A 54,683-nucleotide genomic window follows, 5' to 3' on the forward strand; every position below is an offset into this window, starting at 1 on the left:
GGAAACGCCCCAGCCCGGAAACTATTCCGGTGCACGCCAAGGCGGCGGGTCTGTACATGATCTGCACCATCTCGAAGCATAAGGCCGAGGCCAAGGGCTGCTCGGACGCGCTGTTCATGGATTGGCGCGGTTACGTGGCCGAGGCGACCGGTGCGAATGTGTTCTTCGTAAAAGATGGTGAGGTACATACACCTCTGGCTGATTGCTTCCTGAATGGGATCACCCGTCAGACCGTCATTCAGATGCTGAAAAACAAAGGTATCACCGTCCACGAGCGCCGCATCAAGCCCGAGGAAATGGCGGATTTCGAACAGTGCTGGCTGACCGGCACCGCAGCTGAGGTGACCCCGGTGGGCCAGATCGGCGATTATACGTTTGAGGTCGGAGACCTGACCCGCGAGATCGCCGCCGATTATGAGGCGCTTGTGCGCGCCTGATAACTCTCAGATGCATTGAAAGAAGCCCTCGCGCTTTCGCGGGGGCTTTTTCATTGCCGCACGTTCAAGAATCTTTGCAGATCGTTCACATAGCTGGACGAACGCGCGGCCGCGTCTATCTTAATCCAATGTTGGATCTGCTTAGCGATATTCTCACCCGCCTGTCCTTGAAGGGCACATTCTACTTTCGAACCTCTTTCACGCCGCCCTTTGGTATACAGGTGCCGGCCTATCAAAATGTGGCCAGATTTCACTTTGTACAACGCGGAGAGTTGAAAGTTTTTGTCTCTAACACAGGGCAAACCCTGCGATTGAAGCAAGGCGATCTGATCCTGATCCCGCACGGATCTGCCCACGCGCTGCTGTGCAGTGAGGTCCAGCCAATGGATGCCCTGCCGCTTGAACACGTATTGGAAGAGGCCGGGTACAAAGGCGACGGGGTTCTGATTTATGGCGGCGAAGACAAAAGCCGCGATACGCAATTGATCTGCGGTCATTTCTCTTTCACCGGACCGCCGGGGCGACAGGGAACAGGGCATATGCTGATTGATCGGCTTCCCCCATACATCCTGATCGAAAACTATGGCGAGGAAGCCGGGGCCTGGATCGAAGCCACCCTGCGTATGATCGGGTCCGAGATCAACGGCGCGCGGATCGGTGGTGACCTCATAGCGTTGAAACTGTCCGAGGTCCTGTTTGCGCAGGCCATTCGGGCCCATCTTGAACATCAAAGCCCCAGCGAAACCGCGCTTGCCGGGTTCGCCGATTCCCGCATTTCGCGTGCATTGACTGCGTTTCACCATTCGCCCGCGCAAGAGTGGAGCGTCGAGTCTTTGGCACGTGAGGCCGGAATGTCTCGCACTGCGTTCGCACAGCTATTCGCAGACAAGATGGGGACAACGCCCATGCAGTATCTGACCGATTGGCGCATGCAGATTGCGTGTCACGGATTGACTGAGGCCCGCTGGAACGTGGCCGATGCCGCGGCCGAGGTGGGCTATGCCTCGGAAGCCGCCTTTTCGCGGGTGTTCAAAAAGCAGGTTGGCGTATCGCCAGCCGCCTATCGATCAATGCACTGATCGAATTGAAACTCTGGACGATCTGCAACGTTTCACGAACGATCCAGAATTAAACGTTCGGAGTTTCTTTCCTAGTTTGAGGTCATCCCATATCAGGAAAGGAACTCTCATGTCTCTCCGCTTTGTCACCCGCAATATTCACGCCTATCTGGACTACCCTGTTGCCTTTGCGCTGATGGGGCTGCCCTTTTTGCTTGGACTGGGGCAATCCAACCCGATGGCGTTGTGGCTGTCGGTGATCACCGGCGTCGCGGCGTTTGTCCTGACGGTGTTGACGGATCACCATTTGGGGATCTGGCGCGTTCTTCCCTACAACTTTCACTTGGCGGTCGATCTTCTGGTCGGCGTCGTTTTCCTGGCCGCGCCCAGCCTATTTGGGTTTTCGGGATTGGATGCGATCTTTTACTGGCTGAACGGGGCTGCGGTGGTCGCCGTCATCTCGCTTAGCGCGCCAGAGCAGGGTGTTACGGCCTGAACCTGACTCACCTTGGGTTCACCGCAACAACGTGAATTTCCAAAATCCCAGAGCCGCTTGTCTCATCGACAGGCGGCTCTCTGGTCTGATTATCGCGGCATGCGCCAGAATATGTGGCCCTAAAAAGGGAGATTTCAGAAAATTGGTTCTCTCTAAACGCCTGAAATAAATTCGTTCACCGTCGATCAACTGTGGGGTTATCCAGGAAGTGCTATTTTGATCTTGCAAATTCCGACAAAAATAATCAGATAAAGATCAAGGCCAGATGTGTTAGCATCCAGCACGGGGTTTCGAGGCGGTCTGCGGGCTTAGCGTATAGCCTGGTGAGAGCGCGCCACCGCCTCGGAAACGACACGCGCAACAGGAAGTGACGATGGGTGACCCACTTGACGAAATCATGGCACGGCACGAAGCGGCCACCGCTTGCGGATGTTGCTGTGACGACGACTATTGCGCCTATGTCGACAAACCCAAGGCGGCCCAGGGTGACAGGGCTGAACAACCGCTGCCGGACAGCGCCGCGTGTCGACGCGGATCGGTCAGGTTTCTCAACGAAAACCCGCCAGCTTAACAGCCCCTGAGGGGGGCTGTTTAGATTCTGATCCTCAGAAATCCACGCCGCGCTGGGCTTTGATTCCGGCTTGAAACGGATGCTTTTCCTCGGTCATCTCGGTGACCAGATCGGCATAGTCCCGCAACGCCTGCGGTGCGTCCCGACCCGTCAGGAACACGCTGGTCTTGTCAGACCGTTCTTTCAGCCCATCGATCACCTGTTCAACCGACAGGTATTCGTACCGAAGCGCGATGTTGATCTCGTCCAAAACGACTAGATCGTAGTCACCGCTGGACATGAGGGCGCGTGCCTTGTCAAAGGCGGCGTTTGCGGCAGCAATGTCGCGTTCGCGGTCCTGGGTATCCCAGGTGAAACCCTCGCCCATTGTGTGCCAGGTCACCAGATCGCGTTCTTCGAAAAAGCGACGTTCGCCGGTTTTCCACTTGCCTTTGATGAATTGAACAACGCCGACCTTCTGACCCCAACCCAGCGCGCGGATCACGACCCCGAACGCGGCCGAAGACTTTCCTTTACCCTTGCCAGTGTTGATCAGCACCAGCCCGCGGTCCGGATCAACGGCCTCGGACACTTTCTTGCGGTGCTGGGCCTGCACCTTCTGCATCTTTTCCTTGTGGTCTTCTGCGTCGCTCATGGGAAACCCTCATCTTCTGTTGGGCACACCCTAGGGGAAGTTCTGCAAAGGTAAAGGTCAGGCTTTGGGATCGGTGACGGCGCGAGCCTTTCCGCGCTCCAAGCCCAGTTGATGTTCGCGCCAGATCACCACGACGTTACCGACAATCACCAGCGCCGCTCCGGCCAGCATGACCAGCGTTGGCAGTTCACTGAACCAGACATAACCGATGACGATGGCAAACAGCATGGAGGTGTAGTCGTAGGGCGCCAGCATCGAAGCCTGCCCAAAGCGATAGGATGAAGTCACCAGAATCTGGGCAACACCTCCGATCAGACCAGCCAGAATCAAAAAGCCCGCCTGTTCCCATGTGGGCATGACCCACCCCCAAAGGATGGTCAGCCCGGACAGGATGGTCGCCGTCATCGAGAAATAGAAGACAATGGCCGCAGGATGGTCGACCTGCACCAATTGCCGGATGTGGATCTGCACAAAGGCCCGGGCAACCGTTGCGCCCAGAATGCACAATGCGCCGAAGGTGGCCGCTGCTTCCATGTTGTTGCCACCCAGTCTGGGCCAGATCATGATCAGGACACCTAAAAGCCCGATGGACACGGCGGCGATTCTGATCTTTCGGATGCGTTCGCCTAGCATCACCGCGGCAAGGATCAGGGTGAAAATCGGGGTGGCATAGCCAATCGCCGTCGCTTCGGGCAGCGGGATCAAGCCAAGGCCGGTGAAAGTTAGCCCCATCGCGGTGGTCCCCAGCACGCCGCGCCAAAAATGGCCCGAGGGTTTACGGACTTTGAATCCTTGCGCCAACTCTCCGCGCGCCATCAGCCAGATGACAATCACCGGAATGGCAAAAAGGGATCGGAAAAACACCATCTCGCCAGGTGGGAAGTGATCGGACTGCGCTTTGACTATCGCCGCCATGACCGTGAACAGAAACACCGCGCTCGTTTTCAGAGCGACGGCCAGCAAAGGTCGATGCGATGTTAAGGGTTTTGCCATCGGCGCGAACCTGCGCTTTTGGTAGGGAAAGATCAACGTGTTGTTTACAGATTGGACCAATCGGCTGGCAGGGGACTGCCGATCTCTTGGGCGAACTCTTCCAGAAACCGGATCATGCGCGCGATTCTGCGCTGTGCAATTTCTCGACCACCCTCGGTCAACATATCACCAGGCAAGCCCAGCAGTTTGACCTTCCAGTGGTCGATCGAAAAATGCAGGTCGTCCAGTGGACGGTTGGCGGCAAAGGGATCCGCCGGATCATAAAGCGACCGTCCCAACGCGCCGGAAACCGAGAAGTTCCGGGCAACGCCAATCGCCCCCAGCGCATCCAACCTGTCCGCATCGCGCAAGATGCAGGCCTCGGGCGTTTCCGGTGTAATGTTGGCCGAAAAGCTGTGCGCTTCAATCGCGTGTTTGATCGCCTGAATCTGGTCCTCGGAATAGACCAGATTAGCCAGAATAGACTCTGATTCCTCAGCCGATCGGCGCGATGCCAAGTGGCGGTCGGGGTCGTCCTTCGACAGGTTGACCAGATCATGCAGGTACGCCGCAGCCAGCAGCACGGGCATGTCGGTCTGGTCGTTTGCAATGGCCTGCGCGTTCACCCAGACCCGGTCCAAGTGGGCCAGATCATGCGCGGGGTCGGTTTCCATACGCTGCGCAACGACGGCGCGCAGGCGTGTGCGCAGATCAGCCGATCCGTCCACGGTTCTCTCCGATCTGGCCGCGATGCAGCAGCAGGTGGTCCAGGATCACGCAAGCCATCATCGCCTCACCCACGGGCACGGCGCGGATACCGACGCAGGGGTCGTGGCGGCCTTTGGTGATGATCTCGGTTTCTTCGCCGGATTTGGTGATGGTCTTGCGTGTCGTCAGGATCGACGAAGTTGGCTTGACCGCAAAGCGCACGACGATGTCTTGCCCGGTCGAGATACCGCCCAGGATGCCGCCCGAGTGGTTTGAGCTATATTGAGGGCCGTTCTGACCCATGAAGATCTCGTCTGCGTTTGCCTCACCCGTCAGTTCGGCAGCGGCCATACCTTCGCCTATCTCAACGCCTTTCACCGCGTTGATCGACATCATCGCAGCGGCCAAATCAGTGTCTAACTTAGCATATACCGGCGCGCCGATCCCGGCAGGCACGCCGCGTGCCACAACCTCAACAATCGCGCCAACCGAGTTTCCGGACTTGCGCAGATCGTCCAAGTAAGCCGCCCAATCCTTGGCCGCTTGGGCATCCGGGGTCCAGAACGGGTTCTGTTCGATCTGCGACCAGTCGAAATTGCCTCGGTCAATCTTGTGTGGGCCGATCTGCGTCATGTAGCCGGTAATCTGCACGTTTGGTGCGATCTGCTTGATGGCTTCTCGCGCCAGCCCGCCCGCTGCCACACGCGATGCGGTTTCCCGGGCCGAGCTGCGCCCGCCGCCGCGATAATCGCGGATGCCGTACTTCTGCCAGTAGGTGATATCGGCGTGCCCGGGACGGAACTTGTCCATGATATCGCCGTAGTCTTTCGAGCGCTGATCCGTGTTCTCGATCATCAGCTGCACCGGAGTACCCGTGGTTTGCCCTTCGAACACGCCCGACAGGATTTTGACCTGATCTGGCTCGCGCCGCTGGGTGGTGAACTTATTCTGACCCGGTTTGCGCTTGTCCAGCCATTGCTGAATCATCGCCTCGTCGATTGTGACACCCGGAGGGCAGCCATCGACGGTCGCACCCAACGCGGGCCCGTGGCTTTCACCCCAGGTGGTGACGCGGAAAAGGTGGCCAAAACTGTTCATTGACATGGGGCATGCTCCTTTGCGCGTCGTGATTAGCTGGCAAGGCCATTGGCCTCAAGCGGATTTGCGGTTGGGGCGTGTTTGCCCCAACCTGTCGTGCTTATGCTGCCGCGGCCAGTTGGGCACGCGTGGCTGCAATTTTCAGCGCGGCTTGAGCGGCTTCGCGGCCTTTCTCTACAAAATGCGCCCGGTAGATAGCATTGTGGTGATCGGTTTCCTGATACTGGTGCGGCGTCAAGGAAACAGACAGGACCGGTACCCCTGTATCCATGCCAGCACGCATCAACCCATCGACAACGGCCTGAGCCACAAAATCGTGCCGGTAAATACCGCCATCCACGACAAACGCCGCGCAGGCGACCGCGGCGTAGTGACCGGTCTGGGCCAGATCGCGGGCCAGCAGCGGCATTTCGAACGCGCCGGGGACGTCAAAAACGTCAACCTGATCGGCGGGGATGAGTTCCAGAAACCCTTCTAGGGCTTGATCAACGATATCGGAATGCCAGTTGGCTTTTACAAAAGCATAGCGGGTGTGTGTCATCATGATCTCCTTTCGCAACAGACACGTCACCCAAGGCGATCACGGGCAGGCGCAAGCTAGGGCCGACGCGCTGCACGTTCTCTTTCATCCGGACTGTAACCGTCGGCTCTGGCATCTCACCAGATCTGCTGACACCCCGCACACCGGGGCCGCTCGCGGGCTTACGGATCATCGCCCGCATACCGCCGGTGGGGAATTTCACCCCGCCCTGAGAACGGGCGGACCTTGCCAAGGTGCGGCCGGTTCTGCAAGAGATTTCGCAGGAGGACAGCCATGCACCCCAATCCAGCCTTCCGCGCAGAAGAGACTGCGCGCCACATCGCCTTTGCGCGTGACCGCGCGTTTGGGGTTCTTGCGGTGTCGACGGATGAGGCACCGTTGATTAGCCACGTGCCGTTTCTGCTGTCTGAGGATGGCACGCTGGCCGAGCTGCATCTTGTCAGATCGAACTCGATCGTCCGCATGCTGAAAGACCCTAAACCAGCCAGAATCGCTGTCACCGGGCCAGATGGCTACGTATCTCCGGATTGGTACGGGATCGCCGATCAGGTTCCGACATGGAACTATGTCGCTGTGCATCTGATCGGTCAGTTAGAACAGCGGCCGCACGCGGAGTTGCTGGACCTGTTAAATCGCCAGTCCGCCTTTTATGAGGCACGCTTGCTGCCTAAACCGCCTTGGACGACCGGCAAGATGAGCCAAGACGCGTTGGATAAGATGATGCGCATGATCGTGCCGTTTCGGTTTCGCGTTGACGACATTCAAGGCACCTGGAAGCTAAACCAGAACAAGCCCGATGCAGCCCGCCTGAGCGCGTCAGAACATATCGCAAACGACGGGATCGGGTCCGAGCTTGATGCTCTGCAAAAGTTGATGAGAGGGTGAGGTTGGCGCACCAATTGACGGGTTTTGTTTTGCATTGGGTGATGTAGAGTTCCGGCAATTCAGGGAGATCTCTTATGAAACTCTATTTTAGTCCCACTTCGCCCTATGTCCGTAAGGTTATGGTTTTGTTGCATGAAACAGACCAGTTGCAGGATGTCGAACTGCTGAACGTTGCAACAACGCCAATTTCCCCGGCCGAGCCGCTATTGGCCAAGGCTCCGCTGACAAAAGTGCCCGCATTAGAGCGCCCAGATGGACCGACCCTGTTCGACAGCCGTGTTATCTGTGCGTTTCTGGACGCGCGCGGGCAGGCCGGTCTTTATCAGGACGGTGCCCGGCATTGGGATGTGCTGACGCTTGAGGCGCTGGCGGATGGTATTCTGGATGCGGCGTTGCTGATCACCTATGAGGCTCGGATGCGGCCCGAAGACAAGCAATGGGAGGGCTGGGCCGATGCGCAATGGGACAAGATAGAACGCGCTTGCGCCGCGTTGAACCAGCGGTGGATGGCGCATCTGTCCGGACCGTTGGATATGGGGCAGGTCGCGGTGGCCTGCGCGCTGGGCTACGTCGATTTCCGTCACGATGCGCGCGGGTGGCGCAGGGGAAATGATGCGCTGGCCGCATGGTACGAGAAGTTTGTCGAACGCCCCAGCATGGCCGCAACGCAACCGCCGGCCTGATCGGGGATCAATGCGCTGGTCGCTCTGATGGCAGAACGACCAGCGACAGACATCACTCGTTGAATGTCGCCAGATAGGCCGCGATGTCATCGGCGCCCTTTTTCAGTTTGACGCTCATGTTTGGGCGCGCGGTTTCGTCATCCAGATATTCCTGGATAAATGCGATCGGGTTTTTGGAATACGTGGCGATATTCTCTTGTGTCCAGACCAGCCCTTTCTGACCGGCGCGGATCATGTCGTCGGTGAACATTCCGATGGGCAAACGTTCGCTTCCGTTCAGGTAATCTGACTCGGTTCCTGCGACGCGACCGACGACGCCGTAAAGATTCGGGCCAGTGATGCCGCCTTTGACCAGAACTTGGCCATCTTTGATGATTGCGTGGCAAGAAGAGCAGCGATTGTAGAGTTTTTCGCCTTTCGCCGGATCACCGGCCGCTATCGCCTGAAAGGGCACGGTCAGTGCGAGGATTAGGGTTGGTGCAAAGAGCTTTGACATGAGAGACGTCCTGCAGAGATTGGGATTTCCCGCATTTCGATCATTTGCGTTCAAAGTTCAATCGAAATCAAACGCGGCTAAGCCTTTGTAAAATATCTATTTTTAACTCAGATTTTCTACATCGATATGCCCTGTTGAAAAGGCGCGTCTTGCTACGTCGGGCGTCACCGTAAATTCGAGCTTAAGTCAAAGGTATCGGTACATATAGGTCGTCGCGTGACGGGACTTTCCGTCCGGGTCGAATGCGAAATCGGGGATGACACCTGCCGGTTGAAACCCGACAGACCTGTAAAGGGATTCCGAGACGTCTCCGGTGCGCGTGTCGAGTGTGATGAGTGTCTTCCCGGCTTCTTGTGCAGATTTCAGGGCCTCTTGCATCAGGGCCTTGCCCAAACCGCGACGCCTGGCATCAGGGTGAACGATCATCTTCGAGATTTCTGCCCGGTGGGGCTGATTTGGGGGCATGGCAAGCAACAGCTGGACCGTACCGATCATGCGACGCTGATAATATGCGCCAAACAAGTGCCGCTCGCCTGTTTCGATGGCGGGTTTGACGTCATCCGTCCAGAACCGCGCGGCGCTGTCATGGTCGAGCGGCATCATGAAGCTGATCGCGGCACCATCGGCAACGCTGTCAACAAGCGTGCGGCACAGGTCTGTCAGATTGTGGTCGATATCCGTCGGGGTAAGGCGGAAGACGTTGGGTGTCTGAACGGTCATGACAATGCGATCACGTAAGTGCAGGGACTATGGGTCGTTTCAAATACGGTTTCGCCAAATAAAATATACCGCAGGCAATCCCCTTGTCGAAGGTCATAAGCTTTCCTCTCGACCGTGATTTCGATCTGCCCGGACAAGACATACAGGTGATGCTCTTGCCCCGGAACTGCGGGTGCATCATAGGCGATGCGCTGCCGCGCGGTCAGGGTTCCTTCGATCAATTCAACCGAAAGGTGCCCACTGGGGGGCGAAACGCTGCGACGTTGAAACGCGCGCCCACGATCCGTCCAGAACGGCTGGTCGTGCCGCCGGACGATCGGTTGGAAACTTTGCTCCAACGGGGTAAGTAGCTGAGAGATCGGTACTGCATAAACCGTTGCCAGACGGCCTAGCGTCTCGGCGGTCGGGCTGACTTCGTTTTTCTCGATCCGTGACAGGGTGGCGCGACTTAGACCGGTTCTTCCAGCCAAAGTATCGAGGGTCATGCCGTGCTGCTCTCGCAATCCACGCAAATGCGTGGCCAGTTTGTCAGAGGTGGCTTCCATGGAACTTCTCATATACGGAAATATTCCCGAATATGACGAAAAGTTCAAGATGGGCGGATCGGCATTCTGTAAAACCTTTTGGGGCTGGGTCGGTTCTGCACCGTTCTATCCCGCCGGAGCGAATCGAATCACATTTGGAAAAGCCGGGGGACCGGAGTGTTTTTGCCAAAAAACAGGTCCGTATCTTGAAACTTTCGCCTCTCGTTGTGACATGAATGCCCTGTTGTGGTGCACTGCGCGCCTATGACCGCTGGACGAACCGAATTCTCCCGGATAGATAGCCGCGATGAGACGCCGCTTTGATGCGGTGCTGATGCATGTTTGCTCGGGTCACCCCCGGGCGCCGGAATCGGAGAAAACCTCGTGTCCCACGCAGAAGACCACGAAGGCACCCGCAGAGATTTCCTCTACTACGTCGCAGGCGGCGCAGGTGTCGTCGCGACGGGTGCAGCCGTATGGCCCCTGATCAATCAAATGAACCCATCGGCAGACGTTCAGGCGCTGTCCTCGATCCGCGTGGATGTGAGCGGCGTTGAACCCGGTACGCAGTTGACCGTGAAATGGCTGGGTAAACCTGTGTTTGTCCGCCACCGCACCGGTGCCGAAATTCAAGAAGCGCAGGAACAGGACGCCGAAGGCGTTGATGCACTGCCTGATCCGCTGGCCCGCAACTCCAACCTGAACGCGGACGCTCCGGCAACCGACGCCAACCGCGTGATGCCGTCGCCCGAGGGCGAAGCGCCGGGCGCGTGGATCGTTCAGATGGGCGTATGTACGCACCTTGGCTGTGTGCCGCTGGGCGATGCTGGCGACTTTGGCGGCTGGTTCTGCCCCTGCCACGGATCGCACTACGATCTGGCCGGACGTATCCGCAAAGGTCCCGCACCTGAAAACCTGCCCGTTCCGCCCGCTGAGTGGACCGACGCCAGCACCATCAAACTCGGCTAAGGGAGACCCAAACTTATGTCCGGAATTCCCCACGATCATTACGAGCCGAAGACAAACGGCGAGAAATGGCTGAACAGCCGCTTGCCCATCGTCGGCCTGATTTACGACACCATCATGATCCCAACCCCCAAAAACCTGAACTGGTGGTGGATCTGGGGCATCGTCCTGGCGTTCTGCCTGGCGTTGCAAATCGTCACCGGTATCGTTCTGGTGATGCACTACACACCGCATGTCGATCTGGCCTTCGCCAGCATCGAGCACATCATGCGCAACGTGAATGGCGGCTATATGCTGCGCTACATTCACATGAACGGCGCGTCGCTGTTCTTTGTTGCGGTCTACATCCACATCTTCCGTGGCCTGTTCTACGGCTCATACAAAGCCCCGCGTGAGATCACGTGGATCATCGGTATGCTTATCTATCTGATGATGATGGGTACTGCCTTCATGGGCTATGTTCTGCCTTGGGGTCAGATGTCCTTCTGGGGTGCGACCGTGATCACCGGCCTGTTTGGCGCGATCCCGTTTGTGGGTGACGCGATCCAGACCTGGCTGCTGGGCGGACCCGCGGTGGACAATGCCACGCTGAACCGCTTCTTCTCGCTACACTATCTGCTGCCGTTTGTTATCGCGGCTCTGGTCATTGTGCATATCTGGGCCTTCCACACCACCGGCAACAACAACCCCACGGGTGTTGAAGTTCGCCGCACGTCGAAAGCCGATGCCGAGAAAGACACCCTGCCATTCTGGCCGTACTTCGTGATCAAGGACCTGTTCGCTCTGGCCGTGATCCTGGTCGTGTTCTGGGCCATCGTCGGCTACATGCCGAACTATCTGGGCCACCCGGACAACTACATCGAAGCCAACCCGTTGGTAACGCCAGCACACATCGTTCCCGAATGGTACTTCCTGCCATTCTACGCGATCTTGCGCGCCTTTACCGGTGAAGTCTGGGTTGTACAATTTGCCAGTTTCATCACCGGTGGCATCGTTGACGCTAAGTTCTTTGGTGTGATTGCGATGTTCGGTGCGATCCTGGCAATGGCGCTGGCGCCCTGGCTGGACACGTCGACCGTGCGTTCGGGCAAATACCGCCCGATGTTCAAATGGTGGTTCTACCTGCTGATCATCGACTTCTTTGCCCTGATGTGGCTGGGTGCGATGCCCGCGGAAGAGCCCTATGCGACCTTCTCGCTGATCGCGTCCGCCTACTGGTTCGCCTATTTCTTCGTGATCCTGCCGATCCTGGGTGTCATCGAAAAACCGCTGCCACAGCCAGAGACCATCGAAGAAGACTTCAACGCGCATTATGGCAAGGCTGACGCTGACGCCACGCCGGCCGAGTAAGAAGAGGGACCGGAAACATGTTCAAGAAACTTGCAATCGGTGCCGCGTTTGCTTTGGCCCTTACCCCTGCTGCGTCCTTCGCAGCAGGTGGGGGCGAGCAGCACATCGAAGACTTCCACTTCTCGTTTGAAGGCCCCTTTGGCACCTGGGATCAAAACCAGCTGCAGCGCGGCCTTCAGATCTATACCGAGGTCTGTGCAGCCTGCCACGGCCTGCGCTATGTGCCTCTGCGTGATCTCGAAGCGCTGGGCTATTCGGAAGAAGAAGTCATCGCCTATTCGGCAGACAACTTCGAAGTGTTCGATCCCGAGCTGGACGATTTCCGTCCGGCCATCCCGACCGACCACTTCCCGGTCAATGACGGTGTTGGCGCACCGGACCTGAGCCTGATGGCCAAGGCCCGCGCCGGATTCCACGGGCCTTATGGTCTGGGCATCAACCAGTTCTTCAAAGGCATGGGTGGCGCGGAATACATCGCCTCGCTGCTGGACGGCTATACCGGTGAAGAAAAAGAAGAAGCAGGCACCATCCTGTATGAGAACAAAGCTTTCCCCGGAGGCTGGATCTCGATGGCGCCCCCGCTGTCCGAAGATCAGGTTGAATTCGCCGACGGCCACCCGGCCACTGTCGAAGCCATGTCCGAAGACATCGCTGCCTTCCTAATGTGGACCGCCGAGCCAAAAATGATGGAGCGCAAGTACTCGGGCTTCGTCGGCGTGCTGTTCCTGTCGCTGTTGTCGGTGCTTCTGTACCTTGTGAACAAGCGCCTGTGGGCAGGTGTCAAAGGCAAGAAACGAGACTGAGTTTCACAGCCCCGCAATGTTTGAACCCCCGCGCCATCGGCTGCGGGGGTTTTATTTTGTTGCAATCGGTCAGGGCGCCAGATGAAGGAGGGATCAGGCTTGTAGCTGCGTGCCGGTGGCACCTGTGATTGTTGCCGTCACAATCTGCCCTTCGGCCTGCGGTGCCTCAAAATCGACCTCGGTGAATTGTTCGGTGCGGCCCATATGCGGGTTTTCCATCAGGATGTGATGGGTTTTGCCAATTTGGGTCTGCAGGTGTTTTGTGACCTGCGCCTCTCCGGCCGCGCGCAGGCGGGCGGCACGGTCCCTGATGATGTTCCCATTCACCTGCTGCGGTATGCGGGCGGCCGGCGTGCCGTCGCGTTTGGAATAAGGGAACACGTGCAGCCAGGTCAGATCGCAATCCGTCACCAGTTTCAGCGAGTTTTCGAAATGATCATCGGTTTCGGTTGGGAAGCCTGCGATGATATCAGCGCCAAAGGTCATCTCGGGGCGCAGTTTACGGGCTTCTTCAGTAAAGCGGATGGCGTCATCGCGCAGGTGACGTCGTTTCATCCGCTTCAGGATCAGATCGTCGCCGTGCTGCAAGGACAAGTGCAGATGCGGCATCAGGCGAGATTCTGTCGCGATGGCGTGCATCAGATTCTCATCCACTTCGATCGAGTCGATCGAGCTGATCCGCAGGCGTGGCAGATCGGGCACCAGTTTCAGAATGCGCATCACCAGATCACCCAGCTTGGGTTGCGCCGGTAGATCGGCGCCCCACGAGGTCAGATCAACGCCAGTCAGGACGACTTCGTTATAGCCCCGATCCACCAACCGCTTGATCTGATCCACCACAACACCTGCTGGGACGCTGCGCGAGTTTCCACGGCCGTAGGGGATAATGCAGAAAGTGCAGCGATGGTCACAGCCGTTTTGGACCTGAACATAGGCGCGCGAGCGGGTGCCAAAACCGTCGATCAGGTGGCCTGCGGTTTCGGTGACGGACATGATGTCATCGACCTGCACCGTCTCGGTCTGGCCGATAAAGTCCGCCGCCATGCCTTTCCAGGTCTCGGGCTGCATCTTCTCGGTATTGCCAATGACCGCGTCGACCTCATCCATTCGAGCAAAGGTGTCAGGCTCGGTCTGGGCCGCACAGCCTGTCACGATCAGCCGCGCGTCAGGATTTTCCCGCCGTAGCTTACGAATCTCTTGCCGGGCTTTGCGCACCGCTTCTGCCGTGACGGTGCAGGTGTTCACGATCACCGCGTCGGTGAGTCCGGCCTGCGCCGACAGCTCTTTCATCGCCTCGGTCTCATAGGCGTTCAGGCGGCAGCCCAGGGTGGTGAACTTCGGCGCGCTCATGCCAGTGATTCCAAAAATTCCGGTGTCAGTGTGCCCGAGAACACGTGACAAGTGGGCCCGGTCATCCAAACGCCATCGTCGCGCCAGTCGATCCAGATCGTCCCGCCGTCCAGCTCAATTTGTACTTTGCGCCCAGTCAGGCCGCGACGCGCAGCAGCAACGGCCGTGGCGCATGAGGATGATCCCGAAGCCAGGGTGATGCCTACGCCACGCTCCCACACGCGCATGCGGATGTGGTCCGGTGCAATGATCTGCGCAATTTGGACATTGGTACGCTCAGGATAGAGCGGATGGTGCTCGTAACGCGAACCAAACTCGGTCAGAGGGATGGCTTCGGCATCGTCGACAAAAAAGGTGCAATGCGGATTGCCCATCCCGGTGGCCGTCGGCGCTCCCTCGATGGGCAGTTCCAGTGTGTCGACTTCCTCAGACAACGGAACCTCGTTCCAATTTAGTTGGGGGTGCCCCATATTGACCGAGGTCAGGCCGTCTCCGGCGTCCTTGGCGTAAAGAGTGCCGCGTTCTGTCGTCAGTGTCAGGTCGGATCTATCCGATTCCTTCATCAGGAAACGGGCGATGCAACGGGTGGCATTTCCACACGCAGCCGAGGTGGATCCGTCCGAGTTGTAGAACACCAAATGTGCATCCGCTTCGCCGTTCTCGATGACGGCGAGCTGATCGAACCCGACCCCGAATTGACGGTGCCCGATTCCCTGCGCAAGTGCCGGACTAATCCACGCGGCAGACGCGCGCGCGTCCACAATGACAAAGTCATTGCCCAGCCCGTGCATCTTCATGAAGGGCAAACCAGTGTTCTGTAATCCTTGCATGGCGCGCATATAACCCTGCACCCGAAAGGAATCCACCCTGCGACGCAGATTCCTTAAAAAAGGGGGTTGACCCCCCAGCGCCACCTGCCTAATTAGGCCGCCTATCGGGTCGCCGGAAACACTGATTACTCTGGCGATACGAGGTGCAAATAAGGTCTTGAACCCAGTCGGGAAAATGACTTAAAGAGCGCCACGGATCTACAAGATCCAGCAAAAGAGTGGGCCGTTAGCTCAGTTGGTAGAGCAACTGACTTTTAATCAGTGGGTCGCAGGTTCGAATCCTGCACGGCTCACCACTTTTTTCAAATGTGATGTCATTAACGCATAAGAGTGCGTTTGGAATGCATAAGCGTGCAAGTGCCGTGTTTAGCGGTAGATGTCAGCGCAAAGCAGCGCGATCGTTTTGGACAAATTTCATAACAAGCGGGCTCAGTTTTAAGCTTTTTGTCAGGCAGTTTGTCCGAATCCAAGATAGCTTGCCGGCACCTTATCTGTGAGCCAAACACCATTATCTACACAGAAGAACTCAAAGCCATCGTCGAACATTTGCTTAGCTTCGACACGTAGTACAACTGGCTTGCCGTGACGCTGGCCAGCGCGCTCGGCGGTTTCAGGGTTGGTTGAGAGGTGCACTTGACGGCGTCGCCCAGGGTTTAACCCATCGGAGAAAATTGCATCTAAATTTGTGCTGGCGGTTCCGTGGTATAACTCGTCTGGTGGGTGCCGAGGTTCTAAGCCAAGGTCCACATCAACCGAATGGCCCTGTGCTGCCCTAATCCGGGAGCCATCCTCAGACAAAGTGAACTGTCTTTTGTCGCTGCTTTCCACAAGCCGAATGAGCTCGTCGCGGCTTAGCTTGCGGCTTGCCTTTTTCAGCTTCCGCAGCAGCTCATCAACCCGAACCCACCCATGCTTATCAAGCTGAAGACCAATCTCTTCAGGTTTGTGCCTAAGCACCAGGCTTAAAAATTTGCTTTCTCAACTCATACCCAAACTGCAAGTGCGCGCTACCCTTGTTGGTGATTAACACGAACGCAGTCGCCTAGGAATTACATATAAAGCGCTCGTTTGATCCCATGGTAAAACCCGTCGATTTGAGCTTGCTCCAGAACTCAATTTAGCAAAAGCATCTGGGCACCAGTCGCAGTTCGCTCGAATGAGGCGGCCCTTTGCTGCCTTTGATCACGGAGTTGGATCGCCGCGTTGTGGGCGTCGAACCGGCCATTCGCTGTACTCGCGAACCATTCACCGTTTCGGTTGAGCAATATGAAGAGTTCTTCCGTCGCGAAGCTATCTTGGAGACGTGGTTGCGCGATCAAGACTAAGCACTTCCAGAAGTTATGCTGCGACACCTGCTTTCAGCGGGTGTTTTTTTGTCGGCCCGCATGTGTTTCTGCAAGGTTACGAGTTTCGCCTGCACGCATATGGTTGAATAACTGATGGTTCGGGGATCTTCTATATATTATCAGATGGCTAATTTTGCTTCACTTAGATTGGCTGCAAAAATCGCACTCTTATGCGTTACTGACACAAAATTTGGCGCCCTGAAGGTCAATTGACCTCCTGTGACAGTACAGCAACTTTATACAGGGCCAATATCGGAGCCATCGAATGTTTCAGGCTGTGTTCCGATCGAGTATCTCCCCAGCCTTGTTGACCGTGGATTGCTTGGCGAACTTCGCATATTCCCAGTCAAGTCAGTTTTGGTGAAACTGGCGGAAAGATGCATGAGTGGGAATTCAGAAAGGCCGGCAGTTCGGTCTACCCGACGAACCAGGAAAACCGGCTTGTTTAGGCACAGATTTTTGAAAGCCAAAGTATCGTGATTTCAGCTGAACACGGTATGAAATCAAACACCCCTGAGTGGCTGATCACCTCTGCGCTTGCAACCGCACATGAACGCTGGCGTGATCCCTATTCACAAACCCAAAGGTCCCCCTTTCGCCAACCCCTTGCATTGACTATGTGTAGCTGAACGCCAGCGGAGCGTCGCCGGCCCTTGATGTCTGCCTTGAACAATCGGGAGCGCGCCAATGTTCTTTCTCCGTCCGGCACTTGCTGCATTTTGCGCATGCACATTACCTGCAACCGCTATGGCACAGACCGAAGCAACTGCTTCGGGCGGCCTCCAAATCGAGCTGAATTCGGTTCAGGATGTCGAAAACGCATGTCGACTGACGTTTGTGGCGGAAAACCAAACCGGGACAGCCATTGACGAAGCCAGCTTTGAGACGGTGATCTTTGATGCTTCCGGCAGCGTAGTCAGCCTGACGCTCTTCAATTTCCGTGACCTACCGGAAGATCGCCTGCGTGTGCGCCAATTCGTCTTGCGCGACAGAGACTGCAGTTCGATTGGAAAAGCCCTGATCAACGGCACAAACACCTGCAAGGTGGCCGGGGAGGAGAGTTCGATATGTGAAGACAGTCTGAAACTGCAAAGCCGAATAGATGTGGAGTTGATTGGATGAGCCCCTTTGATGCGCTGCGCGAAATCCTTGATCTGGGCGGGCCTGTTGTTGCGATCCTGATCGCGATGTCGGTGGTGACCGTTGCGGTCACGCTTTATAAGCTCTGGCAGTTTGCCGCATCCGGCGTAGGGCGTCACCGAGTGTTGTCCGAGGCGCTGGCGGCTTGGGATGCAGGCGATCCGCAAACCGCCCACGCCCGCCTGGACAGAAGCCGCAGTTATCTTGCCCCCCTGGTACGGGCCGCGATGCAGGCCTCAGATACGCCGGGTTTGGACCAAAGGCTGGATGCCGAGGCCGGTCTGGCGCTTGCGGGGCTTGAGCGCGGCTTCCGACTGATGGACACCGTGGCGCAACTTGCGCCGCTGCTGGGTCTGTTTGGCACCGTCCTAGGGATGATTGAGGCGTTTCGCAGCCTGCAATCCGCCGGGTCGTCGGTCGATCCATCATTGCTTGCCGGTGGTATCTGGGTCGCCCTGCTGACAACGGCTGTGGGGCTTGCCGTGGCAATGCCAACCTCGATGCTGTTGTCCTGGTTCGAAAGCCGCACTGCGCGCGAGCGGGTTTTCGCAGACAAGGCGCTGCGGACAATTCTGGTGCCGGGGCAGGCCGTTCCGCAGGCCGACGATATCCGGGCTGTGGCGACCGCCCCCGGACATGCGTAACACCGCACCCTTCGTACGGCGCCCCATGTCGATGACGCCTCTCATCGACGTGATTTTCCTGCTGTTGCTGTTCTTCATGCTGTCCTCGACCTTTTCCAAATATGGCGAGATCGAACTGAGCAACGCAGTGGGCGGCAGTGCGACCTCGGTCACACCGACCGAGCGGTTGTTCCTGCAGTTGGGGTCAGAGCGGCTGGTGCTGAACGGGCAAACGGTCTCTCTGAGTGATCTGGAAAGGCAACTGGAAGCCGGGCAGGTTCTGGTCAGTTTGGACCCGGATACAACGGCGCAGCGAGTCATCGACGTCCTGGTCCGGCTGCGCGGGCGTGACGGATTAAGCGTTCTGGTGCTGGAATGATCAAGTACAGACGCCCCAAACGCAGACGCGACTCAACGATTGCGCTGATCAACGTCGTCTTCCTGATGCTGATCTTTTTCCTGCTCACCGGCACGCTGGCTCCGCCGCTTGATCCGGATCTTGAGCTCGTGAACACGGCAGACCTAGAAGGGCGCGAGCCTCCTGATGCGCTGATCCTGCACGCCGACGGCTCGCTGAGCTATCGCGGAATTCCAACCGATCCTGAAACGCATATGCGTGACCAAGGGGCCGAGGCCCTGCGCATCGTCCCCGACCGAAATGCGCCGGGCCCGCGTCTGATCGAGGTGACCGGCGCGTTACGCCGTTTGGGCGCGTCATCCGTCTTTGTTGTGACCGAGAAGGCGCTGGAATGATCCGCCGGTCGGTTTTGATTGCGGCGGCAGCCATTCTGGTGTCGCTGTTCCTACACCTGATGGGGCTCAGCGTGACCGGGCAGCGGCTTGCAGAAGACGCGCCAGGCGGCCAAGCACCTGAATCAATCGAACTAAGCACGACATTCGAGGATCTTGCCGAGGTTGCCGCCGAGCCGGTTGAACCCGAACCGGCCGAGTCACCAGAGCCTCCGGTTGAAACACCGCCTGAGGAACCGGAAATCCCGGTCAGTGAGGCGCTTGTCGCGTCGGAAAACCCGCAGGAGGTTTACGCGCCCGATATCGGCGAAGCAGAAGTGGTTCAGCCGACTGCCACGGAACCGGTTGAGCCTGATGTGGCAGAGACCGAAAACACATCCGAAGGCGATGCCGCCGCCAGCGAAAATTTCAATGAAACACCGCCGGTCGAGGCGGAAACAGCAACCGAGGTGCCCGAAGGAATTCCCGAGGCAGAGGTCGTCGAGCCAGAGGTCGCGACCGAAGTCCAGCCCGTATCACCCCAACCGCAAGAGCTGGCGGCGCTGCCGGTCACCCCGTCGCCCGAGGCCGCGATTCCCGTTGTCCCGTTGGAGTCTGAGGCGATTGAGCCGGATGACCCGGTTGAACCGACCGACCAGGATGCGACGGAGGACGTGACAGAACTGGCCGTGACGTCTTCGATCCGGCCGCAGCGCCCCGACCGGCAACCAGCGCCCGAAAGGCGGGGCACACTGAACGGCGCGCGCGACTTCAGCGAGTTGCAGTTCCCGTCAGAGGTGGTTGAATCGCCCCTTTACGCCTACAGGCGCGAAGGTCTGGATGCCTTCACGACTGGCAGCAGTGGCAGCCGCTCGGGCGGGCGTGGCCCCGGCAATTCGGACACCACCAATTATGCGGGTGAAGTCTTAGTCCACCTGAACCGCGCGCCCCCGGTATTTGTTGCTGCCCGGGGATTTGCCAAGGTGTTTTTCGAAATCAATCCCGATGGCACGCTGGCCTGGGTCGATGTCATCGACAGTTCAGGGTCGTCCGATGTTGACCGGGCCGCAAGGGCGCAAGTGCAGGCGGCCTCGCCCTTTCCGCTGCCGCCAGGTGGGGTCAGCCGCAAGTTGTCCTTCTTCTACACCAGCAATTGATTGGCGGGTTTAAGCGCTCCATCCGTCCAAACCAGGGCCAGTTTTGGGCGGGATTTCGCCCGAATCCACCATTTCCGGACATGCCGGTTAACAACTCCGGAAGTCTCATTTGCAAACCTGAACGATTTTTGCCATTTAAAGAGGTATCGCCGCATTTCTGTGATCAAATCTTTGTAATAAAATACGACTGAATACGAAAACACACGTAAATGCTCGGGAAATTGGACTGTCGGCATTTTCTGCATTTGCAAAGATGCAACAAGTGCCCAGTGTGCGCCACGAGAAATGCTGCGAAATCGTTGCGTGTGCTCGGAAATTGTTCGAATAGGCCAACAGTCGCTTTGGCGGCTACACTCCTCTCAAATCTTATGGGTTTACCATGAAAAATCTCCTCATTGCATCGACCGCGTTGATCGCAACCGCAAGCGTTGCTGCCGCGGATGTTAAATTCAGCGGCTACGGCCGTTTTGGTATTGGATATCAGGAAGACCGTACCGGTACTGTTGACAACTTCACCGTTGATCCGGCAACCGGCGCAGTTACCAGCGCCGGCACCGCGACCGTCGACACCGACAACACCATCCTGGTCTCGCGCTTCCGTCTGAACATCGACGGCACCGCAGAAACCGATGGCGGCGTTGAGTTCCAGGCACGTGTTCGTCTGCAGGCTGATGACGATTCCGGCAACGGCGAACAGAACAGCGCAGGCCTGAACGGCGCACGCTTCTCTGTCATCTACGGTGGTCTGCGTGTTGACGCCGGCAACGTTGCGGGTTCTTTCGACAACCTGGCAAACTACTTCGGTAACGAACCGGGCCTGGAAGAGTTCCTAGGTCAGTATTCGGGCGTTGACTACAGCTTCCTGGAGTACACCTCGACCGGTTCGGGTGCGAACGCTGTGTTCTTCCAGTACGCAATTGGCGATTTCGCATTTGGCGCGTCATATGACCAGGCAACTGTTGCTCTGGACGGTGTTCCGCAAGACGCAGACCGTTGGGACATCAGCGCAACCTACACATTCAACAACATCACTGCCGCTCTGGCTTATGGTCAGACCAAGGCGAACGTGAACAGCAGCAGCGAAAAGCAGTCGCTGACCGTTCTGACCCTGGGCGCAGAATTCGGTGACTTCTCGGGTACACTGTTCGTAGCTGACGATGACGTTGTTGATGACGCCGAGAACGGCACCGCATACGGTCTGTCGCTGGCATACGACCTCGGCGCTGCAACCACCCTGCAGTTTGCTTACGGTGACGGTTCCGCTGACAACGATACCCGCAATATCGGTATTGGCGCCATCTACGACCTGGGCGGCGGTGCATCGCTGCGTGGTGGTATCGGCGAAATCAAAACGGGTGACGAGGACGGGCGCATCCGCGCTGACTTCGGTGCGCAGTTCAACTTCTAAGTTGAGCTAAACCACAAAATTTAAGGGCAGGTCTTCGGACCTGCCCTTTTCTTTTGCTGCTAGCTTACTTCTTCTCAAAAAACAGAATGACTTCGCCCAGTCGGACGCCATAACGCGAGACATAGGCTCGGTTCAGCAGACGGTCATCGTCTAGCAGCCACATCCAGTCGTCAAAGTTGACCCGCATGGTGCCTTCTTTGATCGGCAGGTCGATCTTGTATGTCCAGTTGAACGTATCGCCGCGTTCGACACCGCTGGCGGTTCCAAGAACGCCGGGGGCCGTGCCGGTCCAGGTGTCCTCGCCCGTCTTGGTTAGCGTCCAGACACGCTGTTCGGTGGCGCCGTCATCATAGACGAAATCCTCAACCAGGGTCAGGGTTTCACCATCCCACGTTCCGTCGATATCCACCGTAAATCGGCGCGGTACGTTGCCCAGAACATCCTGAAACTGACCATAAGCGACGGTTTTCCCTTCAAAAAACTCTTCAAGGTTCAGCTGCCGGTCTGACAGAAAGGTCTTGGGAATACGCGGTTTGGCAGAACAGGCGGTTAGAACCGCAAGACCGATGACTGCCAGACCAGCGACAATAGCCCGGCGCGAGATCATTGCAGCGGCCTTTGCTCTGCGTCCGCATCATAGCCGTTTGAGCCGGGGACATGAGCGGATTTGACCTCGGGCGCGGGACGCATCGTGGCAATCAATTCAGCGACCTTAATGCCGAACTTGCGCATCTCGGACCGGTTCATGATTATACCGTTTTCGGTCAGGTACATCCAGTCGGTGACGTCCAAAGTGTGCCCACCGGCATCCTCGGGAAGAATAATGCGGTAGGTAAGTTTGACAGTTGTTCCTGAAATTGTTCCATGACCTTCGCCGACGATGTCATCCGCCGTGGCGGTGAACGTATTGCCGGTGCCCAGCGTCAGATACCACTTGCGTGTCATCTGTTTGCCGTTGGAATAGGTGAAATGCTCGGCCAACGTGCCGGTGTTTCCATCCCATTTCCCAACCATACGGGCGACAAAACTGTTCGACATCTTGCCGTTCGGCCCATAGATCAGCCCTTCGGACAGGATCTCTCCGTTCAGTACCTCTTTCATTTTGAATGCAGGCCCAGTGCCGGCGTAGTCGGCCGGTGTTTGCGACCGGAAGCTCAGGAACCGGTTCTTGGCGATAAACAAAGCGAGAGCGGCGAACAGTAAAACAACAAGCGTTTTCATTTGGCTGAGACCTCCGTGGGCAACGTCAGGACCATGCCAAACGCACCAAATTTCAGGATGCAGGGTAGTACCGCATAAGCCAGATTGAGTGTGTCCAGGGCTTGGGCGGTATTCGATTGACCAGGTGTAAAACCGCTGCGTTCCAGCAGGGGCAATGTAAAGAAGGCGGCCAGCGCAAGGCCCAGTTTGCCAGCAAAGGACCAGATACCGAACGCAGCTGACGCATTCAGGCCAGCGCGGGTCAAAACGACCGAGAACATGGCAGGCAGGACCACCATGTCAGCCCCGAGCGCCGCGCCAGAGGCAAGACAAATCAGGGCAAAGCCCAGAAGTTCGCCTGACGGCAACATCGCGGCACCTATGAAGCTGGCAATAGACAGCGGCATTGCAATAATTAGGGTCTGTTTTGGGCCAATGCGATTGCTGAGCTTGGCCCAAAGCGGCACACTGGCCCCGGCGCTGAGGAAGAACAGGATCAGCAAGGGACCCGCCTTGCCCGGAAGTTGCAACCGGTCCTCGACGAAAAATAGAAACAGGGTCGAGGTGATGGCGACCGGCAGGCTGTTGACCAGAGCCAGCGCCAGAAGGCGCAGCGCCCCGGCCTGACCCAATCCGGTGAAAGACAGGCCCGCACCCGTAATCGGTGTCCGCCGCCACATCGGAAAGGTCACCGCGATGGTGACGATCGACAGGACGCCCAGGAACAGGCCAAAGGCTGGATATCCCTGCGCACCGGCCCCGAAAGCCACAAACAGCGCGGGCGCGCTGGCGGCGATGACAACCCCGGCCAGTTGTCCACCTTCACGGAAGGCTGCCAGTGTCATCAACTCTTTCGTGTCCGGTGCCTTAGCCAGTGTTGCGCTGCGCCCATAAAGCAGGATGGTTCCAAGGCTATAGGCCGAGAACAGCAGTATTAGGATCAGGATCAGCGATGTCACGCTTGCGCCTTCTGGAAGAGCAAAGAGCAGCGGGAAGCCCATGGCCAGCCCAATTGCGGCCACAGCGGCGAATGCCAGCTGGCCACCCGGCCAGCGGTCAATCGCCCAGCCAATCAGCGGGTCCTGCACCAGATCCACCAGTCGGATCACCAGCAGAACGGTGCCGATCACGCCTAGGCTGATCCCAAGGTTTACGGCCGCAAAGCGCGGCAGATGTATATAAAGGGGGATACCCGCCGCAGCGAGCATCAGCGCATAGAGGCTGACCCGTGGATACAGCATCATTGCCCCTTCAACTGTCGCGTAAAGCTTGCCGACCTGGTGTTGTCGCCAAGAAAGATCGACATGAATGTCTTTTTGATGCCCGGCCCGGTCAGGTTGCAGGTTTTGCGCCCGTTGAGCCAGAAACCAACCTTGTTCGGCCCATCCGAAACAGCCAGATAAACATCACCTTTGCTGACGGCCTCAAAGCACTGTCCCAGGTTGGCCTGTGTCAGCCCGCTGTTGCCCTGCCGTGTCATTTCATCAAGCGTGGATTCGATTAAAGCCTTCTGCTTGATGTTCTTGCGGTAGGTCAGCTGCAAACCGAAATCCTCACTCCAGCTGAACGGGGCGCCACCGGGCGTAAACAGCTTGGCGTCATAAATCGGCAGGCCCAGATACCGAAACGTTGCCGAGCCGCTCAATTCGGCGCTCGGCAATGCATTCGATACGGTTGAAGCTGCCAGCCCGCTTGGGGCCAGCAAAGTCAATGAAAGAAGAATAGCGCGCCAGAATGGATTACTCTGCCGCAACAGGGATGGCCGGATCTTTTTCCAGAACGCCATTGTCAGCTCCGATGGTTTGCGGGGTGCCATTCAATCGCTCGACAACATGCATCGCGCTGGCAATCCCGTCCTCGTGAAAACCGTGCCGGTTGTATGCGCCGGCAAACCACGTTTTGTTCTGTCCCTGCATCTCGCGAATTTGGCCTTGTGCTTTCAGGGCTGCCTGATCGAATACCGGGTGGGCAAACTCGACCTCGTCATAGATTTTGTCCGCGGGAATATCTGCTGAGACATTGAGGGTCACAAACATCGGATCGCTGTCCGGAATGTTCTGCAACCTGTTCATCCAATAGGTGACGCCGACATTTCCGGCTTGCGACCGATAGGTCCAGCTGGACCAGCAGGCCCGCCTTTTGGGCATCTGGCCCGGGTCGCAATGCAAAACGGCCTTGTTAGGTTGGTATTTGATTGCACCGAGGGCGGCTTTTTCCTCGGGTGTGGCGCTGTCGCCTAGAATGGCCAGTGACTGGTCGGAATGGGTGGCGAGGATGATCTCATCATACAGATCGGCCTGACCTTCGCTATGTACAGTTACGCCCAACTCATTCCGCTGAACGTTCTGAACCGGAGCAGCAACGCGGATTTCACAACCGCGGGCGCGCAGAGAGGCCTCGATGCGGCGGACATATTCGATGCTGCCGCCTTTGACCGTCCACCACTGGTGTTGTTTGGTTCGATCACCGGCCAGCAAAGCATGGTTTTGAAAGAACTGTACCAGCGACCGCGCGGGAAAACGGTCAATGAATTCAACGGGGGTGGACCAGATCGCCCCGCACATGGGCATCAGATAGTTGTGGCGGAACCAGTGGCCCAGTCTCAGTTGATCAATCAGTTCCCCAATTGTGGTGTCATCGTCCTTGGCTGCCCCTGGCGCCTCTTTGCCAAAGCGCAGGATGTCAGAGATCATCTTGTAATAGGCCGGCCGCATCAGGTTACGCTTTTGCGCGGTCAGAGTGCGCAGATTGTTCAGCCCGTATTCGAGGCGACCATTGTCGATCGTCGCGCCAAAGCTCATCTCACTTTGAATGACGGGGACGTTCAGTTCGTCGAACAATTTTGTCAGGTTCGGGTAGGTGGCATAGTTGAACACGATAAACCCGGTGTCGACCGGCTGATCACCGTTCTTGCCCGCCATCACCGTCCGGGCATGACCGCCCAGCCGGGGCTGGGCCTCATAGATCGTTACGTCGTTGTCTTCGGATAAATAGTAAGCGGCGGATAGACCCGAAATGCCTGCACCTACAATTGCGATTTTCTTGCGTGAGCCCCGTGGTTCGTCGAACATGTGATCCCCTTAGTGAGACATTTAAAAAGGATTACGTACTAGTTGCGGGTACGGATCAATCACGTTGGACTTTTTTTGAACGTGCGTTACTTCGTAAAGTCTGCCCGATTTTTGGTGCAGTCACGTGATCCAGCTTTGGTACCTGATCGTAGAATCCCTAACATGTCTTAAAAACACGAAACCAATGTCCGGATCATGTGTTCCCGACAGTGCGGATAGCCCAAGCATGAACAGTTTTGACGGAAAAACTATTTGGATTGTTGGCGCCAGCGAGGGCCTGGGCCGATCCTTGGCTCAGGCGCTAAGCCGTCAGGGGGCACATCTGGTCCTGTCGGCGCGCAATGCGGCACGACTGGCCGAGATCTGCGAAACCCTTCCGAATGCGCGGGCGGTGCCGTTCGACGTGACCGACCTGAAGGCTGTGCGCAGCGCCGTGGCAGAGGTCGGGGGTGTGGATGGTCTGGTTTACAATGCCGGGGCCTATGAGCCGATGAAATCAGCCGATTGGGACACCGATGCTGTTCTGTCGATGACAGACGTGAATTATCTTGGCGCGCTGCGCGTTTTGGGCGAGACGGTGCCCGGGTTTGTGCGCGCGGGTCGGGGTGACATCACGCTGATCGGGTCTTTGTCTGGCTATCGCGGACTTCCGGCTGCGGTTGGGTATGCGGCGAGCAAGGCGGCGCTGGTCTCATTGGCTGAAACGATGCGATTTGATCTGGCGGGCACGGGGGTAACCGTGCGGATCGTCAATCCGGGCTTCATCAAGACCCGGTTGACCGAAAAGAACACTTTCAAGATGCCGATGCTGATGACTCCCGAGGACGCGGCGGACCGGGTGGTCAGGGCGATGTCGCGCCGCCGGTTCCGCACCGATTTCCCGGCACCGTTCTCTTGGGTGATCCGTTTGCTGGGTTACCTGCCGGATTGGCTGATTTACCGCGGAAAATAGACTCTAAACAGGCGTTCTAACCAAACTGCCCGTGACAGAACCAGCCTGCCGACATCGTGCCGCCATGGCCGTAAAACAGCCACAGCCGCTCACCCTGTTCGGTGACAGCCACCCAGTAGTCCCGCACGCCGCTGCGCCAGTTGGGGTCATCCAGCCACCATTCGGGTGCGATCCGTTCCGGGCCGGTGGCCTGGGCCAACTGCCAGTCGCGCCCGCGCCAGCGAAAGGCGGCTGGAACATCCGGGGCTTCAGCGGCCATCACCGGCTCGGGCTGCCACATCTGCAACGGGCGCGGGCGCGGTGGGGCGGGCCAATCGCGGGCGGGTTCTGACCATGCCGCCGCCAAAGTCTGCGCGGTTTTTTCGGGGATATGTGAGGCCGCCGGGTGCCGCCGGGTGATCACGTCCAACCCGACCCGGGCGCCCAGTTTGCCGATCAGGTCATCCACGGCTGTATTGCCCTCAAGCCGATTGCGAGCCACGCGGCGCGCCTCGGCGTGACCGGCCACTGTGCGGGTGTGGATGGGCTCGGTCTGGATCGCCTCAAGCCGCAGCATGTCGATGCCATAGCCTGCGTCGATCTTATCGATTTTCATCTCTAACAAAGGGCGAATGCGGTGTTTGTCGTAAGTGGGCCGAGCCAAACCAACCTCGATGATCTCAGCCGCCTGATCGGCGCGATGCGCCTCAAGCCGCAGGGTGCGGACGCCACGCGCCTTCTCTTCGAGCTTCGCGCACAGCGTGGGCAAGACTCGGTCGATGGCGGCCATAACGTCCTCGATCAGGCCAATCGGATTGGGCAGGGTCATCCGCACCGCAAAGTGATGGGGCGGACGTGCGGGCGAGACCGGCTCGGGGGCGCTGCCCATCGCCTGATCCAATCGCAGAACCAACCCTCGCCCAAATCGCCGCGCCAAACTTGCACGCGGCTGGCCCAGCAGATCGCCGATCCGGCGCAGGCCCAGTCGGTTTAGTTGTGCGACTACCTGATCCTCAAGGCGCAGCGCTGCAATCGGCAGGGGGCTGAGCGCGCCATAAGATTGCCCTGGTGCTGCGATCCGTGCGCCGCCACCCAGGGCCATCACTTGCGGCGCGGCCCCGCCCTTGGTCCAGTGCCGCCGTTTCCCTGCGCGCGCGCGGGTGGCGCGCGCCTCTTGGCTGATGGCGTCGCCGTTGCGATCTGATGTGGCCTCTTGCCCCGCATACCGTGCCAGCGCCCAGGCCGCGCCCAGCGTGTCGGCGATGCCCATCTGCACGCTTAGCCCCATATCTGCACAGTCGGTTTCAATGACGCTCAGTAGTGCCTCTTCCCCGCCGAACAGGTGCGTGCAGCCTGACAGATCGACGACCAGCCCGTCTGGTGCCTCTTCGGCCACCCAGGGGCTGAACTTGCCGGCCCAACGGCGCAGCGCGGTTAGAAACGCAGCCTCAGCCGGGGCGTTGCGGTGTCGCGTGATCAGGGCTGCACACATGGCGTGGGCATCACGCACGGGTTGACCCACACGCAGACCGGCGGCCTGCGCTTCCACGTTCAGCGAGGTAATCACCTGCATGTTTGACTGTTCCGCAACCACGGCCAAAGGGCCAGCATGCAGCCCCCGCGCAGCACGGATCAGCCGTTCAGCCCCCAGACGGGGGAACCACAATGAGAGTATTCGGCGTTTCGGCATCGGCAGACATCAAAATGTTCTCACTTTGTTCTTACTTCAGAATCGTCCGCCGAGTCCACGCTTACCCGCAGGTCAGGCGTTGAATGATCCCCGAGCCGCTCACGAAAACATTCAGCCGGTCGATGCGGTAATCCTGTGTGGCGATGTCATCGGGGCCCAGAACGCGCGAGCGTTCGGGCAGCTGGCCCTGAATGGTCGACACCGGTTGGCCAATGGAATCGGCAAAAGCTTCGCCCTGGCAAAAGGCCAGATCAACCGAGGCGGCGTCCGTCGACGCAGGTGTTGCAACAGGCGCGGTCGTCTCGGCGCAGGCTGCCAGCAGGACCAGAGCGGGAATAAATCGGTGCATTGGCGTTTCTCCTTCTGACAATGTCGTTACTGCAATATCAAACAATTAGCCAACCTGTCACCAAAGCGCAGTTGAAAATGCCCTGCAATTGACGCAGGGTCGGGGCAAATAAGACAGGGAGACAACAACCATGCGTACCCGTGCCGCCGTCGCCGTCCAGGCGGGCAAACCTTTGGAAGTGATGGATGTGAACCTCGAAGGCCCCAAGGCGGGCGAGGTTCTTGTCGAGATCAAAGCCACCGGCCTCTGCCACACCGACGAATTCACCCGATCGGGCGCTGACCCCGAAGGCCTGTTTCCGGCGATTCTGGGCCATGAAGGCGCAGGCGTTGTGGTTGAAGTGGGCCCAGGTGTGACCAGCCTGAAACCGGGTGATCACGTGATCCCGCTCTACACGCCTGAATGTCGTGAGTGCGAATACTGTTTGCACCCCAAGACCAACCTGTGTCAGGCGATCCGCGAAACCCAAGGCCGGGGCTTGATGCCCGACGGAACCTCGCGGTTTTCGACCTTGGATGGCGATCCGATCCTGCACTACATGGGTTGTTCAACCTTCGCGAACCACACGGTTCTGCCGGAAATCGCGCTGGCCAAAGTGCGTGAGGACGCGCCCTTCGACAAGATCTGCTACATCGGTTGTGGCGTCACCACCGGCATCGGTGCCGTCATCAACACTGCCAAGGTTGAGATCGGTAGCCGTGCCATCGTGTTTGGTCTGGGCGGCATCGGCCTGAACGTCATTCAAGGCCTGCGTCTGGCCGGAGCGGACCAGATCGTCGGCGTCGACCTGAACCCGTCAAAGGTCGAAATGGCTACCAAGTTCGGCATGACCGATTTCGTCAACCCGTCCGAGGTTGAAGGCGATCTGGTGCCTTATCTGGTCAACCTAACCAAAGGCGGCGCGGACTACACCTTTGACGCCACCGGCAATGTCGGCGTGATGCGCGCAGCACTGGAGTCGGCACATAAAGGGTGGGGTGAATCGATCATTATCGGCGTGGCGCCGGCTGGGGCCGAAATCTCGACCCGCCCATTCCAGCTGGTCACTGGCCGCTCGTGGCGCGGCACTGCATTTGGTGGCGCGCGGGGCCGGACCGATGTGCCCAAGATTGTCGACTGGTACATGGAGGGCAAGATCGAGATCGACCCGATGATCACTCATACAATGGGTCTGGACGACATCAACCACGGATTCGACCTGATGCACAAAGGCGAAAGCATCCGGTCTGTGGTCCTTTACTAAGGGTCTAAACCTTCGGAAAACGCTATTACGGCGCGCTAAACAGCGCGCCGTTTCTTATTCCCCCGGCCGCGTTGCCCCGGTATCTGACCGAGGTGATCGCACGCGCAGAACCGGGGTGTTGGCCGAGGTGGTGTTGATCCGGCTTTCGCGCCAGACCACATAGACGCCGGATGCGATGATGATGCTGGCGCCCACCGCAACCCAGATATCCGGGCGTTCACCAAAGAAGACCATGCCAAAGATCGTAGCCCAGATGATCTGGCTATACTGGCTGGGGGCAATAACTCCGGCGGGTGCCGCGCGATAGGCCAGAATGATCAGGTGCTGGGCGATGACCGAGAATACGCCTACCAATGCCATCATCGCCAGATGCAGCAAGGATGGCGGTTGATAGACAACGGGTTGTGCAAGGCTCATCACGGCGATTGCCAACAGCATGGGGTACAGGATCAGCACCGCCGAACGTTCTTCATTTCCGATCTTGCGTACCAGCACGGATGCAAAGGCGCTGCAAAAGGCAGCCATCAGGGCGGCCAGATGGCCCAGCGTGATATCCGTTGCGCCTGGACGCAGGACAATCAGAACGCCGATCAAGCCCACGCCCACGGCGGCCCAACGCTGGGCGCGGACCACTTCGCCGAGAATGGGGATCGATAGGACTGTCACGATCAGCGGGAAGGAAAATAGCAGCGAATAAACCTCGGCCAGCGGCAATACGGAAAAGGAGTAAAACGCGCAGGACATTGCGGTGACCATCAAGCCTGACCGCAGCAGCACCAGCCATGGGTGGCGGGGCAGGAAGTTCCCGGTTGTCCGGTCGGTCAGAATCGTGACGGCCATGGGCACAAAGGAAAACAGCGTGGCAAAAAAGATGATCTGCATCACCGAGTAGACGCCGCCGAGCGCCTTGATCAGCGCGTCATGGCTGGCAAAGACCGCAAAGCCCAAAAACGCATAGCCGAGTCCCCGGAGGGTGGAGTTCTGAGTGCTCATCTTTGTGGCCCCGGGTGATGTCTCGGTGTTGTGACTGTGCCATCACACCGCGTATGTTGCGGGTGGCTTGCCTTTGAGTAAACCCATTTTGGCTGCGCGCATAGTCCTTAATTTACCGCTAACATTGCATGGCTGCTATGCCGCGAGATCATCGCAGGATCGGGGGAGCGTCCTTGGGTTGGCGAGCGGACTGAACACCGGCCTTCATTCCCACACCAATGCGGCGCGCCAGCGCGACCCACGGTGTTGCGGTTTCAGAGGGCAGCGTCTGGGTTGCGACCTCTTCGAACAGGTCCAGCCAATGGGCGAAGAACTCGGGCTTTACGTCGGGACGTTCAATATGAACCCGCTGCGGATTGCCGTCATAACTGCGCTCGAACAAAATCGCGTTGCGCCAGAAGGCGGCGATCTTTTCCTCATGGGCGGGCCAGTCGTGGACATGTTTGTTGAAGACCGGTCCCAGTGTCGCATCCTCACGCACGCGGGCGTAAAAGGCGCGGACCTGAGCGTTGATCTGATCTGGCGTCGCGGGAAAGCGTGGGGGCAGGGTGGGTCTGGTCATTGGGATGGTCCGATTTCGACTCTGTTCAGGGGCAATATCCCGTTCTGCGGTCATGCGACAGGCGTGGTTTTGTCGCGCGGGTCCGGTGTCAGAATATGCCGCAGCAGGGCGACGGGATGCGCCCGTAGGCTGAGGCGGGTGGCGACGTAGTCCTCGACCACCTGCTCGCCCAAGGTCATTTTCGGCAGGTAGGCCTCGGGTTCATCCAGCGCCTCCCCTTCCAGATCTTGCGAGAACAGCGGCAGGGGTTTGGCTGTGGCGATCGCTTTGGCCTGCCACAATGCCTCGCGCCGTGTCAGGTCGCAGGCGGCGAAGGCATCCGCCTCGGCCAGCCGTTCGATGACCGATGGTCCCAAACCGGCACGGCGCCAGACATCGTCGACCTGATGGTAGCCATTGCCGCGCGCGGCTGTCAGCCAGCTGGCATCTTCCTCGCTGAGGCCCTTGATCTGGCGGAAGCCCAGCCGCAGCGCCAGCCCGCCCTGACCGTCAGGTTCCATCACATTGTCCCAAAAGCTGGCATTGATGCAGACCGGGCGCACTTGAACCTCATGCTCGCGCGCATCGCGGACGATCTGGGCGGGGGCATAGAATCCCATTGGCTGCGAATTCAGCAGGGCGCAGGCGAATATCCCCGGATGATGGCATTTGATCCAGGCCGAGGCATAGACCAGCAGCGCAAAGCTGGCCGCGTGGCTTTCTGGGAAACCGTAAGAGCCGAAGCCTTCGATCTGGAAAAAACAGCGTTCGGCGAAGTCCTGTTCATACCCGTTGCGTTTCATCCCGCGCAGGAACAGCGCGCGGAATTCGCTGACATTGCCGTGCTTCTTGAAGGTTGCCAGAGACCGGCGTAGCCGGTCGGCCTGTTCCGGGGTAAAGCCTGCGCCGACAATGGCGATCTGCATGGCCTGTTCCTGAAACAGCGGCACGCCCAGCGTTTTGCCCAGCACCTCGCCCAACTCGTCCGAGGGGAAGCTGACCTCCTCCTCTCCGTTCCGGCGGCGGATATAAGGGTGGACCATGTCGCCCTGAATGGGGCCGGGGCGGATGATGGCGACCTCAATCACCAGATCATAGAAATTGCGGGGCCGCATCCGGGGAAGGAAGTTCATCTGTGCACGTGATTCCACCTGAAACACGCCAATCGAGTCCGCCTTGCACAGCATGTCGTAGACGACAGGGTCCTCGGGCGGCAGGGTGGCGAGTGTATAGCTGGTCTGATGGTGCTGACCGATCAGATCAAAGGCCTTGCGAATGCAGGTCAGCATCCCGAGGCTGAGGACATCGACCTTGAGGATGCCCAGCGTGTCGATATCGTCCTTGTCCCAGCAGATGACCGTGCGGTCCTCCATCGTGGCGTTCTCGATAGGAACAAGCTCGTCCAGACGCCCCTCGGTGATGATGAAGCCGCCGACATGCTGAGACAGGTGACGGGGGAACCCGTCGATCTCATATACCAGCATTAGAGTCTGTTTTAGACGGCGATCTTCGGGGTCGAGGCCAATCTCGCGCATCCGTTCCGCCTCAAGCCCCGCAGCGGAGAAGAAGCCCCAAAGCTGAGATGAGAGCGCTGAGATCGTATCTTCGGTCAGGCCCATCGCGCGGCCAACCTCGCGGATGGCGCGTTTGCCGCGATAATGCACGACCGTTGCGCAAAGGCCGGCGCGATGGCGGCCATAGCGGTCATAGATGTGCTGGATCACCTCTTCGCGGCGCTCATGTTCGAAATCGACGTCGATATCGGGGGGCTCATCCCGCGCCTCGGAGACAAAGCGTTCGAAGACCATCGTGCCCATCTCAGGGCTGACCTCGGTGATGCCGAGGCAGAAACAGACCACCGAATTGGCCGCCGAGCCGCGTCCCTGGCAGAGGATGTCGCGCGAGCGGGCGAAATGAACGATATCGCGGACTGTCAGAAAGTAGGGTTCGTATTTCAGCTTGCCGATCAGGGCGAGCTCATGCGCCAGCATCTTTTTCGCCTTCTCGGACGCGCCTGCCGGATAGCGCCATTGCAACCCTTCATGCGCCAGACGATGCAGGCGTTGGGTCGGGGTTTCCTGCTCGCTGCCCTCGCTGGGGTACTCATAACGCAGCTCGTCCAGCGAGAATGTGAGCTGTTCGCTGAGTTCATGCGCGCGGGCAACGGCCCCCTCATAACCTTTGAAGATGCGCAGCATCTCGGCCTCGGACCGCAGGCGTTGTTCGCCATTGGCCAGCGCCTCGCGGCCCAACTCATCGACCTTGCGGCGCAGGCGGATGGCGGTCAGCACATCACCCAGTTTGCGGCGCGTGCCGTGATGCATCATCGGCGTGGCGCTGGCGAGTGTGGGGAGGCCGAGTTGCTTTGATTCAGTCTCTAATAAAGAGAAATATACGCCATCTGCGCCGTCATACCGGGGGTGCATCAACAGATGCATCCGCCCGGCAAAGCGGCGCGTCAGCTGTTGCGCTTGTGTCCGCCAGCCGCCCGCGCCGCCCGGAGACCGGGCCGTTTGTGGCCACAGCAGCAGGTGGAGACCGTCTGAGAACTCCAAAAGGTCGGACAGGTGCAGGATGCAGTTGCCCTTTTCGGCGCGCAGCCGTCCCTTGGAGAGGATGCGGCACAGATTGGCCCAGCCCTGTCGGTTCAGGGGCAGCGCGGTAACCGTGGGTGCGTCGGTAAAGATCAGCCGTGCCGCCGGTATCAGGCGGGGCACCGCGTGGATCGGGTACGAGGGCGGTTTGGGGATGTGATCGGGGCAGGGTGGGCCTATGGAGGTGTTCTGCACCTCCCACTCCAGCCGTTCGCGCACCTTGCGGGTGATCTCGCGCGCCTGCGTATGGGCGCGGACGATCCCAGCGACCGAGTTGTCATCAGCGATGGCGATGGCGGGCAGGCCCAGGGTGACGGCACGCTCCATATACTCCTCGGGGTGAGAGGCCCCGGTGAGGAAGGTGAAGTTGGACGTGATCGACAGCTCGGCATACATGACGATTCCGTATTATATTCACGTTTTGTTCTTTTTCGAGTCCTTTGCGCAGGAAACGGGTCGATTGGGTTTGGTCCGATGGGCAATGTCGGGAAAAAGGAGACCTGAAATGTTCAAAATCACCGCATTGCCCACCGACGACGTACGCGCCCTTCAGGCCGGTCACCCGGATTCCTATGGCGCAACGCCAGAACGGACCGTTTCAACGGGTGCCGGTAACCCGTGTCGCCATTGTTTGCAGAACATTCCCGAGGGCGAAGAAATGCTGATCTTGGCCCACAGGCCATTTTTAGAGACACATCCATATGCGGAAACCGGGCCAATCTTTCTGTGTGCTGCACCCTGTGAGCGATACGAGGGGCAAGACCTGCCCGAGATCCTGACCTCGTCGCCCGATTACCTAATTAAGGGCTATGGCACAGATGACCGCATCGCCTATGGCACCGGGGCGATCACGCCCACGGATCAGATCGGTGCAAAAGTCAGAGATATCTTTGCCCGACCAGATGTGGCCTATATCCACGTCCGATCTGCGCGAAACAACTGCTATCAGGCCCGAATCGACCGAGACTAAAGCTTGACCCTATGCATCCCCCGGTGCGGCTGATCCGGATCAACCGCCGGGGTGTCCCCTGTGCGGCTGGACGTCAAGGCGAGGAACACATCCTCTAGATCAGCCTCTTCAGTGCGGACATCGCGAATGCGGATATTGGCTGCGCGGACGGATTCCAGAACTTGCTCGGCGTTGGTTTGGGCGCTGCGATATTGCAGAACAAGGTTACCATCGTCGCGCAAGGCGGCCTCGACCCCTTCGGTTGCGGGTAGATCGATGACCGGGCTGTCGGGCACGATGACCATGGTACGGCTGTCCATTCGGCCCAGCAGGTTGGCGGTGCTGTCCTGCGCGATTTTCTCACCGTGGTTGATGATGGCAATCTCGTCACACATTTCCTGCGCTTCTTCCAGGTAATGGGTGGTCAGGATGATGGTCATGCCCTGTTCGTTCAGCTTGCGCACATTTGTCCAGAGCATCTGGCGCAGTTCGATATCCACACCTGCCGTCGGTTCATCCAGCACCAGGATCTTGGGGTGATGCACCAGCGCCTTGGCCAGCAGCAACCGCCGCCGCATGCCACCCGACAGCGTGCGGGCATAGGCTTCGGCCTTGTCGCTGAGACCGACCAGTTCAAGTATCTCATCGCTGCGGCGTTGGGCCTTGGGTACGCCGTACAAACCGGCCTGCACCTCCAACGCGCCGCGGGGGGTGAAAAACGGGTCAAGGTTCAGCTCTTGGGGCATCACGCCAATCGCGGCGCGGGACTGGCGCGGGTTGCGGTCCTGATCGTACCCCCAAATCGACACTGTACCCGCAGATTTCACCACCAGACCGGCCAGAATGTTGATCAGGGTCGATTTACCGGCCCCGTTCGGACCCAGCAGGCCAAACACCGACCCCCGTGGAATGCTCAGGTCAATGCCCTTCAGTGCCTGTTTCTCGGGCTGGCTCTTGCCACCCCGATAGGTCTTGCGCAGTCCATCGATCCTGATTGCCGCATCGGTCATGAGACCCTTGCCCCCGGTTTGCTCATCGCTCATAAACGCACCTAATGCATGCCCGCGAGGCCGACAACCAATGAAGGATCGCCAGCCGTGACACTTGATGCACCGGAAACCAAGATCGTCGAAACCGCACGTGTTGCCTGTGACGGCGGCGAAGGCGCATTGGGCCATCCGCGCGTTTGGTTGCAGATCCCCGAAGATTCGGGCTGGGTCGAGTGCCCGTATTGCGATTGTAAATACGTACTGTCGGAGCACGACGCGCAATAAATTCGGGGGCCGGATGCTTTTTGCAGTGCAGCTTTTGCGGGTGTCCGATCAGGACCCGATTGCCAGTGGCGGACATCGAGACGTGTATGCCTGTCCAGGGCAATCGAACTTATTGATAAAGGTGACGCGCCCGCGCAAACGGCCCAACCGATCTTTTTCAAAACGGCTGATCCGGCGGCTTCTGCCCGATTCTGTTTTTCGCAATGCGCTGAAGGAAATCGAGGGTGAGATGAAGGCGGCGTTGAAAAGCGGCACCGACATCGAGCACCTGCCCTTGGCGCGATGTTTTGGCATAGCGCAAACCGACATTGGCCCGGCGATAATTGTGGAACGGATCGAATCCGATGACGGACAGCTCGCACACCCCCTTGCGAAGCTGTGCGAGGATGGAGCGCTGAGTGAAGATGTTCTGAATGAATTGAACAGCTTTGCCAAAAAACTGTTTAAGCTTCAAATTGTTGCCCGCGATATTCACGAGTCCAACATTGTCTACGGGCTGCGCAATCAAACCCGGATGTTTCTGTTGATCGATGGTTACGGAGAGCGCAATCTAATTCCATTGCGTACATTGAGCCGCAGGTTGAACAACCGGTCGCTGCACAAGCAGATGAACGGCATCGCCGAGCGTGTGGGGCTGATCTGGGACAGAACCGGGCAGGAATTCCGCGTCGCGTGATTGACGGCCTGCGTTGACGTTCCGGAACAGTTTTCCGGCCTCTTGTGTGGATTGACCACCTTCTTTGCTGGCCACCCGCGCGGGCCTGTGGCAGAACCGTTTCCAACCAGAACGGAGCGCGCGCATGAGCAATTTCGGAAAAGGGTGTCACCTGCATCTGATTGACGGATCGGCCTTTATTTTCAGGGCCTACCACGCGCTGCCGCCACTAACGCGAAAGTCGGACGGACTGCCGATTGGTGCAGTTTCTGGCTTTTGCAACATGTTGCAGAAATATGTTGAAGGGAACGCCGGCCCGGACGCACCGACCCATGTGGCGGTGATCTTCGACAAAGGCTCGCACACGTTCCGCAACGATATGTATGACCTCTACAAGGCCAACCGCGAAGCGATGCCCGAGGACCTGCGCCCGCAGATGCCCCTGACACGCGAAGCGACGAAAGCTTTCAACATCGCTTGCAAAGAGTTGGAGGGGTACGAGGCCGACGACATCATCGCGACCCTTGCAGTGCAGGCGCGTGAGGCGGGCGGGCGTGTGACAATCGTAAGCTCGGACAAGGATCTGATGCAGCTGGTTGGCGGCGGTGTCGAAATGCTGGATGCGATGAAGAACAAGCGCATCGACCGCGATGGCGTGATTGAGAAATTCGGTGTCGGCCCTGAACGCGTGGTTGATGTGCAGGCTTTGGCGGGCGACAGCGTCGATAACGTTCCCGGGGCTCCAGGCATTGGGGTCAAGACGGCCGCCCTGCTGATCAACGAATATGGTGATCTGGAAACGTTGCTGGACCGGGCCGAAGAAATTAAGCAGCCCAAGCGCCGCCAGACCCTGATCGAAAAGCGCGACCAGATCGAGCTGTCGAAGAAACTGGTGCAACTGGACGAGAACACACCGCTGGATTTCACGCTGGACGATCTTGAGGTGAAAGATCCCGAACCTGACACCTTGCTGGGTTTTCTGGCAGATATGGAGTTTCGCACGCTCACCAAGCGGATCGCGGACAAGCTGGGTGCCGAAGCGCCAGCGATTGCCGATGCGCCTGCGCCGGCTGCTGAGGTAGTCGAAGCCGAAGCCATCCCCTTTGATGCATCGAAATACGAATGTGTGCGGGATGCGGGTGCGCTGCAGAAATGGATAGATCAGGCGTATGAGCGCGGCTGGATCGCCGTGGATACGGAAACCACCGGCCTAAATGAAATGATAGCTGATCTTGTCGGCATCTCCCTGTCGGTTGAGCCGGGCGAGGCGTGTTATATCCCATTGATCCACCGGGAAAGCGCCACCGATGATCTGTTCGGCTCAGACGCGCTGGCCGAAGGGCAAATGCCCGTCAATGAGGCCCTGAATCTGCTCAAACCTATGTTCGAAGACCCGTCGATCCTGAAGATCGGGCAGAACATGAAATACGACGCCAAGATTTTCGCCCGCTATGGCGTGAATGTTGCGCCGATCGATGACACGATGCTGATGTCCTACGCGATGCATGGCGGTGAGCATGGGCATGGTATGGATACCTTGTCCGAACGCTATTTGAACCACACGCCGATCCCGATCAAACCGCTGCTGGGTTCGGGTAAATCGGCGATCACATTCGACAAGGTTCCGATTGATGAGGCGACCGCCTATGCGTCCGAAGATGCCGATATCACTCTGCGCCTGTGGAAGCTGTTCAAACCGCAACTGCATCAGGTGCAGGTGACAACGGTATATGAAACGCTCGAACGTCCGCTGGTGCCGGTTCTGGCCGAGATGGAGATGCACGGCATCAAGGTCGACCGCGATGTTCTGAGCCGGATGTCCAACGCATTTGCCCAGAAAATGGCAGGGTTAGAGGCTGATATCCACGAATTGGCGGGCGAGAATTTCAATGTTGGCTCTCCTGCCCAGCTTGGTGAGATTCTGTTCGACAAGATGGGGCTGGAAGGCGGCAAGAAGGGGAAAACCGGAAAATACTCGACCGGGGCTGACATTCTCGAAGACCTCGCGACCGAGCATGAATTGCCACGCCGAGTACTGGACTGGCGGCAACTGTCCAAGCTGAAATCGACCTACACCGATGCGCTGCAGACCCATATCAATCCAGATACGGGCCGGGTGCATACGTCTTATTCCATCACGGGGGCGAATACGGGGCGTCTGGCCTCGACCGATCCGAACCTGCAGAACATTCCGGTGCGTACCGAGGAGGGTCGGCGCATTCGCGAGGCGTTCATAGCCGAACCAGGCAATGTGCTGGTCAGCCTCGACTACAGCCAGATCGAGCTGCGCATTCTGGCGCATATCGCCGATATTTCGGCTCTGAAACAGGCGTTTTCCGACGGGCTGGACATTCACGCCATGACCGCGTCCGAGATGTTCGATGTGCCGCTGGACGAGATGACGCCGGATATCCGCCGTCAGGCCAAGGCGATCAACTTTGGTGTAATCTACGGCATCTCAGGCTTTGGGCTGGCGCGCAATCTGCGCATTCCGCGGGCCGAGGCACAGGGGTTCATCGACCGTTATTTCGAACGCTTCCCGGGTATTCGCAAGTATATGGACGACACTGTCGCCTTTGCCAAAGAGCATGGCTATGTGCAGACTTTGTTCGGACGTAAAATTCATACACCCGAGATTAATGCCAAGGGGCCGCATGCGGGGTTCTCGCGCCGGGCGGCGATCAATGCACCGATTCAGGGAACGGCGGCGGATGTAATCCGGCGCGCGATGGTGCGGATGCCAGATGCGATCAATGGTCTGCCCGCCAAGATGCTGCTGCAGGTGCATGACGAATTGCTGTTCGAAGTCGCCGAGGATGCGGTGGACTCTTTGATCGATGTCGCACGCGACGTGATGGAAGGCGCATCTGATCCAGCTGTGAAGCTGGATGTGAAGCTGAGCGTGGATGCCGGGCAAGGCGCCAACTGGGCTGAGGCGCACTAGAAATTCATCAAGCGGGCGGCGCTGCTCATCAGGCCCGGCGGGCCCTCTTTGCAGCGGGTCAGTCCTGCGGTCTGACCCACCCCTCGACCATACGTTTTACTGTTGGTCCAAGGGTTAGGATGACGGCGAAGGCGATGGGCCAGCAAAAAGCCCAGGAACCCATCCAGTCACCAAATGTGGACGGTCCGAAACCGACAGCTTTGACCGTGGCGATGCCAGTGACGATACAGGACATGAGGCCGGACATGATCAGTCCGAATACAGCGTGGGCCAAGCGGGCAGGGATCATTTCGGGCATCCTTAAGGTCGCGATGCCCCGGTTTTAGATATTTTCCCCCTGATTGCCAGACGGAATAGGGAATCTGGCGTCACATCCAGCCCAATGAGTGCACGGTTCTGGATGTTGACGGTGTGTATTCGGCGCTAACCCAACCGGAATATCCCGACGCCGTCATAGCGTTAAAAAGCTGAGCGAAATCCGTCGGACCGCGTCCCGGTTCAGAGCGGTCCGGGGCGGCTCCGACCTGGGCATGTACGACCCTTGGATGAAACTGTTCCCAAACAGCCAGCGCATCTCCATGGATCATATGGGCGTGAAAGCTGTCGTATTGCAGGCCGACATTCGGGCGATCCACACGGTCCAGGATGTCAGCAGCCAGGTTGTAATCGTTGAGGAAGTAATCGGGCTGAGACACGGGGTTGAGCGGTTCAATCGTAAATTGTTGGTGCGGTGCAAGGTCGGCCGTCCATTGCAGGTTGTGCACCATGCATTCAAACGCGTCCGGTCCCGAGGAATAACCTGACATGATGTGGATCAGCCCCGGGCGCAGAACCTGAGCATAGCGCAAAACGCGGCGGATATCCGACTGGAACCGGCCTTCACCACCGGGAACAGCGGCATAACCGGGATCGCCGCCGGTGTAATTGGGTGGAGGCGCATTGATCAGCACCAGATCCAAACCGTTGGCCAGCAACGCGCGGTGTGTCTCTTTGGCGGCCAGGTCGTAGGGAAACAGAATTTCAACCGCCATGAACCCGGCCTCTGCGGCGGCCTGAAACCGGTCCAGGTAGGGAAGCTCGGCAAAGAGCAGGGAGATATTGGCCGCGAATTTTGGCATCGGAAGCCTTTTGATAGCTGGTGCGCTGATCTTATCCGCGAGGCGTTTTTAACGAAAGAGACCGAAAACGACAGTTTGTCGAAATTCGACCAGATCGGCCTGACTGAATCAGCGAGGGTCGGGGCAACGCGGCGAATCATTTCAGAACGCCGTGCCAACAAAAGGTTCGAACATTATGGCGATGAGCCCAAACCCCGCGCGCGGGAACGCCCTTTCTGCGTCTGCCGGGCAAAATTCGGCCTTGTCCGGCAACGGCTTGGCAGTGGCATCCATGCTGACGTGGGCGGCTGGGTTTCCGGCGGCCGAGGTGCTGTTGCAGACATGGCCGCCAGTTGCGCTGTTGGTTGCGCGCATGGCCATGGCTGTTGCGTTTCTACTCCCGATTTGGGTCATGATAGATGGCCCGGAACGGGTTCTGCGCGCCCGTTGGGGACATGCGTTTGTTGTCGGCGGGTTTGGCATCGGTCTGGGGATGTTTCTGCTGATCGTGGCGCAAAAACTGACGGACCCGGTCACAACGGCCATCATTGCCTCATGCGCGCCATTGATTGCGACATTGCTGGAACTTGCGTCTGGTACTCGGCGACTCAAGTGGAATTTTGCTGTTGGGGTTCTGATCTCGGTAGTGGGTGGATTGATCGCCACCAGCGCGGTAGCCCCGGCACAGTTGGGTTTGGGCGCGGCCTGTGCCGTTGCAGCGACAGCCCTGTTTTGCTGGGGTAGCCAGGCAACCTCGCGAGATTTCCCCGAATTAAGCCAGACCGGGCGCGCAGCGGTCACATTTGTTGGCGGGTTCTTCATGGCAACCATCCTGATGGCCGGCGCACATCATCTGGGCATGGATATCGTGCCGTCCATTTCTATCGACACGCGTCAAATTGGGATGCTGGCGATCTATTCGCTGATTTCCATGGCGCTCAGCCAGATCCTGTTTGTCGCATCGATTGGCAAACTGGGCGTCGCGCTTACGTCCTTTCACATCAATGTCGCCCCCTTCTACGTGATGCTGATCATGCTGGTGCTGGGCGAAGAGTGGAACTGGACCCGAGCGCTGGGTGCAGGGGTCGTGGCAATGGCTGTTGTTCTGGCACAGGATCGTCGGGTCGCAAAACCGGCCTAGTCGGTCAGGCTGTCCGACCGGATAAGCGGGAAAAACTGCCCACTGGACCAGACGCCAAACCAGCCATCTTTGTGCGTTGCGATGTCCACAAGACGATAAAAGCTTTTGCGATCTATGCGCGCCTCAAGATTTGCGCGAACCAATACATATGGTGACGGCTCGTCTGTTTCGGGATCGATGACAATCCGGATCGGGTGGTCCGGGCCAGCTATCGCGGTATCACCAACACGGGTCGTAAATGTCAGTGTTTGCGCCTGACCGTCGCCTGTCGCGCCAAAATCCACGGCCACAAAGGGCGCATCCTCGACAGTGATTCCCACCTTTTCCACCGGAGTCACGAGGTAGTATTTCCCGTCTTCTTTCTTAAGAATTGAGGAAAAAAGCTTCACAAGCTCGAACCTGTTGATCGGCGACCCTAAATAAGTCCAAGAGCCATCTTTTGCGATCTGGATGTCCAGATCGCCGCAAAACGGAGGATTCCACAGGTGAACAGGGGGTAAACCCCTGGTTTTGGCCGCTTTGACCGAGGCCGCCAGCCCGTCCGGAGAGGGGGTCACAGGTTTTTGTCCGCTCATTGCTTTTGCCATTTCCTTTTCGCGCGATACACTTCAACCATAATAGTCCACGGAAGGGAAAGTCATGACCGAACCTGCCGACCTCGTGTCCGAGATCGAAGCGCTGGAAATCAAACTGCAAGAGGCCAAGGCCTCGATCACCCGTCGCTTTATCGGACAGGAAAGGGTCGTGGACCTGACGCTGACCGCGCTGCTGTGTGGTGGTCACGCCTTGCTGATCGGCCTGCCTGGGCTTGGCAAGACGCGGCTGGTTGAAACGCTGTCGACCGTGATGGGTCTGCATGGCAACCGCATCCAGTTCACACCCGATCTGATGCCAGCTGATATTCTGGGGTCCGAGGTTCTGGACACCGCCGAGGATGGCAGCCGCCACTTTCGCTTTATTTCCGGTCCGATCTTCTGTCAGTTGCTGATGGCGGACGAAATCAACCGCGCCAGCCCTCGAACGCAATCGGCGCTGTTACAAGCGATGCAGGAACGTACCGTGACTGTGGCCGGGGAAGACCGCGATCTGGGTGAACCGTTCCACGTACTGGCGACGCAAAACCCGATCGAACAAGAGGGCACCTATCCACTGCCCGAGGCGCAGCTGGACCGCTTTTTGGTGCGGATTGACGTGGACTATCCGGATCGACAGACCGAGCGCGACATTCTTTTGGCCACGACTGGCGTGGAAGAGGACGAAGCGCACGAGATTTTCAGCAAGGAAGAGCTGTTGGCCGCTCAGACCCTGTTGCGCCGGATGCCGGTCGGGGACTCGGTTGTGGAACTGATCCTCGATCTTGTCCGCGCCTTCCGCCCTGAAGAGGCAGGTGTTTCTGAACGTGTCGCTGAAACCGTGGCTTGGGGCCCCGGCCCCCGTGCAGCACAAGCGCTGATGATGACGGTGCGTGCACGGGCGATGCTGCAAGGGCGATTGGCGCCGAATGCCGAGGACGTGCTGGACGTGGCCCGCCCGGTGCTTAGCCACCGGATGGCCTTGAACTTTGCGGCGCGGGCGCGCGGTGACAGCCTCGCAGACTTGATTGAGTCCACCGCCGCCGGTCTGGTGCGCACCGAGGCTGCGGCGTGAATGCCGCGCTGACCCTTCGCGAAAGATCTGAGGCCGAGGCGTCCCGGCTGCCGCCGCTCTTGGCGCGGGCCGAGCAGCTGGCCGGTACGGTTCTGCTGGGCGATCACGGTCGACGCCGCGCGGGGCTTGGTGACGATTTCTGGCAATATCGCCCTGCTCAGATCGGCGACAGCCGCCGGATGATCGACCATCGGCGCTCTGCCAGGGGCGATCAGCAATTTGTGCGTGAACGCGAGTGGCAGATTGCGCAATCGGTAATGCTGTGGGTCGATCAGGGCGCGTCGATGCGGTTTGCGTCTCACAAGAACCTGCCTACCAAGGCCGACCGCGCTCGTCTGCTGGGGTTGGCAACCGCGATCCTGCTGGTGCGCGGGGGTGAGCGTGTCGGTTTGACTGGTACGACCCTGCCGCCGCGACGCGGTAATGCTCAGATCATCCGACTGGCAGAAGCGTGGTCCGAGGATGCTGAGAGCGACTATGCGCCACCCGAACACCGCGCCATGATTCCGCATGCCCGCGCCGTTTTCATTTCCGATTTCCTTGGTCCGCTGGACGAGGTCGAACTGGCCCTGACCAAAGCCGCCGACCGGGGGGTGCGGGGTTTGGTCCTGCAGGTTCTCGATCCCGGAGAAGAGACCTTTCCGTACCGGGGGCGCACGATCTTTGAAAGCGTCGGCGGGTCTGTCCGACACGAAACCCTAAAGGCCGGAGAACTGCGCGAGCGGTATCTGGAACGACTTGCGAAACGCAAGGATGCGCTGACCCATTTGTGCCGCGCAACGGGCTGGCAGCTGGGGCTGCATCACACCGGTGACAGTGCGCAAGCAGCTCTGTTGTGGCTCTATCGTGCGCTGGATGGGGGAACGGGATGACGGTTTTGGCGGGAATTGGCTTTACCGCACCGTGGGTGTTGATGGGTCTTTTGACCCTGCCGATCCTGTGGCTAATCCTGCGTGCCGTGCCACCCGCGCCGATCCGTCGGTTGTTCCCGGCGGTGACGCTGCTGCTGGGGTTGAGGGATGACGAAAGCGTTTCTGACCGCACCCCATGGTGGCTGTTGTTGCTGCGCATGCTGGCGGCGGCGGCGATTATCATTGGATTGGCCGGACCGGTCCTGAACCCCTCGCGCGATCAGGCAGGTTCAGGTCCGTTGCTGCTGGTTCTGGATGCCAGCTGGGCCGGGGCGACCCGCTGGTCAACGACGCTGGATCAGATCGATGTGCAGCTGACCGAGGCCGGGCGCGCGGGGCGCACCGTGGCCATCCTGCGCCTGACCGAACCTGAAACCCCCGTTTTTCAAGCCGCCGAAGCATGGCGCGGCCGTTTACCCGGGCTGACCCCGACACCGTGGCAACCGACCCCGGCGCAAGTCGTTATGGCGCTGGCTGCCATGGATCAGGTGGACGGAGGGTTTGACACCCATTGGTTCAGCGATCGCTTAACCTACGAGGGGCACGAGGCGATCCTGTCTGCCCTGCGCGCGCGCGGTGATGTGACAGTCTATCAGGCCCCGTCGCCTGCGGTTGCGATTCTGCCTGCTACATACCAGGACGGGGTCATTCAATTGTCCGCGCAACGGGCGGAACCCGGTCCGGCAGATCGCGTCACGATACTGGCTCAGGGGCGTGACCCCGCCGGTGCAATGCGTGTTCTGCAATCGGCCGAGATGGAGTTTGCCAGCGGCGAGACACAGGCGCAGGTAGAACTGTCGCTGCCTTCCGAACTGCGCGCGCGCATCACCCGGTTCGAGATTCAGGGTGAACGTTCGGCAGGGGCCGTCACGCTGACCGATGACAGCTTGCGGCGACGCGAAGTCGCCCTGATTGCCGGATCTCTGAACCGCGAAGGGTTAGAGCTGTTGTCGCCGTTGCATTACCTGACGCAAGTTCTGACCCCTACGGCGGACTTCGTCGATGGCGGATTGCTGGAAGTCCTGCCCGCCAATCCAGATGTGATCGTGCTGGCCGATGTGGCGAAACCGGCCGGGTCCGAACAGGCGGCGCTGGTCGAATGGGTGGAACAGGGCGGTTTGCTGCTGCGCTTTGCTGGTCCGCGGATGGCGGCCAGCGATCTTGGCCGGGATGCCGAGGACACCCTGTTGCCGGTGCGCCTGCGCAGCGGCGGACGCTCGGTCGGTGGCGCGATGAGTTGGGGCGAAGCCAAAGGGCTGGCACCTTTCCCGGAAAACTCGCCCTTTTATGGATTGAAGGTACCGGAAGATGTCACAGTGACCACGCAGGTCATGGCGCAACCAGACCCTAATTTGGCGGATCGGGTCATTGCCTCACTTTCGGATGGCACGCCCTTGGTGACGCGCAAAGCGTTGGGATTGGGGCAGGTGGTACTGTTCCATGTGACGGCAGATGCAGAATGGTCCAGCCTTCCCTTGTCTGGGCTTTTTGTTGAAATGTTGGACCGGCTGGCGGTGTCATCAGCGGCGAAATCGCGGCAGGAGTCACAGTTGCAAGGCACCACGTGGGAACCGATTCAGGTTATGGATGGCTTTGGTGTTCTGTCTGATGCCGGAAATCTACCGGGCGTCGATGGTGTTGAGCTTGTGGCCGGTCAGATCGGTCCCGATCTGCGACCCGGCCTTTACGAAAGCGGCAAACAGAAATTGGCACGCAACGTTCTGTCCGATGAAACGGTTCTCAGCCCAGCGGTCTGGCCGTCGGATGTTCCGATCAAGGGCCAGGAGGTCAGCACCGAAACACCCATTGGGGGCATCCTGCTGAGCCTTGCATTGTTGTTACTGACGATTGACGTCATCGCCTCGTTGGCGTTGTCCGGTCGCCTTGGTTTGGCCAGAGCAGCGGCTGTCGCACTGGGGGCGATTTTGCTGGTGCCCGAAGTACAGGCGCAAACGCCCGAAAGTACAGATTTCGCGTTGAGCGCCACACAGGAATTGGTTCTGGCGCATGTTCTGACGGGTGATCAGCAGGTTGACGATATTGCGGCTGCAGGAATGCGCGGATTGGCTCAGACGTTGTTTTTTCGAACCTCGGTAGAACCTGCTAAACCCATTGGCGTGGATCTGGAACGGGACGAGTTGGCGTTTTTCCCGCTGCTTTATTGGCCGATCTCACCCGACCAGCCGCAACCGTCGGCTGAGGCTTATGCCAAGCTCAACGCTTACCTGCGTTCGGGTGGAATGATCCTATTCGACACGCGAGACGCGGATGTAGCCCGCTTCGGGGCCGCCAGCCCGAATGGGCGCAAGCTGCAACAGATCGCGGCCCCGCTGAATATCCCTTCGTTAGAGCCTGTTCCGCGTGACCATGTCCTGACCCGTGCCTTCTACCTTTTGCAGGATTTCCCGGGTCGCTACGCGGGCACCGAAGTTTGGGTCGAGGCGGCACCCATGGATGCCGAACAGATCGAAGGCATGCCGTTCCGCAACCTCAATGATAACGTGACGCCAGTGGTGATCGGCGGCAATGACTGGGGTGCGGCCTGGGCCATTGATCGCAACGGTCAGGCACTACTGCCGGTTGGCCGCGGGTATGCGGGTGAGCGGCAGCGTGAGCTTGCAAACCGCTTTGGTGTCAATCTGGTGATGCATGTGCTGACCGGGAACTATAAATCAGATCAGGTGCACGTGCCTGCCTTGCTGGACAGGTTGGGACAATGACTGGAACCGTCATCTTCGACCCGCTGATCCCTTGGCCCATTCTCGCCATCGTGGTGGCGATTGCTGTCGCTGGGGTTGTTCTGGCCCTGTGGCGCGGTCTGTCTGGCTGGGCTTTGCGCGGTTTGGCGGCGCTGGTTGTGATCGCTGCGCTGTCAGGTCCGGTCTATCAGATCGAAGATCGCGCGCCGCTGACCGATATCGTTCTGATGATCGAGGATGAAAGCGCCAGTCAGACCCTTTCGGACCGGGCGGATCAGACTGCACAGGCCACAAAGGAATTGGCGGCCGAGATTGAATCCCGTGACAATACGGAACTGCGCCGCATTCGCGTAGGCGACGGAGACGGGGACGAAGGCACCCAAGTCATGGCGGCCCTGAACGAAGCGTTGGCCGAAGAACCACGCGCGCGGATCGCGGGCATTTTGGTGGTGTCGGACGGCATCGTGCATGATGCCGATCAGGCCCCCGACCTGCCCGCGCCCATGCATCTTTTGCAGACAGGGCGTGCAACGGATTGGGATCGCCGCCTGATCGTCCGCAATGCGCCTGCCTTTGCCATTATTGATGAACCCGTCACTTTGACCCTGCGGGTTGAGGATAGCGGTGCAGCGCCCACTGGGGCCTCGACCGCGCCGCTCGAAATTTCGGTCGACGGGGCCGAAGCCGAACAATTTACGATTCCCATTGGTGTTGATGTTGAGCTGCCGATCACGCTGCCTCACGGCGGGCGCAACGTGATTCAATTCACCGTACCAGAGGCTGAGGGCGAACTGACCGACCGTAACAACACCGCCCTGATCCAGATGAACGGCGTCCGCGACCGGCTGCGCGTGTTGCTGGTGTCCGGAGAGCCGCATCCGGGCGGGCGAACATGGCGCAACTTGCTGAAATCCGACAGTTCTGTGGATCTGGTGCATTTCACCATTCTGCGCCCCCCTGAAAAGCAGGACGGGGTGCCGGTGGATGAATTGTCACTGATCGCCTTCCCGACGCGCGAGCTGTTTCTGGAAAAGATCAACGATTTCGACCTGATCATCTTTGACCGCTACAAGCGGCGCGGCATCCTGCCGGCGATCTATCTGGACAATGTCACCAACTATATCAACGAGGGTGGTGCCGTTCTTGTTGCCGCCGGACCGGATTTCGCCAGCGCCGACAGTATCTTCCGCTCACCCTTGGCACCGATCCTGCCTGCGCAACCCACTGCGCGGGTGATCGAGGAACGCTATGTACCGATGGTCACCGACCTGGGGCATCGCCATCCGGTCACGACGGACCTTGGCGACTCGGATAACTGGGGTGCTTGGCTGCGCCAGATCGACGTCAATCACCGCACGGGTGAGGTGTTAATGACGGGCGTGGATGACCGGCCCCTGTTGGTGCTCAACCGTGTTGGCGAAGGGCGCGTGGCGCTGCTGGCCTCGGACCATGCCTGGTTGTGGAGCCGGGGATTCGAAGGTGGCGGACCGCAGCTGGAATTGCTGCGCCGATTGGCGCATTGGATGATGAAAGAGCCCGAGCTCGAGGAAGAGGCCTTGTGGGCCGAGGCCAATGGTCAGGTGATGCGCATCATCCGTCAGACGCTTGGGGATGAGGTCGGGCCGGTAACCGTAACCCGCCCGAACGGCGAAACGGTCGAAATTACCTTGGATGAGGTCTCGCCGGGGCGGTTCGAAGCACAGTATTTCGGGCCGGAAATCGGCCTCTATCGCCTTCAGGAAGGGGAACAATCCACCGTCATCGGGCTTGGCCCCGCGGCACCCAAGGAATTCGAACGTACGATCGCAACGGCCGAGGTTCTGGAACCTGTGACGGCAGAATTGCGCGGCGGTACAGTGCGTTTGGAGGAGCGTTTGCCGTCGATCCGCAACGTACGTGCCGGGCGTCCCGCATCAGGGCGCGGATGGATCGGTCTGACCCCGCGCGACGCCTATGAAACACGTGACGTGACGCAGGCCGGGCTATTGCCACCTTGGCTTGTATTGCTGCTGGCGGGCGGGTTCCTTCTGGCGGGCTGGCTGCGCGAGGGACGGTGACAGGTCAGTCAAACACCACGCTGACCGTGGGATTGCCGGGCAAGCCGTCGTAAGACACTGATGCCCCGCCTTTACCCTTTGCAGGCGGGAATAACGGCCCGAATGATCCGACGGAAATCAAGTCCCCCGGTTGAAATTCAATCCCTTTGGACATCAGCCAAAGGGCGGCATTGGCCGGATGCCCCAGTACCGCTGTGCCCGGTACCTGCGCCAGAATCTCGTCATCTGCGGCGCGGAGGGTGACGGTCATATCAGCCAAGGCCTGCACCATAGCTGCCGGATCGGACACAGGGATTTCTGCTCCCAAAACGCCCAGTTTCGGAGCAACGCCAATTGCTGTCAGCGTGACCGGAGTAATCGGTTCACCCTCGGCAAAGGTCAGGTCCGGTAGTTCGATAAACGGGCGGATGGCTGAGACGCCTTGCAGCACCTCCTCTGGCGACGTGGCCTGATTGATATCCGCAGTGCCAACAACTAGCACCAGATCGGCCTCAAATACCGGTCGCGCACCCCAGTCTGATGGAACGGTCGCGCCGTCATCCAGCATCATGTCGCGGAACAATACGCCCTGAACCGGTTCGGATGCGCCAAATCTTTCTTGTGCCGGTGCGCTGGTCAAACCGGCCTTGTAGCCGATGACCGGCCCTAAATGTGGCTCTAATGCGGACACTATGAGCGCTTGCGTGCACAGCGCGTCATTCATTGTGCCATCAGATGAAAGGGCAGGTGTGGGCGAAGCTGAGAGGTAATCCGCGATGAACTGATCGATCTGATCATCCGTTGCGCAGCCTGCCGCCACAGGATGGGCAAACACGCCACAGGCCAACAAAGCGCCGAAGAAACCCTGCATATCACACCTCCGTTTTGGCAAGAGTGGCACGAGGTTCGATCATTGGGCAACGGCTTAAACAGTTCTTCACTCTCTGCCCGGATGCTGGACGCAGATTGTTCCGGAAACACCAAAGATGAGTCTTGCAGGAAAACTGTCACAGGAACGGCGCGCACGTCTGGCGGCCGAGCGGTTGTTGGAAATGAAACAGGCAGAGCTGTCGGCGGCGAATCGCAAACTGGGCCTGCATGCGATGGCATTGACCAAGCGGATCGGCGAAACCCAGGCCGAGGTTGAAACGGTCCGGGGTGAAAATGAAAAGGTCAAATCCGATCTGACGGTCGCCAACGCCAAGATCGAGGTAGCCGAGCGCCGCCTGTGGCATTCTATCCAAACTATTCAGGATGGATTCGCGTTCTTTGACGAGGAAAGTCGCCTGATCGGGGCAAACGCGGCTTACTTGAGCGTCTTTGACGGGCTGGAAGAGGTTGCGCCGGGTGTAACCTATCCTAGGATTCTTGAGATTCTGACGACCGAGGGGCTGATTGATCTTGGGTCCGAGCCGACGTCCGGCTGGCGTGAGAGAATGCTGCAGAGATGGGCCATGCCGCATCCACAGCCCGAGGTTATCCGGCTGTGGAACGGCCATTACATCAAGCTAATCGACCAGCGCGGTCATGGTGGCGATGTGGTGAGTCTGGCCCTGAACATCTCGGCATCCGTGCGCCATGAGGCCGAATTGACCTCTGCTCGTGAACGGGCCGAGGCGGCAAACCGCGCCAAATCGGCCTTTCTGGCCAATATGAGCCATGAAATCCGAACCCCGATGAACGGTATCGTGGGCATGACTGAATTGCTGACCGAAACACCTTTGGATGAAGAACAACGGCTGTATTTGAACACTATCCGCAACTCGGGCGAGGCGCTTTTGGTGATTATCAACGACGTCCTGGACTATTCCAAGATCGAGGCTGACAAGCTGACCCTGCAGCCAGAACAGTTCGACTTTGAACGCTGCATTCTTGAAGTCGCGATGCTGCTGCAACCCAGCGTGCGCGATAAAGGTCTGACGCTATTGGTGGATTACGATCTGTTCCTGCCCACATTGTTCGTCGGCGATCCCGGGCGGGTCCGGCAGGTTTTGACCAATCTTGTCGGCAATGCGGTCAAGTTCACGTCCGAGGGCCATGTCCTGATCCGTGTCACCGGCGTGCCGAACCCGGATGCCCAATCCTGCGATGTGCATGTCGCGATCGAAGATACCGGCATCGGCATCGACGAAGACAACATCGGGCACATTTTTGGTGAATTCAATCAGGTCGAAGACGAGCGAAACCGGGCCTTTGAAGGAACCGGTCTGGGCCTTGCCATTACCAAACGACTGATCACATTGATGGGCGGTTCTATCTGGGTGGACAGCGAGCCGGGGCAGGGGTCCTGCTTCGGATTTCGCGTCTCACTGCCGACCGCTGAAGGCCCGCAACCCGCCCCGCCCGATCTTGACGGGCGCCTGCGCCATGTGATGATCGTCGAGGATTTGGCCGCCAACTGCGCGATCCTGTCCAAACAGCTGGGTCGGCTGGGGGTGCAGGTCACCGTTTGCACCTCGGGCCGAGAGGCACTGACGGCGCTGGACGACAGTGTGGACCTTCTGCTGTGCGATCATGACCTGGCTGATATGGACGGGCTTGAGCTGGCTGTCCTGCTGAAAGACAGGGGATGGGGCGCTCTGCCGGTTGTCGTGATGTCGGCCAATCCCGGTGTCATTCACGCCCACCCCGCACGCCACCTGATCCAAGGCGTTCTGCAAAAGCCGATCCCCAGGGCCGAGCTATACGCCCGCCTGAAAGCGCTTGGCAATCCAAAGGGCGTCGAGACGCCTTCGGAGACCGCACCGATCAGCCAGGCACTCAACCAGCCCGCATGTGAAGGAACGCAGCGCATCATGCGTGTTCTGGCGGCCGAAGATAACCGGACCAATCAACTGATTCTTAAGAAGATGGTCAAAGATCTGAACATCGACCTGCGCTTTGCCGGCAACGGGATCGAAGCGGTGCAGGAGTATCAGGAATTTGACCCCGACCTTATCTTTATGGATATCTCGATGCCTAAAATGGACGGCAAACAGGCCACAGCCGAAATCCGGCGCCGCGAGATCGAGACCGGCCGACATGTTCCCATTGTCGCTCTGACGGCTCATGCGATGGCTGGTGATGATCAGGGGATCTTGTCTGCCGGGCTGGATCACTACCTGACCAAACCGCTGCAAAAGCAAACGATTCACCAGATGGTTCTGACCCATAGGCCGGATGATTGTTGCCCGGTTGTTGCAGAGGAAATCCAGGCTGACTAGATTGAACCCATGTCTGAAGATCGTGGATTTCAGCCCCGCGCGCTGGGTGAAATTGCCATCCGCTGCGCGGATATGGCCGCCATGGTCGCGTTTTATGAAAACGTGATCGGGTTAGAGCGTCTTAGCGGTGACCACAACAGCGCGATCACCTTTTTCCAAATCGCGCCCGGATATGGTGGCCACACGCAGGTTCTGGCCCTGTTTCACCACACCGCTGCCCCGCGACCAGGGTTGCACCCGACCGGGTCACAAAAACCGGTGACGGGTGGCACGTCATCCCTGCATCACATCGCTTTGTCGCTGCCATTCGACGAACAAGACGCTGTGATGCGATGGTATGACCACCTTGGCCAGCCCTACCGGGTCGAACAGTTCGGATGGATCGGTTGGCGCGGTATTTTCACCGAAGACCCCGAAGGCAATACGGTCGAACTGGTCGCCTATGACCCGTCGATGTTAGATCAAGCCTGATAGGGCCGCACAAAGACGGGTTTGTTTTCTTCTGATAAATCGGGGCGGTATTTATAGCCACCTGAGTCAAAGTCCAGCAGTCCTTTGGGGTCGTCCAGCCTGTGCTGAATGACATACCGTGCCATCGCACCGCGCGCTTTTTTGGCAAAAAAGCTCACGATCTTAGGCGTGCCTGCTTTGTCTTCCATGAAAACAGGGGTGATAACGCGCAGCTTCAGTGCTTTAGGGTCTACTGCGCCGAAATATTCCTGGCTGGCGCAGTTGACCAGAACGTCCGATCCAACCTCAGCACCTTGCGCATTAAGCGCTTTGCTCAGTTGATCGCGCCAATATTCATACAGGTTCTTTCCGCGGCGGGTTTTTAGCTTGCTGCCCATCTCAAGCCGATAAGCCTGAATGGAATCCAGCGGGCGCAGCACGCCGTAAAGACCGGACAGAATGCGAAGATGATCCTGCGCCCAGGCCATCTCCTCGGCATCCAGCGACGCAGCTTCGAGCCCCTGATAGGTGTCGCCCGCAAAGGCCAGCGCGGCGGGGCGTGTCACATCCGCCTCGGGCGCGTCTGAGAATGCGCGATACCGGTCGCGGTTCAGGCGCGCGAGATCATCGCTTAGGTCCATCAGCTTTTTCAGATCACCCAACGTCAGATTTCGGGCGGTTTTTGACAGACGGATGGCATCGTCCTGAAAGTCTGGCTGCGTGACTTCGACATCCCGTTCCGCCCAGTCCAGCCGCTTGGCCGGGGAAATAACTACCAGCATATCCGCTCTCTTTCCTTGCCTGTACTGGGCCGTATCTAGTCCGTCTGTCGCAGCACGTCCAGAAAGGCGGCTCCAAACCTTTCGTGACGGCGGTCGCCCAGAACATGTTCCATTGCGCGCGGGTCATCTGACCGCAATTGTGCGACCTTGGCCAGTTGCGAGGCCGAGCAGGTTAGCGGCTTGTCGATCCCCTCCGGACCGCGTGACAGCTGCGACTGCACTTCAAGCAACTGGTCATAGATATCGCCCTGATCCCGGCCAGCCAATTTGCGGCGCGCGGGATGAACGGCTTCAACCTCACCGGCGACGACTTCAAGAAACGTGTCACCATAACGTTCCAGCTTTTTTGCGCCGACCCCGCCAATTCGGGCCATATCGTCCAGAGACAGGGGGCGTTTCTCAGCCATTTCGATTAGCGTGCGGTCAGGGAAGATGACATAGGCCGGTACCCGTGCGGATTCGGCCAAAGCGCGCCGTTTGGCCTTCAGGGCCGATAGCAGCGGCGCGTCTTCCTCGGACACCATCATTTTGACCGCCGGGCGGCGTCCGGCCTTGCGCAATGTGTCCTTGCGCAGGTTGATCCGGGCCTCACCCTTCAGGATGGGCTTGGCAGCCTCGGTCATTTGCAGTGCGCCGTGGCGTTCGGGGTCCGGGCGGACCAGATCATGCCCCATCATCTGTCGGAAGATGGCCTGCCATTGCGGGCGCGACCACTCTTTGCCGATCCCATAGGTCGACAGTTGGTCATGACGTCGCGC

The 54,683-nt window shown here is 58.7% G+C and carries 57 protein-coding genes, 1 tRNA gene, 1 pseudogene and 1 riboswitch (2 of these 60 only partly in view); of the genes and pseudogenes, 31 read left to right on the forward strand and 28 right to left on the reverse strand.

Features of this window, described 5'->3' with window-relative positions; translation table 11 throughout:
- The 4 genes from AC2FFP_RS07780 to AC2FFP_RS07795 form a co-directional block, all read left to right on the forward strand.
- On the forward strand, nt 1-437 hold the 3' portion of the coding sequence (locus tag AC2FFP_RS07780) for a branched-chain amino acid aminotransferase (RefSeq protein WP_496765778.1). It extends 430 nt beyond the left edge of the window; 437 of the gene's 867 nt are visible here — the last part of the coding sequence; the start codon falls outside the window, past its left edge; it ends in the stop codon at nt 435-437.
- Between the two features lie 128 nt (nt 438-565).
- Entirely contained in the window at nt 566-1,516 is a 951-nt protein-coding gene (locus tag AC2FFP_RS07785) for an AraC family transcriptional regulator (protein WP_496765775.1), read from the forward strand.
- A 109-nt stretch (nt 1,517-1,625) separates the two neighbouring features.
- Nucleotides 1,626-1,991, forward strand: a complete 366-nt coding sequence (locus tag AC2FFP_RS07790; protein WP_496880877.1) for an SPW repeat domain-containing protein — start codon at nt 1,626-1,628, stop codon at nt 1,989-1,991.
- 373 nt (nt 1,992-2,364) lie between these two features.
- On the forward strand, nt 2,365-2,562 hold the full coding sequence (locus tag AC2FFP_RS07795; RefSeq protein WP_145975814.1) for a hypothetical protein: 198 nt from the start codon (nt 2,365-2,367) through the stop codon (nt 2,560-2,562).
- Between the two features lie 34 nt (nt 2,563-2,596).
- Here AC2FFP_RS07795 and cobO read toward each other — a convergent pair whose 3' ends face one another.
- The 5 genes from cobO to AC2FFP_RS07820 all read right to left on the reverse strand — a co-directional run bounded on the left by cobO (nt 2,597) and on the right by AC2FFP_RS07820 (nt 6,515).
- Nucleotides 2,597-3,196, reverse strand: coding sequence for a cob(I)yrinic acid a,c-diamide adenosyltransferase (gene cobO / locus AC2FFP_RS07800; protein ID WP_496735152.1), 600 nt, complete (start codon nt 3,194-3,196; stop codon nt 2,597-2,599).
- A 57-nt stretch (nt 3,197-3,253) separates the two neighbouring features.
- Nucleotides 3,254-4,189 (reverse strand): DMT family transporter, encoded by a 936-nt coding sequence (locus tag AC2FFP_RS07805; protein ID WP_496735150.1) that lies wholly within the window; start codon nt 4,187-4,189, stop codon nt 3,254-3,256.
- Nucleotides 4,190-4,233: 44 nt separating this feature from the next.
- Entirely contained in the window at nt 4,234-4,896 is a 663-nt protein-coding gene (locus tag AC2FFP_RS07810) for an HD domain-containing protein (RefSeq protein ID WP_496726173.1), read from the reverse strand.
- Complete coding sequence (gene aroC, locus AC2FFP_RS07815; RefSeq protein ID WP_496726172.1) at nt 4,880-5,980, reverse strand: chorismate synthase; 1,101 nt, start codon at nt 5,978-5,980, stop codon at nt 4,880-4,882. Before aroC ends, AC2FFP_RS07810 begins: the two co-directional genes overlap by 17 nt.
- A 94-nt stretch (nt 5,981-6,074) precedes the next feature.
- Nucleotides 6,075-6,515 (reverse strand): 6,7-dimethyl-8-ribityllumazine synthase, encoded by a 441-nt coding sequence (locus AC2FFP_RS07820; RefSeq protein ID WP_496726171.1) that lies wholly within the window; start codon nt 6,513-6,515, stop codon nt 6,075-6,077.
- A gap of 72 nt (nt 6,516-6,587) precedes the next feature.
- Nucleotides 6,588-6,735, reverse strand: a riboswitch (FMN riboswitch).
- Between the two features lie 53 nt (nt 6,736-6,788).
- On the opposite strand from AC2FFP_RS07820, the gene AC2FFP_RS07825 reads away from it, so the two are divergent.
- Together AC2FFP_RS07825 and AC2FFP_RS07830 are read left to right on the forward strand one after the other, a co-directional pair.
- Complete coding sequence (locus AC2FFP_RS07825; protein ID WP_496765768.1) at nt 6,789-7,400, forward strand: FMN-binding negative transcriptional regulator; 612 nt, start codon at nt 6,789-6,791, stop codon at nt 7,398-7,400.
- A 74-nt stretch (nt 7,401-7,474) separates the two neighbouring features.
- On the forward strand, nt 7,475-8,083 hold the full coding sequence (locus AC2FFP_RS07830; RefSeq protein ID WP_496765766.1) for a glutathione S-transferase: 609 nt from the start codon (nt 7,475-7,477) through the stop codon (nt 8,081-8,083).
- Nucleotides 8,084-8,135: 52 nt separating this feature from the next.
- Here AC2FFP_RS07830 and AC2FFP_RS07835 read toward each other — a convergent pair whose 3' ends face one another.
- The 3 genes from AC2FFP_RS07835 to AC2FFP_RS07845 all read right to left on the reverse strand — a co-directional run bounded on the left by AC2FFP_RS07835 (nt 8,136) and on the right by AC2FFP_RS07845 (nt 9,844).
- A complete protein-coding gene (locus AC2FFP_RS07835; RefSeq protein WP_496765761.1) occupies nt 8,136-8,579 on the reverse strand; it encodes a c-type cytochrome in 444 nt (147 codons plus the stop codon).
- Nucleotides 8,580-8,765: 186 nt separating this feature from the next.
- Complete coding sequence (locus AC2FFP_RS07840) at nt 8,766-9,299, reverse strand: GNAT family N-acetyltransferase (RefSeq protein ID WP_496765758.1); 534 nt, start codon at nt 9,297-9,299, stop codon at nt 8,766-8,768.
- On the reverse strand, nt 9,296-9,844 hold the full coding sequence (locus AC2FFP_RS07845; RefSeq protein WP_109313713.1) for a helix-turn-helix domain-containing protein: 549 nt from the start codon (nt 9,842-9,844) through the stop codon (nt 9,296-9,298). The genes AC2FFP_RS07840 and AC2FFP_RS07845 overlap by 4 nt, the downstream gene beginning before the upstream one ends.
- Between AC2FFP_RS07845 and AC2FFP_RS07850 the strand changes: the two genes are divergently transcribed.
- The 4 genes from AC2FFP_RS07850 (at nt 9,843) to AC2FFP_RS07865 (ending at nt 12,942) form a co-directional block, all read left to right on the forward strand.
- On the forward strand, nt 9,843-10,091 hold the full coding sequence (locus tag AC2FFP_RS07850; RefSeq protein WP_496844899.1) for a hypothetical protein: 249 nt from the start codon (nt 9,843-9,845) through the stop codon (nt 10,089-10,091). The two genes, AC2FFP_RS07845 and AC2FFP_RS07850, sit on opposite strands and share 2 nt — an antisense overlap.
- Before the next feature lie 116 nt (nt 10,092-10,207).
- Nucleotides 10,208-10,792 carry a ubiquinol-cytochrome c reductase iron-sulfur subunit gene (gene petA, locus AC2FFP_RS07855; protein ID WP_058272711.1) on the forward strand — a complete coding sequence of 195 codons (585 nt, stop codon included), beginning with the start codon at nt 10,208-10,210 and terminating at the stop codon, nt 10,790-10,792.
- 15 nt (nt 10,793-10,807) lie between these two features.
- The gene (petB, locus tag AC2FFP_RS07860) at nt 10,808-12,139 is read left to right on the forward strand and encodes a cytochrome b (protein WP_108860628.1); all 1,332 of its coding nucleotides are present in this window, start codon (nt 10,808-10,810) and stop codon (nt 12,137-12,139) included.
- A gap of 17 nt (nt 12,140-12,156) precedes the next feature.
- Nucleotides 12,157-12,942 carry a cytochrome c1 gene (locus AC2FFP_RS07865; RefSeq protein ID WP_496844900.1) on the forward strand — a complete coding sequence of 262 codons (786 nt, stop codon included), beginning with the start codon at nt 12,157-12,159 and terminating at the stop codon, nt 12,940-12,942.
- Between the two features lie 93 nt (nt 12,943-13,035).
- On the opposite strand, the gene mtaB is transcribed toward AC2FFP_RS07865, so the two are convergent.
- Both mtaB and dapF read right to left on the reverse strand, forming a co-directional pair.
- Nucleotides 13,036-14,292 (reverse strand): tRNA (N(6)-L-threonylcarbamoyladenosine(37)-C(2))-methylthiotransferase MtaB, encoded by a 1,257-nt coding sequence (mtaB, locus tag AC2FFP_RS07870; protein ID WP_496844901.1) that lies wholly within the window; start codon nt 14,290-14,292, stop codon nt 13,036-13,038.
- Nucleotides 14,289-15,131, reverse strand: a complete 843-nt coding sequence (gene dapF / locus AC2FFP_RS07875) for a diaminopimelate epimerase (protein ID WP_496844903.1) — start codon at nt 15,129-15,131, stop codon at nt 14,289-14,291. The genes mtaB and dapF overlap by 4 nt, the downstream gene beginning before the upstream one ends.
- Nucleotides 15,132-15,342: 211 nt before the next feature.
- On the opposite strand from dapF, the gene AC2FFP_RS07880 reads away from it, so the two are divergent.
- Nucleotides 15,343-15,418, forward strand: a tRNA-Lys gene (locus tag AC2FFP_RS07880).
- A gap of 151 nt (nt 15,419-15,569) precedes the next feature.
- Here AC2FFP_RS07880 and AC2FFP_RS07885 read toward each other — a convergent pair.
- Nucleotides 15,570-16,085 (reverse strand): annotated as a pseudogene (locus AC2FFP_RS07885) (RNA 2'-phosphotransferase); the annotation flags it as partial.
- A gap of 206 nt (nt 16,086-16,291) precedes the next feature.
- On the opposite strand from AC2FFP_RS07885, the gene AC2FFP_RS07890 reads away from it, so the two are divergent.
- The 7 genes from AC2FFP_RS07890 (at nt 16,292) to AC2FFP_RS07920 (ending at nt 21,525) form a co-directional block, all read left to right on the forward strand.
- Nucleotides 16,292-16,447 carry a hypothetical protein gene (locus AC2FFP_RS07890; RefSeq protein ID WP_496726473.1) on the forward strand — a complete coding sequence of 52 codons (156 nt, stop codon included), beginning with the start codon at nt 16,292-16,294 and terminating at the stop codon, nt 16,445-16,447.
- Between the two features lie 768 nt (nt 16,448-17,215).
- Nucleotides 17,216-17,590 carry a hypothetical protein gene (locus AC2FFP_RS07895; protein ID WP_496844909.1) on the forward strand — a complete coding sequence of 125 codons (375 nt, stop codon included), beginning with the start codon at nt 17,216-17,218 and terminating at the stop codon, nt 17,588-17,590.
- Complete coding sequence (locus tag AC2FFP_RS07900; RefSeq protein WP_496844910.1) at nt 17,587-18,252, forward strand: MotA/TolQ/ExbB proton channel family protein; 666 nt, start codon at nt 17,587-17,589, stop codon at nt 18,250-18,252. Before AC2FFP_RS07895 ends, AC2FFP_RS07900 begins: the two co-directional genes overlap by 4 nt.
- Nucleotides 18,245-18,610, forward strand: a complete 366-nt coding sequence (locus AC2FFP_RS07905) for an ExbD/TolR family protein (RefSeq protein WP_496844911.1) — start codon at nt 18,245-18,247, stop codon at nt 18,608-18,610. Before AC2FFP_RS07900 ends, AC2FFP_RS07905 begins: the two co-directional genes overlap by 8 nt.
- The gene (locus AC2FFP_RS07910; protein ID WP_496880878.1) at nt 18,607-18,984 is read left to right on the forward strand and encodes an ExbD/TolR family protein; all 378 of its coding nucleotides are present in this window, start codon (nt 18,607-18,609) and stop codon (nt 18,982-18,984) included. Before AC2FFP_RS07905 ends, AC2FFP_RS07910 begins: the two co-directional genes overlap by 4 nt.
- The gene (locus AC2FFP_RS07915; RefSeq protein ID WP_496844913.1) at nt 18,981-20,117 is read left to right on the forward strand and encodes an energy transducer TonB family protein; all 1,137 of its coding nucleotides are present in this window, start codon (nt 18,981-18,983) and stop codon (nt 20,115-20,117) included. Before AC2FFP_RS07910 ends, AC2FFP_RS07915 begins: the two co-directional genes overlap by 4 nt.
- A gap of 379 nt (nt 20,118-20,496) precedes the next feature.
- Nucleotides 20,497-21,525 (forward strand): porin, encoded by a 1,029-nt coding sequence (locus tag AC2FFP_RS07920; RefSeq protein ID WP_496726467.1) that lies wholly within the window; start codon nt 20,497-20,499, stop codon nt 21,523-21,525.
- A 64-nt stretch (nt 21,526-21,589) separates the two neighbouring features.
- On the opposite strand, the gene AC2FFP_RS07925 is transcribed toward AC2FFP_RS07920, so the two are convergent.
- From AC2FFP_RS07925 to AC2FFP_RS07945, 5 genes are read right to left on the reverse strand one after another with little or no spacing between them, the layout of a single operon-like run.
- Nucleotides 21,590-22,132 carry a DUF3833 family protein gene (locus AC2FFP_RS07925; protein ID WP_496765697.1) on the reverse strand — a complete coding sequence of 181 codons (543 nt, stop codon included), beginning with the start codon at nt 22,130-22,132 and terminating at the stop codon, nt 21,590-21,592.
- Complete coding sequence (locus tag AC2FFP_RS07930; protein ID WP_496765695.1) at nt 22,129-22,746, reverse strand: DUF3833 domain-containing protein; 618 nt, start codon at nt 22,744-22,746, stop codon at nt 22,129-22,131. Before AC2FFP_RS07930 ends, AC2FFP_RS07925 begins: the two co-directional genes overlap by 4 nt.
- Nucleotides 22,743-23,966 carry an MFS transporter gene (locus AC2FFP_RS07935; protein WP_496726464.1) on the reverse strand — a complete coding sequence of 408 codons (1,224 nt, stop codon included), beginning with the start codon at nt 23,964-23,966 and terminating at the stop codon, nt 22,743-22,745. The genes AC2FFP_RS07930 and AC2FFP_RS07935 overlap by 4 nt, the downstream gene beginning before the upstream one ends.
- Entirely contained in the window at nt 23,966-24,511 is a 546-nt protein-coding gene (locus tag AC2FFP_RS07940; RefSeq protein WP_496880879.1) for a hypothetical protein, read from the reverse strand. The genes AC2FFP_RS07935 and AC2FFP_RS07940 overlap by 1 nt, the downstream gene beginning before the upstream one ends.
- Entirely contained in the window at nt 24,465-25,796 is a 1,332-nt protein-coding gene (locus AC2FFP_RS07945; RefSeq protein WP_496880880.1) for an NAD(P)/FAD-dependent oxidoreductase, read from the reverse strand. Before AC2FFP_RS07945 ends, AC2FFP_RS07940 begins: the two co-directional genes overlap by 47 nt.
- Before the next feature lie 226 nt (nt 25,797-26,022).
- On the opposite strand from AC2FFP_RS07945, the gene AC2FFP_RS07950 reads away from it, so the two are divergent.
- Nucleotides 26,023-26,748 (forward strand): SDR family NAD(P)-dependent oxidoreductase, encoded by a 726-nt coding sequence (locus tag AC2FFP_RS07950; RefSeq protein WP_496765687.1) that lies wholly within the window; start codon nt 26,023-26,025, stop codon nt 26,746-26,748.
- A 16-nt stretch (nt 26,749-26,764) separates the two neighbouring features.
- Here AC2FFP_RS07950 and AC2FFP_RS07955 read toward each other — a convergent pair whose 3' ends face one another.
- Together AC2FFP_RS07955 and AC2FFP_RS07960 are read right to left on the reverse strand one after the other, a co-directional pair.
- A complete protein-coding gene (locus AC2FFP_RS07955) occupies nt 26,765-28,417 on the reverse strand; it encodes a Y-family DNA polymerase (RefSeq protein WP_496777187.1) in 1,653 nt (550 codons plus the stop codon).
- A gap of 61 nt (nt 28,418-28,478) precedes the next feature.
- Nucleotides 28,479-28,766 carry an I78 family peptidase inhibitor gene (locus AC2FFP_RS07960; protein WP_496777189.1) on the reverse strand — a complete coding sequence of 96 codons (288 nt, stop codon included), beginning with the start codon at nt 28,764-28,766 and terminating at the stop codon, nt 28,479-28,481.
- Between the two features lie 130 nt (nt 28,767-28,896).
- Between AC2FFP_RS07960 and AC2FFP_RS07965 the strand changes: the two genes are divergently transcribed.
- The gene (locus AC2FFP_RS07965; protein WP_496726459.1) at nt 28,897-30,009 is read left to right on the forward strand and encodes an S-(hydroxymethyl)glutathione dehydrogenase/class III alcohol dehydrogenase; all 1,113 of its coding nucleotides are present in this window, start codon (nt 28,897-28,899) and stop codon (nt 30,007-30,009) included.
- Nucleotides 30,010-30,063: 54 nt separating this feature from the next.
- Here AC2FFP_RS07965 and AC2FFP_RS07970 read toward each other — a convergent pair whose 3' ends face one another.
- The 3 genes from AC2FFP_RS07970 to AC2FFP_RS07980 form a co-directional block, all read right to left on the reverse strand.
- Nucleotides 30,064-31,002 carry a DMT family transporter gene (locus tag AC2FFP_RS07970; RefSeq protein WP_496765680.1) on the reverse strand — a complete coding sequence of 313 codons (939 nt, stop codon included), beginning with the start codon at nt 31,000-31,002 and terminating at the stop codon, nt 30,064-30,066.
- Nucleotides 31,003-31,150: 148 nt separating this feature from the next.
- Complete coding sequence (locus tag AC2FFP_RS07975; protein WP_496844921.1) at nt 31,151-31,564, reverse strand: group III truncated hemoglobin; 414 nt, start codon at nt 31,562-31,564, stop codon at nt 31,151-31,153.
- A gap of 50 nt (nt 31,565-31,614) precedes the next feature.
- A complete protein-coding gene (locus AC2FFP_RS07980) occupies nt 31,615-34,533 on the reverse strand; it encodes an error-prone DNA polymerase (protein ID WP_496880881.1) in 2,919 nt (972 codons plus the stop codon).
- Between the two features lie 109 nt (nt 34,534-34,642).
- Between AC2FFP_RS07980 and AC2FFP_RS07985 the strand changes: the two genes are divergently transcribed.
- The gene (locus AC2FFP_RS07985) at nt 34,643-35,107 is read left to right on the forward strand and encodes a DUF1203 domain-containing protein (RefSeq protein WP_496765670.1); all 465 of its coding nucleotides are present in this window, start codon (nt 34,643-34,645) and stop codon (nt 35,105-35,107) included.
- Here AC2FFP_RS07985 and AC2FFP_RS07990 read toward each other — a convergent pair.
- Nucleotides 35,104-36,096, reverse strand: a complete 993-nt coding sequence (locus AC2FFP_RS07990; protein WP_496766091.1) for an ABC transporter ATP-binding protein — start codon at nt 36,094-36,096, stop codon at nt 35,104-35,106. The two genes, AC2FFP_RS07985 and AC2FFP_RS07990, sit on opposite strands and share 4 nt — an antisense overlap.
- An 87-nt stretch (nt 36,097-36,183) precedes the next feature.
- Here AC2FFP_RS07990 and AC2FFP_RS07995 point away from each other — a divergent pair, with 87 nt between their 5' ends.
- The 3 genes from AC2FFP_RS07995 to polA all read left to right on the forward strand — a co-directional run bounded on the left by AC2FFP_RS07995 (nt 36,184) and on the right by polA (nt 39,959).
- Nucleotides 36,184-36,360 (forward strand): zinc-finger domain-containing protein, encoded by a 177-nt coding sequence (locus tag AC2FFP_RS07995; RefSeq protein ID WP_496765668.1) that lies wholly within the window; start codon nt 36,184-36,186, stop codon nt 36,358-36,360.
- 13 nt (nt 36,361-36,373) lie between these two features.
- On the forward strand, nt 36,374-37,036 hold the full coding sequence (locus AC2FFP_RS08000) for a YrbL family protein (protein ID WP_496880882.1): 663 nt from the start codon (nt 36,374-36,376) through the stop codon (nt 37,034-37,036).
- A gap of 124 nt (nt 37,037-37,160) precedes the next feature.
- Nucleotides 37,161-39,959 carry a DNA polymerase I gene (gene polA / locus AC2FFP_RS08005; RefSeq protein WP_496765664.1) on the forward strand — a complete coding sequence of 933 codons (2,799 nt, stop codon included), beginning with the start codon at nt 37,161-37,163 and terminating at the stop codon, nt 39,957-39,959.
- A 58-nt stretch (nt 39,960-40,017) separates the two neighbouring features.
- On the opposite strand, the gene AC2FFP_RS08010 is transcribed toward polA, so the two are convergent.
- Together AC2FFP_RS08010 and AC2FFP_RS08015 are read right to left on the reverse strand one after the other, a co-directional pair.
- A complete protein-coding gene (locus AC2FFP_RS08010; protein WP_082637211.1) occupies nt 40,018-40,248 on the reverse strand; it encodes a DUF2798 domain-containing protein in 231 nt (76 codons plus the stop codon).
- A 79-nt stretch (nt 40,249-40,327) separates the two neighbouring features.
- Nucleotides 40,328-41,077, reverse strand: a complete 750-nt coding sequence (locus AC2FFP_RS08015; RefSeq protein WP_496726452.1) for a hydroxypyruvate isomerase family protein — start codon at nt 41,075-41,077, stop codon at nt 40,328-40,330.
- A gap of 175 nt (nt 41,078-41,252) precedes the next feature.
- On the opposite strand from AC2FFP_RS08015, the gene AC2FFP_RS08020 reads away from it, so the two are divergent.
- A complete protein-coding gene (locus tag AC2FFP_RS08020; RefSeq protein WP_496880883.1) occupies nt 41,253-42,197 on the forward strand; it encodes a DMT family transporter in 945 nt (314 codons plus the stop codon).
- On the opposite strand, the gene AC2FFP_RS08025 is transcribed toward AC2FFP_RS08020, so the two are convergent.
- Entirely contained in the window at nt 42,194-42,772 is a 579-nt protein-coding gene (locus AC2FFP_RS08025) for a DUF1285 domain-containing protein (protein ID WP_496765661.1), read from the reverse strand. The genes AC2FFP_RS08020 and AC2FFP_RS08025 overlap by 4 nt on opposite strands.
- 64 nt (nt 42,773-42,836) lie before the next feature.
- Here AC2FFP_RS08025 and AC2FFP_RS08030 point away from each other — a divergent pair, with 64 nt between their 5' ends.
- Genes AC2FFP_RS08030 through AC2FFP_RS08045 form a run of 4 tightly spaced genes read left to right on the forward strand, consistent with a single transcriptional unit; the run spans nt 42,837 to nt 49,511 of the window.
- Entirely contained in the window at nt 42,837-43,844 is a 1,008-nt protein-coding gene (locus AC2FFP_RS08030; protein WP_496765660.1) for an AAA family ATPase, read from the forward strand.
- On the forward strand, nt 43,841-44,716 hold the full coding sequence (locus AC2FFP_RS08035; protein WP_496765659.1) for a DUF58 domain-containing protein: 876 nt from the start codon (nt 43,841-43,843) through the stop codon (nt 44,714-44,716). The genes AC2FFP_RS08030 and AC2FFP_RS08035 overlap by 4 nt, the downstream gene beginning before the upstream one ends.
- Entirely contained in the window at nt 44,713-47,475 is a 2,763-nt protein-coding gene (locus AC2FFP_RS08040; RefSeq protein ID WP_496844927.1) for a DUF4159 domain-containing protein, read from the forward strand. The genes AC2FFP_RS08035 and AC2FFP_RS08040 overlap by 4 nt, the downstream gene beginning before the upstream one ends.
- A complete protein-coding gene (locus AC2FFP_RS08045) occupies nt 47,472-49,511 on the forward strand; it encodes a hypothetical protein (RefSeq protein ID WP_496880884.1) in 2,040 nt (679 codons plus the stop codon). The genes AC2FFP_RS08040 and AC2FFP_RS08045 overlap by 4 nt, the downstream gene beginning before the upstream one ends.
- Nucleotides 49,512-49,515: 4 nt before the next feature.
- Here AC2FFP_RS08045 and AC2FFP_RS08050 read toward each other — a convergent pair whose 3' ends face one another.
- Complete coding sequence (locus AC2FFP_RS08050) at nt 49,516-50,361, reverse strand: 2-keto-4-pentenoate hydratase (RefSeq protein WP_496880885.1); 846 nt, start codon at nt 50,359-50,361, stop codon at nt 49,516-49,518.
- 115 nt (nt 50,362-50,476) lie between these two features.
- Here AC2FFP_RS08050 and AC2FFP_RS08055 point away from each other — a divergent pair, with 115 nt between their 5' ends.
- Complete coding sequence (locus AC2FFP_RS08055) at nt 50,477-52,693, forward strand: response regulator (protein WP_496844932.1); 2,217 nt, start codon at nt 50,477-50,479, stop codon at nt 52,691-52,693.
- A gap of 9 nt (nt 52,694-52,702) precedes the next feature.
- Nucleotides 52,703-53,164 carry a VOC family protein gene (locus AC2FFP_RS08060; protein ID WP_496782320.1) on the forward strand — a complete coding sequence of 154 codons (462 nt, stop codon included), beginning with the start codon at nt 52,703-52,705 and terminating at the stop codon, nt 53,162-53,164.
- Here the strand turns inward: AC2FFP_RS08060 and yaaA are convergent.
- Nucleotides 53,155-53,925: a peroxide stress protein YaaA gene (gene yaaA, locus AC2FFP_RS08065; protein ID WP_496844933.1), complete on the reverse strand. Its 771-nt coding sequence runs from the start codon at nt 53,923-53,925 to the stop codon at nt 53,155-53,157. The genes AC2FFP_RS08060 and yaaA overlap by 10 nt on opposite strands.
- Before the next feature lie 35 nt (nt 53,926-53,960).
- On the reverse strand, nt 53,961-54,683 hold the end of the coding sequence (gene recQ, locus AC2FFP_RS08070; RefSeq protein WP_496765649.1) for a DNA helicase RecQ. The gene runs 1,317 nt beyond the window's last position; the window shows 723 of its 2,040 coding nt (coding positions 1,318-2,040); its start codon lies beyond the right edge, outside the window — the gene reads right to left on this strand; the stop codon is at nt 53,961-53,963.

This window comes from Ruegeria sp. YTSC004 (genome assembly GCF_059609805.1).

Bases quoted from the DNA above. Each gene is read 5' to 3' on its own strand.
- AC2FFP_RS08040 (WP_496844927.1), top strand. From the start codon at position 44,713: ATGACGGTTTTGGCGGGAATTGGCTTTACCGCACCGTGGGTGTTGATG.
- yaaA (WP_496844933.1), bottom strand. From the start codon at position 53,925: ATGCTGGTAGTTATTTCCCCGGCCAAGCGGCTGGACTGGGCGGAACGG.
- AC2FFP_RS08055 (WP_496844932.1), top strand. From the start codon at position 50,477: ATGAGTCTTGCAGGAAAACTGTCACAGGAACGGCGCGCACGTCTGGCG.
- AC2FFP_RS07850 (WP_496844899.1), top strand. From the start codon at position 9,843: ATGGAACTTCTCATATACGGAAATATTCCCGAATATGACGAAAAGTTC.
- aroC (WP_496726172.1), bottom strand. From the start codon at position 5,980: ATGTCAATGAACAGTTTTGGCCACCTTTTCCGCGTCACCACCTGGGGT.
- AC2FFP_RS07865 (WP_496844900.1), top strand. From the start codon at position 12,157: ATGTTCAAGAAACTTGCAATCGGTGCCGCGTTTGCTTTGGCCCTTACC.
- AC2FFP_RS07930 (WP_496765695.1), bottom strand. From the start codon at position 22,746: ATGAAAACGCTTGTTGTTTTACTGTTCGCCGCTCTCGCTTTGTTTATC.
- AC2FFP_RS07985 (WP_496765670.1), top strand. From the start codon at position 34,643: ATGTTCAAAATCACCGCATTGCCCACCGACGACGTACGCGCCCTTCAG.
- AC2FFP_RS07955 (WP_496777187.1), bottom strand. From the start codon at position 28,417: ATGCCGAAACGCCGAATACTCTCATTGTGGTTCCCCCGTCTGGGGGCT.
- AC2FFP_RS07825 (WP_496765768.1), top strand. From the start codon at position 6,789: ATGCACCCCAATCCAGCCTTCCGCGCAGAAGAGACTGCGCGCCACATC.
- AC2FFP_RS07970 (WP_496765680.1), bottom strand. From the start codon at position 31,002: ATGAGCACTCAGAACTCCACCCTCCGGGGACTCGGCTATGCGTTTTTG.
- AC2FFP_RS07895 (WP_496844909.1), top strand. From the start codon at position 17,216: ATGGCACAGACCGAAGCAACTGCTTCGGGCGGCCTCCAAATCGAGCTG.
- AC2FFP_RS07805 (WP_496735150.1), bottom strand. From the start codon at position 4,189: ATGGCAAAACCCTTAACATCGCATCGACCTTTGCTGGCCGTCGCTCTG.
- AC2FFP_RS07980 (WP_496880881.1), bottom strand. From the start codon at position 34,533: ATGTATGCCGAGCTGTCGATCACGTCCAACTTCACCTTCCTCACCGGG.
- AC2FFP_RS07975 (WP_496844921.1), bottom strand. From the start codon at position 31,564: ATGACCAGACCCACCCTGCCCCCACGCTTTCCCGCGACGCCAGATCAG.
- cobO (WP_496735152.1), bottom strand. From the start codon at position 3,196: ATGAGCGACGCAGAAGACCACAAGGAAAAGATGCAGAAGGTGCAGGCC.
- AC2FFP_RS07950 (WP_496765687.1), top strand. From the start codon at position 26,023: ATGAACAGTTTTGACGGAAAAACTATTTGGATTGTTGGCGCCAGCGAG.
- AC2FFP_RS08010 (WP_082637211.1), bottom strand. From the start codon at position 40,248: ATGATCCCTGCCCGCTTGGCCCACGCTGTATTCGGACTGATCATGTCC.
- AC2FFP_RS07965 (WP_496726459.1), top strand. From the start codon at position 28,897: ATGCGTACCCGTGCCGCCGTCGCCGTCCAGGCGGGCAAACCTTTGGAA.
- dapF (WP_496844903.1), bottom strand. From the start codon at position 15,131: ATGCGCGCCATGCAAGGATTACAGAACACTGGTTTGCCCTTCATGAAG.
- AC2FFP_RS07790 (WP_496880877.1), top strand. From the start codon at position 1,626: ATGTCTCTCCGCTTTGTCACCCGCAATATTCACGCCTATCTGGACTAC.
- polA (WP_496765664.1), top strand. From the start codon at position 37,161: ATGAGCAATTTCGGAAAAGGGTGTCACCTGCATCTGATTGACGGATCG.
- AC2FFP_RS07905 (WP_496844911.1), top strand. From the start codon at position 18,245: ATGCGTAACACCGCACCCTTCGTACGGCGCCCCATGTCGATGACGCCT.
- AC2FFP_RS08020 (WP_496880883.1), top strand. From the start codon at position 41,253: ATGGCGATGAGCCCAAACCCCGCGCGCGGGAACGCCCTTTCTGCGTCT.
- AC2FFP_RS07900 (WP_496844910.1), top strand. From the start codon at position 17,587: ATGAGCCCCTTTGATGCGCTGCGCGAAATCCTTGATCTGGGCGGGCCT.
- AC2FFP_RS07830 (WP_496765766.1), top strand. From the start codon at position 7,475: ATGAAACTCTATTTTAGTCCCACTTCGCCCTATGTCCGTAAGGTTATG.
- AC2FFP_RS07835 (WP_496765761.1), bottom strand. From the start codon at position 8,579: ATGTCAAAGCTCTTTGCACCAACCCTAATCCTCGCACTGACCGTGCCC.
- AC2FFP_RS08000 (WP_496880882.1), top strand. From the start codon at position 36,374: ATGCTTTTTGCAGTGCAGCTTTTGCGGGTGTCCGATCAGGACCCGATT.
- AC2FFP_RS07925 (WP_496765697.1), bottom strand. From the start codon at position 22,132: ATGATCTCGCGCCGGGCTATTGTCGCTGGTCTGGCAGTCATCGGTCTT.
- AC2FFP_RS08015 (WP_496726452.1), bottom strand. From the start codon at position 41,077: ATGCCAAAATTCGCGGCCAATATCTCCCTGCTCTTTGCCGAGCTTCCC.
- AC2FFP_RS08050 (WP_496880885.1), bottom strand. From the start codon at position 50,361: ATGCAGGGTTTCTTCGGCGCTTTGTTGGCCTGTGGCGTGTTTGCCCAT.
- petB (WP_108860628.1), top strand. From the start codon at position 10,808: ATGTCCGGAATTCCCCACGATCATTACGAGCCGAAGACAAACGGCGAG.
- mtaB (WP_496844901.1), bottom strand. From the start codon at position 14,292: ATGAGCGCGCCGAAGTTCACCACCCTGGGCTGCCGCCTGAACGCCTAT.
- AC2FFP_RS07920 (WP_496726467.1), top strand. From the start codon at position 20,497: ATGAAAAATCTCCTCATTGCATCGACCGCGTTGATCGCAACCGCAAGC.
- AC2FFP_RS07990 (WP_496766091.1), bottom strand. From the start codon at position 36,096: ATGACCGATGCGGCAATCAGGATCGATGGACTGCGCAAGACCTATCGG.
- AC2FFP_RS07840 (WP_496765758.1), bottom strand. From the start codon at position 9,299: ATGACCGTTCAGACACCCAACGTCTTCCGCCTTACCCCGACGGATATC.
- AC2FFP_RS07795 (WP_145975814.1), top strand. From the start codon at position 2,365: ATGGGTGACCCACTTGACGAAATCATGGCACGGCACGAAGCGGCCACC.
- AC2FFP_RS07935 (WP_496726464.1), bottom strand. From the start codon at position 23,966: ATGCTGTATCCACGGGTCAGCCTCTATGCGCTGATGCTCGCTGCGGCG.
- AC2FFP_RS07910 (WP_496880878.1), top strand. From the start codon at position 18,607: ATGATCAAGTACAGACGCCCCAAACGCAGACGCGACTCAACGATTGCG.
- AC2FFP_RS08025 (WP_496765661.1), bottom strand. From the start codon at position 42,772: ATGAGCGGACAAAAACCTGTGACCCCCTCTCCGGACGGGCTGGCGGCC.
- AC2FFP_RS07785 (WP_496765775.1), top strand. From the start codon at position 566: ATGTTGGATCTGCTTAGCGATATTCTCACCCGCCTGTCCTTGAAGGGC.
- AC2FFP_RS08045 (WP_496880884.1), top strand. From the start codon at position 47,472: ATGACTGGAACCGTCATCTTCGACCCGCTGATCCCTTGGCCCATTCTC.
- AC2FFP_RS07960 (WP_496777189.1), bottom strand. From the start codon at position 28,766: ATGCACCGATTTATTCCCGCTCTGGTCCTGCTGGCAGCCTGCGCCGAG.
- AC2FFP_RS07940 (WP_496880879.1), bottom strand. From the start codon at position 24,511: ATGGCGTTCTGGAAAAAGATCCGGCCATCCCTGTTGCGGCAGAGTAAT.
- AC2FFP_RS08060 (WP_496782320.1), top strand. From the start codon at position 52,703: ATGTCTGAAGATCGTGGATTTCAGCCCCGCGCGCTGGGTGAAATTGCC.
- AC2FFP_RS07945 (WP_496880880.1), bottom strand. From the start codon at position 25,796: ATGTTCGACGAACCACGGGGCTCACGCAAGAAAATCGCAATTGTAGGT.
- AC2FFP_RS08030 (WP_496765660.1), top strand. From the start codon at position 42,837: ATGACCGAACCTGCCGACCTCGTGTCCGAGATCGAAGCGCTGGAAATC.
- AC2FFP_RS07845 (WP_109313713.1), bottom strand. From the start codon at position 9,844: ATGGAAGCCACCTCTGACAAACTGGCCACGCATTTGCGTGGATTGCGA.
- AC2FFP_RS07820 (WP_496726171.1), bottom strand. From the start codon at position 6,515: ATGACACACACCCGCTATGCTTTTGTAAAAGCCAACTGGCATTCCGAT.
- AC2FFP_RS07915 (WP_496844913.1), top strand. From the start codon at position 18,981: ATGATCCGCCGGTCGGTTTTGATTGCGGCGGCAGCCATTCTGGTGTCG.